General features: G+C 49.5%; 53 protein-coding genes and 2 pseudogenes (2 of these 55 running past the window's edge). 21 read left to right on the top strand and 34 right to left on the bottom strand.

Going from position 1 to position 57,671, the window contains the following annotated elements; genetic code table 11:
- Positions 1-602: the 3' portion of a ribonuclease III gene (gene rnc, locus IPL17_RS06570; protein WP_345306279.1), read on the top strand. Its footprint begins 124 nt before the window's first position; the window shows 602 of its 726 coding nt (coding positions 125-726); its start codon lies off the left edge, out of view; the stop codon is at positions 600-602.
- Between the two features lie 78 nt (positions 603-680).
- Positions 681-4,286 carry a chromosome segregation protein SMC gene (gene smc, locus IPL17_RS06565; protein ID WP_345306278.1) on the top strand — a complete coding sequence of 1,202 codons (3,606 nt, stop codon included), beginning with the start codon at positions 681-683 and terminating at the stop codon, positions 4,284-4,286.
- A 109-nt stretch (positions 4,287-4,395) separates the two neighbouring features.
- Here smc and IPL17_RS06560 read toward each other — a convergent pair whose 3' ends face one another.
- The 6 genes from IPL17_RS06560 to IPL17_RS06535 all read right to left on the bottom strand — a co-directional run bounded on the left by IPL17_RS06560 (position 4,396) and on the right by IPL17_RS06535 (position 8,148).
- On the bottom strand, positions 4,396-5,769 hold the full coding sequence (locus tag IPL17_RS06560) for a peptidylprolyl isomerase (RefSeq protein WP_345306277.1): 1,374 nt from the start codon (positions 5,767-5,769) through the stop codon (positions 4,396-4,398).
- 124 nt (positions 5,770-5,893) lie between these two features.
- The gene (gene rpsR / locus IPL17_RS06555) at positions 5,894-6,181 is read right to left on the bottom strand and encodes a 30S ribosomal protein S18 (RefSeq protein ID WP_345306276.1); all 288 of its coding nucleotides are present in this window, start codon (positions 6,179-6,181) and stop codon (positions 5,894-5,896) included.
- Between the two features lie 18 nt (positions 6,182-6,199).
- Positions 6,200-6,619, bottom strand: a complete 420-nt coding sequence (locus IPL17_RS06550; protein ID WP_345306275.1) for a single-stranded DNA-binding protein — start codon at positions 6,617-6,619, stop codon at positions 6,200-6,202.
- Positions 6,620-6,664: 45 nt separating this feature from the next.
- Positions 6,665-6,949 carry a 30S ribosomal protein S6 gene (gene rpsF / locus IPL17_RS06545; protein ID WP_345306274.1) on the bottom strand — a complete coding sequence of 95 codons (285 nt, stop codon included), beginning with the start codon at positions 6,947-6,949 and terminating at the stop codon, positions 6,665-6,667.
- Between the two features lie 182 nt (positions 6,950-7,131).
- Entirely contained in the window at positions 7,132-7,689 is a 558-nt protein-coding gene (locus IPL17_RS06540) for a hypothetical protein (protein WP_345306273.1), read from the bottom strand.
- A gap of 81 nt (positions 7,690-7,770) precedes the next feature.
- Positions 7,771-8,148: a hypothetical protein gene (locus IPL17_RS06535; RefSeq protein ID WP_345306272.1), complete on the bottom strand. Its 378-nt coding sequence runs from the start codon at positions 8,146-8,148 to the stop codon at positions 7,771-7,773.
- Positions 8,149-8,703: 555 nt separating this feature from the next.
- Between IPL17_RS06535 and IPL17_RS06530 the strand changes: the two genes are divergently transcribed.
- From IPL17_RS06530 to IPL17_RS06495, 8 genes are all read left to right on the top strand, one after another.
- Entirely contained in the window at positions 8,704-9,039 is a 336-nt protein-coding gene (locus IPL17_RS06530; protein WP_345306271.1) for a hypothetical protein, read from the top strand.
- Positions 8,949-10,343 (top strand): peptide ABC transporter substrate-binding protein, encoded by a 1,395-nt coding sequence (locus IPL17_RS06525; protein ID WP_345306270.1) that lies wholly within the window; start codon positions 8,949-8,951, stop codon positions 10,341-10,343. The genes IPL17_RS06530 and IPL17_RS06525 overlap by 91 nt, the downstream gene beginning before the upstream one ends.
- A 45-nt stretch (positions 10,344-10,388) precedes the next feature.
- Complete coding sequence (locus IPL17_RS06520) at positions 10,389-10,679, top strand: hypothetical protein (RefSeq protein ID WP_345306269.1); 291 nt, start codon at positions 10,389-10,391, stop codon at positions 10,677-10,679.
- On the top strand, positions 10,663-11,145 hold the full coding sequence (locus IPL17_RS06515) for a M20/M25/M40 family metallo-hydrolase (RefSeq protein ID WP_345306268.1): 483 nt from the start codon (positions 10,663-10,665) through the stop codon (positions 11,143-11,145). Before IPL17_RS06520 ends, IPL17_RS06515 begins: the two co-directional genes overlap by 17 nt.
- Before the next feature lie 13 nt (positions 11,146-11,158).
- Entirely contained in the window at positions 11,159-11,761 is a 603-nt protein-coding gene (locus tag IPL17_RS06510; protein WP_345306267.1) for a M20/M25/M40 family metallo-hydrolase, read from the top strand.
- Between the two features lie 54 nt (positions 11,762-11,815).
- Positions 11,816-12,280 (top strand): DUF1385 domain-containing protein, encoded by a 465-nt coding sequence (locus IPL17_RS06505; RefSeq protein ID WP_345306266.1) that lies wholly within the window; start codon positions 11,816-11,818, stop codon positions 12,278-12,280.
- Positions 12,253-12,693 (top strand): DUF1385 domain-containing protein, encoded by a 441-nt coding sequence (locus tag IPL17_RS06500; protein WP_345306265.1) that lies wholly within the window; start codon positions 12,253-12,255, stop codon positions 12,691-12,693. The genes IPL17_RS06505 and IPL17_RS06500 overlap by 28 nt, the downstream gene beginning before the upstream one ends.
- 65 nt (positions 12,694-12,758) lie before the next feature.
- Complete coding sequence (locus tag IPL17_RS06495; protein ID WP_345306264.1) at positions 12,759-13,775, top strand: GNAT family N-acetyltransferase; 1,017 nt, start codon at positions 12,759-12,761, stop codon at positions 13,773-13,775.
- A 200-nt stretch (positions 13,776-13,975) separates the two neighbouring features.
- On the opposite strand, the gene IPL17_RS06490 is transcribed toward IPL17_RS06495, so the two are convergent.
- Positions 13,976-14,797, bottom strand: coding sequence for a PD-(D/E)XK nuclease family protein (locus IPL17_RS06490; RefSeq protein ID WP_345306263.1), 822 nt, complete (start codon positions 14,795-14,797; stop codon positions 13,976-13,978).
- 155 nt (positions 14,798-14,952) lie between these two features.
- Here IPL17_RS06490 and IPL17_RS06485 point away from each other — a divergent pair, with 155 nt between their 5' ends.
- From IPL17_RS06485 to IPL17_RS06470, 4 genes are all read left to right on the top strand, one after another.
- Positions 14,953-15,915 (top strand): NYN domain-containing protein, encoded by a 963-nt coding sequence (locus IPL17_RS06485; RefSeq protein WP_345306262.1) that lies wholly within the window; start codon positions 14,953-14,955, stop codon positions 15,913-15,915.
- 214 nt (positions 15,916-16,129) lie between these two features.
- Positions 16,130-16,756 carry an ATP-binding cassette domain-containing protein gene (locus tag IPL17_RS06480; protein ID WP_345306261.1) on the top strand — a complete coding sequence of 209 codons (627 nt, stop codon included), beginning with the start codon at positions 16,130-16,132 and terminating at the stop codon, positions 16,754-16,756.
- A complete protein-coding gene (locus tag IPL17_RS06475; protein WP_345306260.1) occupies positions 16,738-17,760 on the top strand; it encodes an ABC-F family ATP-binding cassette domain-containing protein in 1,023 nt (340 codons plus the stop codon). The genes IPL17_RS06480 and IPL17_RS06475 overlap by 19 nt, the downstream gene beginning before the upstream one ends.
- A 57-nt stretch (positions 17,761-17,817) precedes the next feature.
- Positions 17,818-18,345, top strand: a complete 528-nt coding sequence (locus IPL17_RS06470) for an ACT domain-containing protein (RefSeq protein ID WP_345306259.1) — start codon at positions 17,818-17,820, stop codon at positions 18,343-18,345.
- A gap of 66 nt (positions 18,346-18,411) precedes the next feature.
- On the opposite strand, the gene IPL17_RS06465 is transcribed toward IPL17_RS06470, so the two are convergent.
- The 5 genes from IPL17_RS06465 to IPL17_RS06445 form a co-directional block, all read right to left on the bottom strand.
- Complete coding sequence (locus IPL17_RS06465) at positions 18,412-19,608, bottom strand: ABC transporter permease (RefSeq protein WP_345306258.1); 1,197 nt, start codon at positions 19,606-19,608, stop codon at positions 18,412-18,414.
- Positions 19,605-20,873: an ABC transporter permease gene (locus IPL17_RS06460; protein ID WP_345306257.1), complete on the bottom strand. Its 1,269-nt coding sequence runs from the start codon at positions 20,871-20,873 to the stop codon at positions 19,605-19,607. Before IPL17_RS06460 ends, IPL17_RS06465 begins: the two co-directional genes overlap by 4 nt.
- 69 nt (positions 20,874-20,942) lie before the next feature.
- The gene (locus tag IPL17_RS06455; RefSeq protein ID WP_345306336.1) at positions 20,943-21,878 is read right to left on the bottom strand and encodes an ATP-binding cassette domain-containing protein; all 936 of its coding nucleotides are present in this window, start codon (positions 21,876-21,878) and stop codon (positions 20,943-20,945) included.
- Between the two features lie 63 nt (positions 21,879-21,941).
- Entirely contained in the window at positions 21,942-23,021 is a 1,080-nt protein-coding gene (locus tag IPL17_RS06450; RefSeq protein WP_345306256.1) for a P1 family peptidase, read from the bottom strand.
- A complete protein-coding gene (locus IPL17_RS06445) occupies positions 23,018-23,899 on the bottom strand; it encodes a hypothetical protein (protein ID WP_345306255.1) in 882 nt (293 codons plus the stop codon). The genes IPL17_RS06450 and IPL17_RS06445 overlap by 4 nt, the downstream gene beginning before the upstream one ends.
- Before the next feature lie 116 nt (positions 23,900-24,015).
- Here IPL17_RS06445 and IPL17_RS06440 point away from each other — a divergent pair, with 116 nt between their 5' ends.
- Positions 24,016-24,504: a peptidylprolyl isomerase gene (locus IPL17_RS06440; protein ID WP_345306254.1), complete on the top strand. Its 489-nt coding sequence runs from the start codon at positions 24,016-24,018 to the stop codon at positions 24,502-24,504.
- 81 nt (positions 24,505-24,585) lie between these two features.
- Here IPL17_RS06440 and IPL17_RS06435 read toward each other — a convergent pair whose 3' ends face one another.
- Genes IPL17_RS06435 through obgE form a run of 3 tightly spaced genes read right to left on the bottom strand, consistent with a single transcriptional unit; the run spans position 24,586 to position 26,863 of the window.
- A complete protein-coding gene (locus IPL17_RS06435) occupies positions 24,586-25,173 on the bottom strand; it encodes a VTT domain-containing protein (protein WP_345306253.1) in 588 nt (195 codons plus the stop codon).
- Between the two features lie 11 nt (positions 25,174-25,184).
- Entirely contained in the window at positions 25,185-25,595 is a 411-nt protein-coding gene (locus IPL17_RS06430; RefSeq protein ID WP_345306252.1) for a hypothetical protein, read from the bottom strand.
- A gap of 5 nt (positions 25,596-25,600) precedes the next feature.
- A complete protein-coding gene (obgE, locus tag IPL17_RS06425) occupies positions 25,601-26,863 on the bottom strand; it encodes a GTPase ObgE (RefSeq protein ID WP_345306251.1) in 1,263 nt (420 codons plus the stop codon).
- A 147-nt stretch (positions 26,864-27,010) separates the two neighbouring features.
- Here obgE and IPL17_RS06420 point away from each other — a divergent pair, with 147 nt between their 5' ends.
- The 3 genes from IPL17_RS06420 to IPL17_RS06410 are packed head-to-tail and all read left to right on the top strand — an operon-like array spanning position 27,011 to position 30,484.
- Positions 27,011-27,391 (top strand): FHA domain-containing protein, encoded by a 381-nt coding sequence (locus IPL17_RS06420; protein ID WP_345306250.1) that lies wholly within the window; start codon positions 27,011-27,013, stop codon positions 27,389-27,391.
- Positions 27,392-27,402: 11 nt separating this feature from the next.
- Positions 27,403-28,548, top strand: coding sequence for a response regulator (locus tag IPL17_RS06415; RefSeq protein ID WP_345306249.1), 1,146 nt, complete (start codon positions 27,403-27,405; stop codon positions 28,546-28,548).
- On the top strand, positions 28,538-30,484 hold the full coding sequence (locus IPL17_RS06410; protein WP_345306248.1) for an ATP-binding protein: 1,947 nt from the start codon (positions 28,538-28,540) through the stop codon (positions 30,482-30,484). Before IPL17_RS06415 ends, IPL17_RS06410 begins: the two co-directional genes overlap by 11 nt.
- 8 nt (positions 30,485-30,492) lie before the next feature.
- On the opposite strand, the gene IPL17_RS06405 is transcribed toward IPL17_RS06410, so the two are convergent.
- The 16 genes and pseudogenes from IPL17_RS06405 to uvrA form a co-directional block, all read right to left on the bottom strand.
- Entirely contained in the window at positions 30,493-32,586 is a 2,094-nt protein-coding gene (locus IPL17_RS06405; protein WP_345306247.1) for an EAL domain-containing protein, read from the bottom strand.
- Between the two features lie 423 nt (positions 32,587-33,009).
- On the bottom strand, positions 33,010-34,872 hold the full coding sequence (locus IPL17_RS06400; protein WP_345306246.1) for a diguanylate cyclase: 1,863 nt from the start codon (positions 34,870-34,872) through the stop codon (positions 33,010-33,012).
- Positions 34,857-35,942: a PAS domain S-box protein gene (locus IPL17_RS06395; RefSeq protein WP_345306245.1), complete on the bottom strand. Its 1,086-nt coding sequence runs from the start codon at positions 35,940-35,942 to the stop codon at positions 34,857-34,859. The genes IPL17_RS06400 and IPL17_RS06395 overlap by 16 nt, the downstream gene beginning before the upstream one ends.
- A gap of 14 nt (positions 35,943-35,956) precedes the next feature.
- A complete protein-coding gene (locus IPL17_RS06390) occupies positions 35,957-39,391 on the bottom strand; it encodes a histidine kinase dimerization/phosphoacceptor domain -containing protein (RefSeq protein WP_345306244.1) in 3,435 nt (1,144 codons plus the stop codon).
- Positions 39,392-39,522: 131 nt separating this feature from the next.
- On the bottom strand, positions 39,523-42,966 hold the full coding sequence (locus IPL17_RS06385; RefSeq protein WP_345306243.1) for a PAS domain S-box protein: 3,444 nt from the start codon (positions 42,964-42,966) through the stop codon (positions 39,523-39,525).
- A 60-nt stretch (positions 42,967-43,026) separates the two neighbouring features.
- The gene (locus IPL17_RS06380) at positions 43,027-43,320 is read right to left on the bottom strand and encodes a hypothetical protein (protein WP_345306242.1); all 294 of its coding nucleotides are present in this window, start codon (positions 43,318-43,320) and stop codon (positions 43,027-43,029) included.
- Between the two features lie 51 nt (positions 43,321-43,371).
- On the bottom strand, positions 43,372-43,839 hold the full coding sequence (locus tag IPL17_RS06375) for an extracellular solute-binding protein (RefSeq protein WP_345306241.1): 468 nt from the start codon (positions 43,837-43,839) through the stop codon (positions 43,372-43,374).
- Positions 43,840-43,841: 2 nt separating this feature from the next.
- The gene (locus IPL17_RS06370; protein WP_345306240.1) at positions 43,842-44,051 is read right to left on the bottom strand and encodes a hypothetical protein; all 210 of its coding nucleotides are present in this window, start codon (positions 44,049-44,051) and stop codon (positions 43,842-43,844) included.
- Complete coding sequence (locus IPL17_RS06365) at positions 44,048-45,127, bottom strand: spermidine/putrescine ABC transporter substrate-binding protein (protein ID WP_345306239.1); 1,080 nt, start codon at positions 45,125-45,127, stop codon at positions 44,048-44,050. The genes IPL17_RS06370 and IPL17_RS06365 overlap by 4 nt, the downstream gene beginning before the upstream one ends.
- A gap of 244 nt (positions 45,128-45,371) precedes the next feature.
- Positions 45,372-45,698 carry an agenet domain-containing protein gene (locus IPL17_RS06360; RefSeq protein ID WP_345306238.1) on the bottom strand — a complete coding sequence of 109 codons (327 nt, stop codon included), beginning with the start codon at positions 45,696-45,698 and terminating at the stop codon, positions 45,372-45,374.
- 128 nt (positions 45,699-45,826) lie between these two features.
- Positions 45,827-47,148, bottom strand: a pseudogene (locus tag IPL17_RS06355) (cyclic 2,3-diphosphoglycerate synthase).
- A gap of 148 nt (positions 47,149-47,296) precedes the next feature.
- Positions 47,297-47,584, bottom strand: a complete 288-nt coding sequence (locus IPL17_RS06350; protein ID WP_345306237.1) for a DALR anticodon-binding domain-containing protein — start codon at positions 47,582-47,584, stop codon at positions 47,297-47,299.
- Positions 47,568-49,124 carry an arginine--tRNA ligase gene (gene argS, locus IPL17_RS06345; RefSeq protein WP_345306236.1) on the bottom strand — a complete coding sequence of 519 codons (1,557 nt, stop codon included), beginning with the start codon at positions 49,122-49,124 and terminating at the stop codon, positions 47,568-47,570. Before argS ends, IPL17_RS06350 begins: the two co-directional genes overlap by 17 nt.
- A 143-nt stretch (positions 49,125-49,267) precedes the next feature.
- Positions 49,268-49,528: pseudogene (gene rpsT / locus IPL17_RS06340) on the bottom strand (30S ribosomal protein S20); the annotation flags it as partial.
- Between the two features lie 137 nt (positions 49,529-49,665).
- Complete coding sequence (locus tag IPL17_RS06335) at positions 49,666-50,460, bottom strand: LysM peptidoglycan-binding domain-containing protein (protein WP_345306235.1); 795 nt, start codon at positions 50,458-50,460, stop codon at positions 49,666-49,668.
- A 210-nt stretch (positions 50,461-50,670) separates the two neighbouring features.
- The gene (gene uvrA / locus IPL17_RS06330) at positions 50,671-53,547 is read right to left on the bottom strand and encodes an excinuclease ABC subunit UvrA (RefSeq protein ID WP_345306234.1); all 2,877 of its coding nucleotides are present in this window, start codon (positions 53,545-53,547) and stop codon (positions 50,671-50,673) included.
- Positions 53,548-53,969: 422 nt separating this feature from the next.
- Here uvrA and IPL17_RS06325 point away from each other — a divergent pair, with 422 nt between their 5' ends.
- The 3 genes from IPL17_RS06325 to IPL17_RS06315 are packed head-to-tail and all read left to right on the top strand — an operon-like array spanning position 53,970 to position 55,673.
- Positions 53,970-54,542, top strand: a complete 573-nt coding sequence (locus IPL17_RS06325; RefSeq protein ID WP_345306233.1) for a sigma-70 family RNA polymerase sigma factor — start codon at positions 53,970-53,972, stop codon at positions 54,540-54,542.
- A 3-nt stretch (positions 54,543-54,545) separates the two neighbouring features.
- Positions 54,546-55,391, top strand: coding sequence for a DegV family protein (locus IPL17_RS06320; RefSeq protein ID WP_345306232.1), 846 nt, complete (start codon positions 54,546-54,548; stop codon positions 55,389-55,391).
- 6 nt (positions 55,392-55,397) lie between these two features.
- The gene (locus tag IPL17_RS06315; RefSeq protein WP_345306231.1) at positions 55,398-55,673 is read left to right on the top strand and encodes a hypothetical protein; all 276 of its coding nucleotides are present in this window, start codon (positions 55,398-55,400) and stop codon (positions 55,671-55,673) included.
- Positions 55,674-55,728: 55 nt separating this feature from the next.
- On the opposite strand, the gene IPL17_RS06310 is transcribed toward IPL17_RS06315, so the two are convergent.
- The 3 genes from IPL17_RS06310 to IPL17_RS06300 form a co-directional block, all read right to left on the bottom strand.
- The gene (locus IPL17_RS06310) at positions 55,729-56,061 is read right to left on the bottom strand and encodes a hypothetical protein (protein WP_345306230.1); all 333 of its coding nucleotides are present in this window, start codon (positions 56,059-56,061) and stop codon (positions 55,729-55,731) included.
- Positions 56,062-56,259: 198 nt separating this feature from the next.
- The gene (locus IPL17_RS06305; RefSeq protein WP_345306229.1) at positions 56,260-57,243 is read right to left on the bottom strand and encodes an aldo/keto reductase; all 984 of its coding nucleotides are present in this window, start codon (positions 57,241-57,243) and stop codon (positions 56,260-56,262) included.
- A 286-nt stretch (positions 57,244-57,529) separates the two neighbouring features.
- Positions 57,530-57,671 carry the final stretch of an HAD family hydrolase gene (locus IPL17_RS06300; RefSeq protein WP_345306228.1) on the bottom strand. The gene runs 491 nt beyond the window's last position, so the window shows 142 of its 633 coding nt (coding positions 492-633); the start codon falls outside the window, past its right edge; the stop codon is at positions 57,530-57,532.

Here is a 57,671-nt window from a genome sequence, read left to right as displayed (position 1 = left end):
AACACCCAGAAGCAGTGGAAGATAATGAGCGCCTTGAATTTCTCGGTGATGCTGTTTTGGATTTCATCGTTGGCGCTTGGGTGTATCAGCGTTTCCCCGAAATGCCCGAAGGCGATCTGACAAAAATGCGCTCTGCGCTGGTCCGCAATGAACAGCTTGCAATATTTGCACGCGAGTTGGATCTCGGACGCGCGCTTCGGCTTGGAAGGGGAGAGGCAGCCTCTGGTGGTCATGATCGGGATAATTTGTTAGGTTCTACTTTCGAAGCGCTGGTCGGTGCTCTGTATTTAGACTCAGGCCTGGAAACTGTAAATGCGTTCGTTGATCCGATCTTAGAAGATAGCCGCGAATCTGTTCTCAGCGAAATCCGCGACCCAAAAAGTCAATTGCAAGAATATGTACAGTCCCGCAAACTTTTACCCATTCGATATCATGTGGTCAGCACAAGCGGACCCGAGCATGCGCTCACCTTTGAAATTGAAGTTGAGGTTGCTGGTCAAATCAAAGGGCGTGGCACCGGCACGAGCAAAAGTTACGCAGAACATGCTGCCGCGCAGGACGCGTTGAATAATTTGGGTGTGAGCAAGATGGGCGCTCATTAATTCTGTCAAAAAAGTACTCAAGCTGCTTGACGGTAAATCGTAAATTCAAAATCATAAATTGGAAATCGTAAATAAAACATGCCTCTTCGTCTAAAATCACTTGAATTACAAGGTTATAAAACCTTTGCCTCGCGTACCGTTTTTGAGTTTGCGAGCGGAATCACTGCCATCGTCGGTCCAAACGGTTCGGGTAAATCGAACATCGCCGATTCTCTGCGCTGGGTACTGGGTGAGCAGTCATATTTGCTGCTGCGCGGCAAGAAGACAGAAGACATGATCTTCTCCGGCTCCGAACATCGCGCGCGCGCGGGCATGGCCCAGGCAACGATCACCTTTGACAACACCGAGCAATGGCTGCCCGTTGATTTTTCTGAAGTCGCGCTGGCGCGGTATGCCCATCGCGACGGGCATAATGACTATTTGTTGAATGGCCAGCATGTTCGTTTGCGCGAAATGAATGAACTGCTCGCGCAGGCTGGTTTAAGTGAACGTACATACACCATTCTCGGTCAGGGATTGGTGGACGCTTCTCTTGCTCTAAAAGCGGATGATCGCCGCCGTTTGTTCGAAGAGGCCGCGGGTGTGGGATTGTATCGCGCCCGCCGCGATGATGCATTGAAACGCCTTGAAAATACTGAACGCAACTTGGAACGCGTACTCGATATTATTGCGGAACTTGAGCCGCGTATCCGCAGCCTGGAACGGCAGGCCAAACGCGCCATTGATTTTGCCCGAACTCAAACAGACTTGAAAAACATCCTGCTGGATTGGTACGGTTTTCACTGGCATCGTGCCCAGCGAGATCTGACCGATATCCGCGAGACGGTGCGCACACAGGAAGGACGTGTGCGTGAAGCTCGTGAAGTTCACGAAAAGACACAGGCAGCGTATGTATCCTTCCGTGAGCGGCTCTCGGGGCTGCGGGCACAGTTGAATGGCTGGCAGCGTCAATCCGCTGAATTGCATAACAGGCGTGAATCCATCAGCCGTGAGTTGGCTGTGCTTGAAGAACGCCGCCGCGCATTGACCAATACGCAAGCTTCGGTTCTTTCCGATCAGGAACTTGTGACGGATGAATTACACCTTGCCAATGATCGCTATGGTGAAGCCATGCGGGAGGTGGAACGCATCCAGGCCGAATACGAAGAAGCGAAGATTCAGCTTTCGAATATCCAGAATTCCCTGCAAGCGCGTCAATCAGACCGCGCGGCGCAGGAGGAACAGCTCGCGCTCATCCGAGACCAGATCGAAAGCCTAAGCCAGCAGCGGGCTGAAAATAATGCACGCCTGGATGAATTAAGATCTCGCCTCGAACAGCAATCACAAAAGATCGAACAGACCCGCTCTGCGATATCTGCTGGTGAACTACAAGCCGCGAATGCAAAGGCGCAATTTGACAGCGCCCATGCTGAGCGTGAGCAGGCACAGCTTGCTTTACAGATTGCGGAAGAAAAGGTCACCAATAAGAAAAACGAAGTCGCCGCCGTTGATCGTGACCGGCGGGAAGCGCTTGAAAAACGCACCAAGGAAGAATCAGATCATTCGCGTTTGAAAGCCCAGCTCGAAGTACTGGAACAATCAGAACAGTCATTGGCAGGATATGCTGAAGGCGCGCGTTATTTATTGGACGCCGCGCGGAATTCGAAACTCAACGGCGCGCGCGGGGCTTTGAGTGCAGCACTCGATGTCCCCGCTGACCTTGAGATCGCAATTGCCGCAGCACTGGGCGATACCTTGGATGCGGTCCTGCTGGATGCGAGTCAGCTTGAAGATGCGCTCAGCTTGCTTGAAACCAATGATGTTGGGCGTGCCGCTTTATTACCTCTCGACGAACGCGAAAATCTTTCGCTTCATAACTCCGACGATGTTGACTGCATTGGCGTGGCTGCCGAGCTTGTCAATGCGCCTGATGAATTGCGCGGTGCTGTTCGATTGGTGCTGGGGCAGACCTTGATCGCGCGTGATCGAATATCTGCGCGCAGGCTGATTAGGGAGTTGCCGACCCATGCGCGGGTGGTGACTTTACGCGGGGAAGTTTTTCGCGGTGACGGATTGGTCATTGCGGGAAAAACCGCTTCCTCCTCCGCCTTGAGCAGGCCCCGCCAGAAACGTGAATTCGAATCGGCTATCAGCGAGCTTCTTGCTCGCATCGCAGATTCCAATGACGTGGTTGATATGTTGACCAACCAACTTGCGGGGGGACAGCGTGAACTGGCGCAGGCCGAAACCGATGCGCGCGAAGCCCGTGTCAGATTAGGTGAAACTCAGGAGACTGAACAGCAGGCTGGTTTGGAGTCGGAATCGACACAACGCCAGCTTGAGTGGCAGAAAAAACAGTTAACCCAGCTGGAAACTGAGGCGCAGGATTCTGTTTTGATCCAACAAAAATTGACCGAGTCGCAAGTTGAAGTAGAACGCCTCTCTTCGGAAGCGCAATTGCATTTGAAGGAGCTTTCTGAAAAATTGAGTGAGATGGCGGCTGATGAATTAAAGGAACAGGCATCATACTGGAGTACGCGTGTGGCTGTGGCTGAACAGAGTGTCGCCGCTGCGTTAGCCAAAAAAGATGAACGGGCAAAGGAGATCATGCGTCTGGATGGGCGCCGTGTTGATTTGGCTTCGCGTTTACATGAAGCTGAAAATTCTTTGCTTGGCCTGGATGCCGAGAAAAATAATTTGCGCGAAAATGAATCTGGTTTGCATGCCCAGGTTGAGGATATGCGGATTCGGATCGAGCCGGCTGAGAAGGATCTGGAAACAGCGGAGCAGGAAGAAACCCGCCTACAGGAAGCAGAAACGAACGCGCAGCGTATTTTTGCAAACGCGGAGCGTTCGTATGGTCAAGTTCAATTGGAGCAGAGCCGAAAGCAGGAAGCCCTGGAAAGTCTGCACCAAAAGATCACCGATGATTTTGGCCTGGTAATGTTTGATTACGCGGCGGATGTTTCAGGACCTGTGCCTTTACCTTTGGACGGCATGGTGGAGCAGCTGCCCGTAGTGACGGAACTCTCGCCTGAAATTGAAGAACAGTTGACGCATTTCCGCACGCAATTGCGCCGCATGGGTCCGATCAACCCGGATGCGAAAACGGAATACGATCAGGAAAGTGAACGGTATACGTTCATGAAGTCTCAGATCGAAGACTTGCGAAAAGCCGAAGTGGATCTTAAGCAGGTTGTCGCTGAATTGGACGAGATCACCAAACGGGAATTTGTACGCACGTTCGATGCCGTGGATAAACAATTTCGCGAAACCTTTGTGCGTTTATTTGGCGGCGGTTCTGCGCGCCTTGCGTTAACCGATCCTGAAAACCTGGTTGATACCGGTATCGAGATTGAGGCGCGTTTGCCGGGCCGCCGCGAACAGGGGCTGGCTTTGCTCTCCGGCGGTGAAAGAAGTCTGACCGCGATCGCACTGGTGTTTGCCTTGCTAAAAGTTTCACCAACGCCAGTCTGCGTGATGGATGAAGTGGATGCCATGTTGGATGAAGCCAATGTCGGACGCTTCCGCGACCTGCTGGTGGACCTGAGCAAGGATACGCAATTCATCATCATTACACATAATCGCAATACCGTGCAAGCCGCAGATGTGATCTACGGTATAACAATGGGGCGCGACTCGGCCAGTCAGATCATCAGCCTGCGCCTTGATCAGGTAACCGATGATATGTTGAAAAGAGGATAGGGGAAAGGAAAAAAGAATCAAAAACGCCCATCTCATGGAGTGGGCGTTTTTTTATTGCAACAGAATTGAAAATGATTTCAGGATTATTTCATCCTTCATCATTATGTTTCTATGGTTTTGCGGTTGCCTTTGCGGCTTCTTCTTGTGTAGCTCTGGCTGATTTTGCAGAATCAGTTGCGATGGTAATGAAATTCGGTTCACTGGGGAGGTGTTGTTTCCAGAGGTCGAAAATTTCAACCGGATATTCATCACGGGCCGCGGTTAGCCAATCTGAGAAGGCTTTACTCTTTGCTGTATCATATTGCTGTGCGGTTAGAGGACGATCCTGCTTGGCGATCAACTGAATGATGTGAAAACCAAAGTCGCTTGCGACTGGTGTTGTTGTGTAATCACCGGGGTTTTCCAGAGCGAACGCGGCTGCTTCAAATTCCGCGACCATCGCTCCGCTTCCAAACCAACCCAGGTCGCCGCCGTTTTGAGCGGAACCGGTGTCGGTGGATAATTCCTGTGCGAGAACAGCAAAGTCTTCGCCGCTATTTAATCGCTCGATAACTGTTACTGCAATAGCCTGATCCGCGACCAGAATATGGCGCGCCCAAACCTGTTTTTCAACCGGTTTTACATCGGCTGTGATCTGCTCTCTTAGTTTTCTTTCCAAAACTTGAAAATCAAAAAATGCGAGGAAATCCTTTTCGCTCAACCCAAGGTCCTTCATCCTGTTCTGACCATTCTGGAACTCGGTCTGGAACCCTTCCACTGTGTAGGGTGTGGATGTCGGCAAAGCTGTAGCCGTCGGGCCTGCTGTTGCAGTAGGTGCAGGTTCAAGTGTGGCCGTGGGCGTGGCTGGCACCTCGGTGGCAGTTCCATCCGGTGTGTTGGTGACTGATAATGTGGCCGTGGGCAAGGGTGTCTTGGTGACGATCTTAAACGCCTCGGCAGGCACCTCAGGCAGGGTTACTTCGGTGGGCGTTACTGTCGGGGTTGGAGAACCGTTCGGGAAAAATGCGAATGAGCTTTGTTTTTCTTTATTTAATTCTTCATCGCTGACGGTGATGCCGCGTTTCTCCGCTTCCAGACGGATCAAATGTTCATTGATCATTTGATCCAGGACGGATTGGCCGATCGTTTCCGGTGAGTTGAGCTGGGTTTCGATCTGGGTTAATTGCGTCTGCACATCCATTCCAAATACCTGGGCATACTGCTGGTATTGACTGTATTGAGACAACAATTGCTGGCGCTGCATACGCACGCGCGGCTCAAATTGGCTTGCCAAAATTTCAGTATTGCCTACTTTTGCCACAGGTTTCTGAAGCTGGAAGTAGTTAATATCCAAATAACCATAAATAAGCAAAAGAACAACACTGATAATTATGCCGACGAACGCATAAAGAATAATTTTGCTTTGCTGGCGTTCCCGCTCAAGGCGGGCAACATGTTTTTTTGTGGTGCGGGAAGCGGGCTTTTTGCCCGAATCATCTGCCATATTCAAACTCCTTCATGCCCTCATGATTCCCGTCCTCTTGCTTGAGAGAATGCAGGCGAGGGTTTAACATAAATTCGGGGCATGGATGCATCGCAATTCCATGCCCCGAAATACTCTTTCGGTATTAGGAACGGCCTTCATCCAGTGGCTTGCCACTGAACGGCAGGAAAGCTACATGACGTGCCTGTTTCACGGCCGCGGCGACCACACGCTGGTGTTTGGCGCATGCGCCTGTCTGGCGGCGCGGACGGATCTTGCCTTCCTCGGTTATATATTTGCGCAGCAGGTCGGTCTTTTTGTAGTCAATGACCAACAGCTTATCGGCGCAAAATTGACAAAACTTCGGCTTTGCGAAAAACTTGCGGTCCCCACCGCCGCCTTCGCCGCCTGAATAATTACGTTCTTCACTCATGATTTACTCCAAAAAAAACTAGAACGGGAATTCATCTTCCGCCATGGCAGAGCCATTATCGGCGGAGGTAGGCTCAACTTCCTGTGTATGACTGTTCGCATCGCGACGGTCGCCCAGCATCATCATTTCGTTCGCAACGATTTCCACGCTGGTATGTTTCTGACCTTCTTTATCGTCCCAGCGGCGGGTTTGCAAACGTCCTTCTATATATACCTGTTGTCCCTTGACGAGATACTGCTTGCAGATCTCAGCCAGGTTTCCCCAGGCCACCACGTTGAACCACTCGGTCTCGCTGTGGCGTTCTCCATCCGCACTGTTCCACGAACGGCTGACCGCAACGGAAAAAGTGGTTACGGGCTTTCCAGAAGGGGTGTAGCGCATCTCGGGATCTTTTCCAAGATGACCAATGATCTGAACTTTATTTAGGCCTCGGCTCATAATAAAATCTCCTTGGTAAAAATTACCGGGCAATGCAACAATAAACTACTCAGCTACAGAAAGCATATGACGAATGATCGGCTCTTGATAACGCAGATTGCGTTCAAGATCGGATGTCGCGGCGGGGTTCATGGTCATATTCAACAAAACATACTGACCTTCGCGGTGCTTCTTGATGATGTAAGCCATCTTGCGACGACCCCAAACATCAACCTTATCCACCGAACCGCCTGAATCACTGATCCAGCCTTTAACTTTTTCTAGCACGACGTTAAAAGCGGTCTCGTCCAGATCAGGCTGGATCACACAAACTAATTCATACTTACGCATAGGGAAAACCTCCTTTCCATGGGTTTGTTCCTATTCAAGCCGTAGGCTTGCCAAGAACGGAAAGGCACGTGTATTAAGACGCACCTGATTTAATAGCGGACGAAGTTTACCACAAAATCTATTTATCTGGATGAAAAAACGCCTCTTTCCTAAGTGTGGAACTGTTTCTGTCCGAGCGGCATTTATCTTAGGTAGATTGGGTTGCTGTATATCCAACCGCGCAATTTCCCCAGATACTTACGATATGCTTCGATACGATACACGCCAGCGTCCGTAGTGATATGTGTCATGGACGCACTTTTCTTCCAGGTCTGGATCACAACGCCGTCTTTTAGCAAACGGATCTCCGCATCAGCAGGGAGTTTTGCCTGCAAGGTCACCCCGCCTTTCGCGGACAGTTCATCGCCCATGAAGGCGGTTCTTTCCAAGCCTTGGGCGGTAAAACGGAATCCGCGCGTGGATGCGGGTAGATCATACCCAACGAAGCAATGACCCGCTCCCAGCGCGGCGTAGATCGCTTTTTTATCCGCATTGACCTCGCCACTCAGCGAATCCGCCAGCATCACGTGCGTATTCACTGTGCGAAAATGGAATTCATATGGGAAGATCACTCGGCTGATCGGTCCCATGCTCATGAGCAGTGCGTGCGCATCCGAGCCGCCGATTGCGACTACGGGACGACCTTGGGAAAGTAATTCATCCCATTTTTCGAGCGTGGCTGGAATCGGTTGATGTGCCACGAAGGACGGGAAAAAGCATAAAAAGCGCCGTGTAATTTTGTCGGCACGACGGTTTTCAGCTCGCTCAGCGCATTCCATAATTCAATGCCAGGTGTAATTTTGAACTGACCAATCCTCCCAGGAAATATCGAGTTCCTTGAAGGCTGGTGTTTCGGGGTCGTCGGGGTGGGCCAGAAAGGATAATCCGCCGGCATCCCGTACTTGATTGATGAGCAGCTGCGGGTTCTCTGCGAATGTCGCCAGTTCGCGCCCCGCGCCCAGAACCAGCAGATGATTCTTCTGCGGGTCGCGCGCCTGATCATGGACTTCCTCGCCGATCAGCATCATGATCTTTTTATTTTTTTCCTTGTAATAGCCTTCAAATCCTTGTACCAGAATATTATGGTCTGTCACGATCACCACATCCACGCCTGGCGGCAAGGGCCGCCTGGGCGATATCGCGGTGGGTGCCCGTCCCATCGGAATAACGTGTATGCATGTGCAAATTGACTACAGCTTCGTGCATGAATTTCCTCTTTTTTGGACCTCTTTGGAATTTTTTGATGAATTACAGGATTAATGAAAATTAAGAAAGACTCACAATTGCGTTGAACCCATATTTGACGATTCACTTCTTGAACAGGTATAATTTGCCCGCTAATTTCAAGGAGGCATATTGTATGACTAACTTTCTAAATATTGCGCTGATTATAACCTCAGTGGGTTTGATCCTCAGCATCATCCTGCAGAGCAAGGGCGCAGGGCTCGGTGGACTCACGGTGCAGATACAGGTGGTGTGTTCACCGCCCGCCGCGGCATTGAACGCATTCTGTTTTGGGTGACGATCGGCTTGAGCGTGGTCTTTTTTGGACTCGTGATCGCCATCATTATTCTCGGACGCTAGGAATCAACTGCCTGTAAAGGCCGCCTGTCCATTACCCTGAGTATGCGGGGTGGCGGCGGCCTTTCTTTATTTCCCCAATATGAAAAGATTACGCTGGCAGATTTTGGTTGTAGCGGTCACCGTTGGTGATCGTGGCTTTGCTGTTGCTCAGCCAACAGCCAGTAAGTGTTATTACCTTGCCCGAAGCCGCGCCTGGTGGAATTTATACCGAAGCCTTGATCGGCTCCATGGGCAGGCTTAACCCCATGCTGGATTGGAACAACCCTGCGGACCGCGATATCAATCGGCTGATATTCAGCGGATTGATCCGTTTTGATTCACGCGGACTTGCCTCAGCCCGGATCTGGCTGAAGCGTGGGGTACTTCTCCTGATGGCGTGTTGTACAATTTTTCGATTCGCCCCAACGCGGTCTGGCATGACGGTGAGCCTGTTACCAGTGATGATGTCATCTTCACAGTTGAATTGATCAAAAGTGCTGGATCGCTTTTTCCACAGGATATCAAAGAACTGTGGTCTCAAATTGAAATAAAAAGACTCGACGATAAAACGCTTCAATTCAAACTTGCCGAGCCGTTCGCCCCATTTTTGGATTACGCCACTTTTGGTGTTTTACCAAAACATTTGCTCGAATCCGTGCCCGCTGACCAGCTTGCCAGCGCAGATTTTAACTTGCAGCCAATTGGCAGCGGCCCTTATAAATTTGAACGCCTCATGACCAGCGGCGGACAGATCACCGGTGTCGTGCTTGTGGTAAATGAAGATTATTATGTACAGCCTCCGTTCATTGAACAGGTTGTTTTCCGTTTTTATGCGAGTTCAGCCGCCGCCTTTGATGCGTATCAACAGGGTGAGGTGCTGGGGGTCAGTCAGCTTACGAATGATGTGTTGCAGCCTGCTTTGATGGAGCAAAATCTATCCGTTTACACCAGCCGACTGCCGCAATTGGGACTGGTCTTCTTAAATCTGAATAATCCCAGTGTGCCATTCCTTCAAAATGAAAATATCCGCCATGCGCTTTTGCTTGGCGTAAATCGCAACAACATTGTCTCGCACATCATGCAGGGACAGGCCATCGTTGCTGACGGCCCCATTCTGACGGGTTCATGGGCTTACTATGAAGAGATCGAGCATTTTGATTACGATCCTGATGTGGCTCAGACTTTGCTCAAGGATGAAGGCTATGTGATCCCTGCGGGCGGCGGCGACATCCGTGCCAAAGACGGTCAATCCCTGACCTTTACACTGGTTCACCCCGATGACACGGTCCACACTCAGATCGCTCAAGCCATTCAGACCGATTGGGCATTGATCGGCGTGCGGGTTGACTTGCAATCTGTCCCATACGATTCTCTGGTAAATGACTTTCTCACAACGCGTAATTATCAAGCCGCACTCGCCGACTTGAACACGGTGCGCATGCCCGATCCCGATCCATATTTGTTCTGGCATCAATCCGAGGCTACTGGCGGACAGAATTATTCACAATGGGATAACCGCACAGCCAGCGAATTCCTTGAAACCGCGCGCACCGAAGCGGACTTTGCATCACGTGCCCGCTTATATAGAAACTTTCAAGTAGTGTTTGCCAAAGATCTACCATCTTTGCCTTTGTATTACCCCGTTTATTCCTATGGCGTGGATGCTCAAGTGCAGGGCGTACAGGTCGCGCCGATGTATGATATTAGTGACCGCCTCGCATTGATCAACGAATGGTATCTCGTCACACGCCGCACGCTTGAGCAAACACCTGTACCCACAGCCATACCATAAATCTCTCGGCATTTCTTTAAGCCCCCCCTAAAAGGAGAAGTATCCATGTCAGAAGCTCAGCAAGCTTTGGATTATGTTCGCGGAAATGGCGAACGCTATTTAAGTGAATTAAAGGATTTTCTTGCGATCCCTTCCATTTCCACTCTCAGTGAAAATAAAGGCGATGTTCAACGCGCTGCGGAATGGGTGGCTGCGCAGCTCCGTTCCATGAATATGGATAATGTGCAGATCATGCCGACAGCGGGACATCCCGTTGTGTATGGCGAATGGCTGGGTGCGGGAAAATCCGCGCCGACCGTGATGATCTACGGACATTATGATGTTCAACCCGGTTGACCCAATGGAGTTGTGGACATCCGATCCTTTTGAAGCCGTGGTGCGCGGAGATTATTTATTCGCGCGCGGCTCTTCGGACATGAAAGGCCAGGTGATGGCTTCTCTCAAAGCGGTCGAAGCAATTGTCCGCACGACCGGATTGCCCATCAATATCAAGTGGCTGGTCGAGGGCGAGGAAGAGATCGGCTCGGAACATCTCGGCGAATTCATCAAAAATAATAAAAAATTGCTTGCCAGTGATTTCTGTTTGAATCCTGATGCGGGCATGATGGGACCCACCAAGCCAACCATTACCACCGGCTTGCGCGGCCTGGCATATTTTGAATTGAAAGTGTATGGGCCTGATAAAGATCTACATTCAGGTCTGTTCGGCGGGACAATTCACAACCCCGCGCAGGCATTGATCGAGTTGATCGCGGGCATGCACGATAAGAACGGCAAGATCATGCTGCCTGGGTTTCTATGACAAGGTCCGCAAGTTGACCAAGAAGGAACATGAGGAATTCAAGCGCCTGCCTGAAAGTAATAAGGAATTGATCGCGATGACGGGCGTGCCTGCATTATGGGGCGAGCCGCAATTCCTTCCCTCTGAACGCACTGGCGCGCGGCCAACTTTGGAAGTCAATGGCTTGCTCTCTGGCTTCACGGGACAAGGCTCCAAGACAGTTTTGCCCGCATGGGCCATGGCGAAAATTTCCTGCCGCCTCGTGCCAGATCAAACTCCCGAAGAGACGTTCAAGCAAATGAAGGCGTACCTCAAGAAGAACGCGCCCAAGACCATCAAATGGGAATTGATCAATTTACACAACGCAGGCGCTGCCATTACAGACAGCAACTCTGCTGGCGTGCAGGCTCTCGCGAAGGCGCTCAAAGCCGTTTGGGGCAAGCAGCCCTATTTCAGGCGTGAAGGCGGTTCGATCGGCTCGGTTGTCCTGTTGCAGAAATATGTCGGCGCGGATTCTCTGCTCACGGGTTTTGGCCTGCCCGATGACAATGTCCATTCACCCAATGAAAGACTTCATTTGCCAACCTGGTACAAAGGCATCGAAGCCTTCACTCACTTTTTCTATAATTTCAAATAAATTGTAGGGGCGGGGTTACCCCGCCCCTACGGAAAATATTGGCGGAAAAATTTAATGGAAGATCGAATAATTACTTACGGCGGACAGGCAGTGATCGAAGGTGTGATGATGCGCGGGCAAAAGGCGTATGCCATCGCCATGCGCGCGCCCGATGGCAGCATCGCGATCCACACCCAAAAACTTGCGAATGTATATCGCTCGGGCATTACCAAGATTCCCTTTTTGCGCGGATCCATTCTTTTGTGGGATGCCCTCGGATTGGGCATGAATGCCCTCACGATTTCTGCGAACACCCAAACAGGTGAGGATGAAAAACTGGAAGGCCCGGCTCTTTATTTAACCTTGGGCCTGTCTCTCACCCTGGGCATTGGACTCTTCTTTTTGCTGCCCGCCGGCCTCGGCGGACTTGCCGAACATTATCTCGGCTGGAGTCCCTGGCTCAACAACCTGGTCGAAGGCGTATTGCGTTTGGTATTCTTGATCGCTTACATTTGGGGCATCAGCTTCATGCCGATGTGAAGCGGCTCTTCATGTATCACGGCGCGGAACATAAGACCATCAATGCCTTTGAAGCGGGCGCGGAGTTGACTCCCGAAGTCGTGGCGAAATATCCCATTGAACATGCGCGCTGCGGAACAGCATTCTTGCTTACGCTTGTTTTGCTTTCCATTTTGATCTTTACAGCGTTGGGACCCATGCCTATTGTGTGGCGCCTTCTCACCAGAGTATTGTTTATCCCCATTCTGGCGGGCATTGCCATTGAATACATCCGCTGGACAGCGAACCATTTGGATAGTCCGTTTGTTCAAATGTTGATCAAACCCAATCTGGCTTTACAGCATCTCACCACAAGCACCCCTGACAACTCCATGCTGGAAGTTGCGATTGCATCATTCCAGTCCATGCGCAAAGCGGAGCAGGAAGCCGCGTAACGCAAACTATTGGGCGGCTATAATGCCGATGTTGACACGAACATTTCCCTACCGTTGGAGAAAATATGTCTACAATCCAAGTTGTTATTCCCGATATTCCCAACATTGAAGGATTTAGTTTTCGTTCCATCAAGGGTGTGGAGGACGCAGATGCATTGTACGCAGTTCATACAGGCCGCATCGCCTATGATAAGGTCGATTTATCACTTCACCATGAAGATATGCCATCTTTGGAAAGATTACGTTCCTTTCTTTCGCAGTCGGTAACTGCAAAAGAGCAAGATCAATGGCTGGTAGCCCAAATATACGAACGCGTCGTTGGTTACAGTCAGATTGAGAGTTGGCACGAAGAGGATGGTGTGTGGGTGTACTTTATGGGAGGCTGGGTCTTACCAGAGTGGCGCGGCAAGGGAATTGGTTCTGCCATGCTTCACTGGGGAGAGGCTATGGCTCGTCAGTCAGCCGCACTACAACATCCAAATGAAAGATTCGAGTTTGCGGCAAATGCGACCTCCACCGAACAGGACGCCACTGCGTTTTTGCTGAATGAAGGCTATTATGTCGGTTTCACCAGCTTGGAAATGCGTTTTGATATTTCTACAGTATTACCGGGCTTGACCTCCCTCCCAGATAATATCGAAGTGCGCCCCGTGCTACCAGAACATTATCCCCAAATTATTTCTAGCATTATTGAATGCTATCAAAATGCGTTTTCCGAGAACCGATTTCGGGATGACTTTGATCGCGTGGCTTACTATACTGCCGAGTTACAAAAACCAAAATACGATCCGCGACTTTGGCATGTTGCTTGGGATGGTGATGAAGTCGCAGGTCAGGTGTTTATGGTGAAAGAAGATGATCAAGTTTGTGTAAATCAGGTGAGCATTCGACCTGCGTGGCGACGAAAGGGACTGGCTCGTGTGCTGTTAATTCGTGCTTTACAGGATGTGCTTGAACGTGGCGAGAAGTTGATTTGGCTTGATACGTTTGGTGAGTATCAGACCCGCGCTATGGATTTATATAGAAATCTGGGCTTTCATGTAGTAAAAGAGTTTCAACGCTATCGAAAATCAGCAACATAACTTAGCATGTCGCCCACAAATGACTAGTGGGCAAGGGTTGAAAAATATTCTGAAACAAAAAGGATTTGGAAATTCACAATTTCCAAATCCTTTTCTATTACGTAATGTCGTTCTGAGCGGAGCGACCTTGCGCCGCGCGCCAGAACCTCTACGATTATCTCAGAGACCATTTGCTCAGGGAATCATAATTGAGCCGTTGATCAAAACGCAATCTCACCGATCTGCTCAAAATTGATATCGAATAATTCCTCGGTGGCGGTTTCCAATTCAGCATCGGCAGCGTCACCTGCGCGGATGCCTCTGTCGCAGTAGGATCTGTAGGGGCAGTAACTGCATTTCGAGACATCATCAGTTTTCGGGAAGTCTGATGCGGATGTTATCTCCTCTGCCAGCTTTGTAAGCGCATCCCAATCCCGTTTGTATTGATCCGCTTTATAAACAAAACGCGCGGGTTCGGTGGGGAAGTCGGCGAACCAGTAAACCATTTCGATCTGTTCGGGTGTGAACGGTTTTCCGCCATTCAAATGCGCGCCCGCCTGCACCAGCAAGGCGCGATAAACGCGCGTCTGCCAGCGGATGTGAAGGAATTCGTTCTTTGGGCGTTTGCGATAGGTTTTCCAATCGTAGATTGTGGCTTTGTTATCGCCAATTGCGATCAGATCATACTTCGCGACCAAACGGAATTTTCCAAGCGGCGCGGAAAGCGTGGCTTCCGCATAAAGACCTGACAGGTCTGCGAGACCTGTCAGGTCTTTTGCATTAACATAATTCTCCCACCACCTTTGCAGGTTATCCGTTTTGGCCAACTTGCCAACCTGCTCCGCAGGGATGCCGATCAGGTGCTGCTGCACGAGGCGGTGAAAATATTCGCCTTCCTGCTGATGCTTTTCGTTTTCGAGAGCTGGCTCACTTTCAACGGCGGGATACGCCAAATGCTGAATGTAGCGCAATTCAAAACGGCGCGGGCAATCGTTGTAATCCTGTAAAGATGACTGGCTGAGGGAGCGCAATTGTTCTGTCATGTTCTTATTTTGCCACAGATGGGTTGGCTATGCTATACTTTTAAAAAATAATTGGAGTTCCAAATGGGACAGGAAAATCAAGTAGCAGTATTCATAGATTACGACAATATCGAGATCAGCGTGGAAGAAGCATTCGGTAAAGCCGCTGACGTGGATTGGAGTCGCATTTTCAAGCCGCCACTCAGCTGGGGCGGGTGGTCATGCGCCGTGCTTATGCAGATTGGGCTGAGTCCGCCGCCAAACAACGCCTGCTGCTCGGCATGGGCGTCGAGTTGGTGCATGTCAACAGCAAACGCGGCAAGAATGCCGCGGACATTCGGATTGTGATCGACGCTTTGGAATTATTCTACAGCGATAAAGATGCCTTTACGCATCTCGTGCTTGTTTCAGGAGATGGTGATTTCACAGAACTGGTTCACCGCCTGCGCGCGCATGGCAAGCATGTGATCGGTATTGGCATCAGCGGCACAAGCGCGGAATATCTTGTCAACGCCTGCGATAAATTTATTTATTACGATAAATGGCAGGGTGTGAATAAGTTCAAGAAACCGATCCAAAACAATCAGCCGCAAAACCCGCCCGCGCAGAAACAGAATAATGGCAACGGCTCCAAGCCACACCTTCCGACAGCCACCACACCTGAAGGAAAATTGGAACAATATTCAAATTTGCTTGCGGCGAAAAAGATCCGCGTTGCGAAAGGTGAGTATCGTCCACTGGTGATCTACAAAATTTATGAGTTGATCAAGAACTATCCCAATCAATTGACCTTCAACCAATTGAAGGAACAGGTCGAGGAATATTATTCCAGCCATGCGCCGAAAATAGATGCACAGGTCGTGCTGGATATTGCCCATCAACTCTTTCATACTTTCTGTTTTGAGTTCGATCCTGAAAGCCATGAACGTATTTTGAATCGCAAAATGTTTTTCGCGGCCGATATTCAAAAAGCATCTGACCTGCTTGAGAAATGTGACCGCAAACTTTTGCAATTGCTCGTATCTGATCTTGGTTCTCCCGAAAAGCTGGATGTGGAAGTTGCCGCGCTCATTTTATACGGCGGCGTTCGTACGATAAAAACCATTGAGCACATCGCTGATCTGGTCGCGGCGGAATAAAATCAGTTATAATCGCAAATATGATTTACAAATTTCTTGCAGGCAAATCTCCTCTCATCATCGGTGTGCGTGGCTTCATTTTCACATCACCTTCTGGAATCGCGCCTGTATGCTGAAAGAATGAAAGTAATTCGTCAACTTTCTCACGCCGCAGGCTGCCCTGTTATTTTAACGGCCTTTTTATTTATAACAACTGGAAATAACGGAAAACAAAATGGTACAACTTCAACTCGTAAACATCACGCTGGTTCTCGGTGCAAAACGCATCTTCGAAAATCTAAATTGGGAAATTCAGCACGGACAGAAGATCGGTCTAATCGGTGCGAATGGCGCGGGAAAATCTTCGCTCTTCAAAATGATCGAAGGCGAGCATTCTCCCGAAATGGGCGGAGTCATCACCCGCGCCCGACTCATTACAACGGGATATCTGTCTCAGTCACCCGAGCTTGATTCTTCGCTGACAGCGCTGGACGCCGCGCTCGCGGGCAATCCGCGTGTGGCGGAAGTCCATGCTGAATTGGAACGCGTGGAAAATAGTCTGGGCGATCCTGAAGTCTACGGCGATGAGCGTAAACTTCAACGCGCGCTTGAAGTACAGCATAAACTTGTTGAAGAATTTCACGCCCTCGGCGGCGACTCATATCCTGCGCGTGTGCGCGATCTACTGCTCGGGCTGGGACTCGCTCAAAGTGAACTGACCAAGCCCCTGTCCGTGTTGAGCGGGGGACAGAAAAAACTGGTCGGGCTGGCGCGTCTGCTTCTTGTCCGTCCAGACATCCTGCTACTGGATGAACCCGATAATCACCTTGATCTGCCCGGTAAATGTTCCTCGAAAAACTGATCCGCGAATACGAAGGGACAGTGGTGCTGATCTCGCATGACCGTTATTTGCTGGATGCCGCTGTTACGCACATCGCCGAATTGGAAGACGGCAAGCTGACTTTGTTCGAAGGTGATTATTCATCTTTCATTACAGACAAGGAACTGCGCCTGGCGCGGCAGGAGGAATTATTTCAAATCCAACAGCGCGGACTCGCCCGCATGGAAATGGCGATCAAGCGTTATCGGGTTTGGGTTCAGTTCAATGATAAATTTGCCACTCGCATCCATGCCATGGAGGCACGCATGGCGCGCGTGGAAAAGATCGAGAAACCAAATTTGGACCGCAAGCGCATGGACTTGCGCCTCAGCGGCTGGCGCGGTTCGAATAAAGTTTTGGAACTTGCTGGTATTTCAAAATCGTTCGGTTCAAGGAAAATATTTTCGGGTCTAAACGAAACCATCTGGCATGGAGAGCGTGTTGGATTGATCGGTCCGAACGGCGCAGGAAAATCCGTTCTGCTGCGAATGATCCTTGGCAAGGAAACGCCTGATTCAGGCGAAGTGAAAATTGGCCCCAGCATTTCGATTGGACATTACGCGCAGGAACATGAAACACTGGATTTCAATCAAACCGTTGTGGATGCTGTCCGCTATGCGGGTGAAATGAGCGAAGGGAGAGCCACCGCTTTTCTCCTGCATTATCTTTTTACCTATAAACAAGTTTCGCAAAAGATCGGCGAACTCTCAGGCGGCGAGCGCAGTCGTTTGCAGCTTGCGCTGGTGGTTTTATCCGGCGCGAACTTTTTGCTATTGGATGAACCCACGAATAATCTGGATATCGCTTCTGCCGAAGTGCTGGAACAGGCTCTCGAAGATTTTGTCGGCACGGTGCTGGTCATTTCACATGACCGTTATTTCCTTGACCGCACGGTTGAGCGGCTGCTTGTGATCGAAGATGGTCAGCTGGTTGAATATCAAGGCGGCTATAGCGATTATCTTGAAAAGAAAGATAAAAATCCATAAAGCCTTATGCTATACTCGGTTTACATCTCACAAAACATATAAAAATGGGAGTCTCCTATGCCGAAAAATATTGTGTTGACCCTGACAGGCCGCGATAAGATCGGGCTCGTTGACAATGTTACGAATGTGATCGCAAAGCGTACGGGCAATGTGATCGCCAGCCGCATGGCGCGTCTGGGCGGGGAATTTGCCATACTCATGCTGGTCTCTGTCCCTGATAGCGAGTTCGCAAATCTCGACCACGATTTTCAGCAAGTGCGCGGGGAGGGATATCAGGTCACTCTTTTGCAGACTGAAGACGATTCAAAGAAGTATGCGGGCTGGCTGCCTTATGAGATCGAAGTGACAGGCGCGGACCATGAAGGTATCATCCACGAGATATCGCATCATCTTGCCACGCAGAGCATCAACATCGAAAATATGGACACCAGTTCCGCCCCTGCGCCGATGAGCGGCACCCCCTTGTTTACAATGAAGGGGATTGTGCTTGTCCCGCCGCATTTGAACTTTCATGTCTTGAGTGATGAACTGGAAGAGATCGGCGATAAATTGAATGTGAATGTAAAAGTGGAAATGGTGAAGTAGGGAAAGAAAGCGAAAAGCAGAAGGCGGAAGGCAGTCAACCTGCCTTCCGCCTTTTGCTTTCTGGAACTACTCGTATCTAAATCTCATCACACCGATCGAAAAGAAGATCGCCGCAAACCCAAGCAAGACCCCTGCTTCGGGCAGAATTTGGATCAGGCTTCCGTTGCGTAAGACCAGATCCAGTAATCCCTGCATCGCCCATGTAGTCGGCAATATCTTGACGATGTTTTGCACAACAGCGGGGAATAGTTCCAGCGGATACCAGCATCCGCCCATGAGCGCCATGACCATGCCCATCATGATGCTTAATCCGCTGGCCTGACCTTCGGTCTTGATGAACGTTCCCATGGTTGTTCCGATCGCGCCAGCGGCCAATGCGGCGGCAGTAAGAATGACAAACAAAGCCAATGGCTCACGCCCCCAATTAAGTTTCATTACGAGGCTGCCAAATAGGATCAGCAGGGACATTTGCACAAGCGCCATGACCACCTGGCCGGAGATCGTGCCGAGCAGGTAGGTGGCTTTGCTGGTCGGTGTGGTCAGAACGCGGCGCAGCGTTCCCTGCTGACGTTCATAGGCAAATAAACCAGAGATTCCAAACAGCGGGATGAACACCCAGGTGATTAGCTGTCCCGCTGATGAACTGGCGCGTGGATCATATTCAATGCGGTCCGGGGTTGAGCCTTCAACAACGGTCACACGCTCGGGGGCATCCGCCTGCATGGTTTGAGCTAATTTCAATGCATCATCAAAATAGGCCTGACGGTCTGTTTCGGATTTAAATGCCCCGTTCTCTTCGGCTGTTTTTACCGCATTATTCGCGGCGTTGACCGCGCTGCTGACACTGCGCAGGGCTGTTTGCACGGCGCGCTCGGCGACAGTGGCATTTAGGTTGTTTGGCTGTTGGCGAAAATCAACCTGGGCCGTGCCGTCTTGAATGGCTTGTAGATCCAGGTCTGCGGGAATGACAAGTACCACCGTTGCGCGGCGTGAATCGAATTGGCTTTCGGCTTCATCCAGAGATAATACTTCGGGCCGTACCGCTGTGGATCTATCCAACTCAGCGATGATGTTTTGTGAGATGACAGTATTGGCTTGGTCTACAACGACAAGACGTACACGATTGTCGTCGTTATTGGATGGAGTTCCGCCCGCGAGCAGAAAAGTGAAGATAAGTGGCAGGATAATGAAGAACAGCAACTCTGATGAGCTTGCAAATCGGACGATGGCATCCTTCCAGGCGATGGCAAATAATTTTTTCATTTCTGCACCAAATTCTTTTTGCCGAATAGCACGACAGAAACCAAAAACAAGATCGTGCCCATCGTAAGCAGGGCAACTATCGGCGAGGAAAGATCCGCTAAAGTTCCTCCAAGTCCGAGGGTTGTAAATCCATCCAATGCCCATGCATTGGGAGTGATCTTGCTGAAAGTTTGAATCGCAGGCGGCATTTGATCGAGGCTGATGAAACTTCCGCCCATGATGCCAAAGATCAGCATGATGGCCGATCCGACGCTGGCAACTTGCGCGGGTGTGCGTGCAAGCGCGGTGATGAACATACCCCAGCCTGTTGCGCCAAAGACCGCCGCGAGCACAAGGATGATTACTCCGAACGGGTCGCCCCATTTGAGTTGAAAAAACAAGGATGATGCGCCGATGAGGATTAACATTTGCGCCGCGCCGGTCAGAAAAATTCCAAACACTTTTCCGCCCAGGATCTGTGTTGAGCTTGTCGGCGAAACCAGCAGGCGTGGCAGAGTGCCCTGCGCTTTTTCGGCAAGGATGGAGCGCCCGCCATAGCTGACTGTATACATCAGGAACATCAGCGCCATGCCCGGGGCGAGATAAGCGAGGATATCAAACTGCACCTCTTCGCCGTCAGCGGTGGATGAATTGATTGTGATCGCGAGCGCGCTGTCTGTTGTCTCGGTTTGCAATCTTTCGCCCATGGCGATGCCCGCGGCTTCGGCTTGATCGGGCGTAATGCGTCCGCTAAGCATGAGCTGCAAGATGGATACGCCGCCACTGAGACTGCCCTCATTCACACGGCTAAGAAATTCATCTACAACGGCTTTTACAATTCCCGCGCCTGTAGGTCTGGATGGGTTGGCGTACACTTCGATCTTTACAGGCTCTTGGACTGCGTCAGGGTTATCGAAATCACCTTGTTGCGGGATGATGGATCGGGTGAAGCCTTCCGGAATGATGACAACTGCCGCAGCTTCATCTTCGTCAATTAATTTTCGAGCCGCTTCTGGGTCGGACGAGGCGCTTGGCTCCATTAAATCGGCAAGTTCTTCCGAAGTGAATACATCTGCCAATGCGTTGCCCAATTGCTCATTATCCAAGTTAACGATGATGACGGGAATATCAGAGAGACCGCTGTTGTTATTGCCGCTGAAACGGCCTGTGACAAGACCAAGGCCGAGCGTAAGCACAAAAGGCGCGGCCAGCATGAGGATCAGCGCGGCTCGATCGCGGAATGCGAGTCGTAAATCTTTGATACCAATCAGAAATGTTTTTAGCATGGGAATCTCTTTTTCTGGGATTCAGGAGGTTGCTCCTGCGCATCCGACAGCGAGCTGTCGGTCTCCAAATTAATCACGTAACGCTCTGCCTGTAAGATGTAAAAATACCGCTTCGAGATTTGGCTCGCGGATATCGATCGAGCGGATCTTGATGCCGCGTTCGTTGGCTTTGCTCACTACTGAAGCAAGCACATCTTTTGCGGAGGGCGTGATGATGGAAATTTCGGCGCCAATTACATTCGCTTCAAGCACATCCGTAATCCCCTTGAATGACGGGATCAGCGCTTGCGGGTCATCGTTTTCATTGATATGCAAAATGAGCGTTTCAGATTGACCGACCTGTTGGGTCAGTTCTTTTTGCGAACCAATGGCGATCAACTCACCGTGGTCAATGATTCCGACCCGGTTGGAAAGCTCTTCGGCTTCTTCCATGTAGTGTGTAGTATAAAGCAACGTCATGCCTTGTTTGTTCAGGTCTTTGACCGTATCCAGAATCGCGCGGCGGGATTGCGGGTCAATGCCCACGGTAGGTTCATCCATGAACAGCAGACGCGGTTTGTGGAGCAAGCCCACGCCGATGTTGACGCGCCGCTTCATGCCGCCCGAATAGGTTTTGACCCTGTCTTTGGCTTTATCGGTCAAACCAATTTGCTCGAGGACTTCATCCACACGGGCATGGAGTGCTTTGCCGCTCAAGTTATACATTTGTCCCCAGAAGATCAGGTTCTCGCGGGCGGTCAGGTCTTCATACAGGGCAAGATCTTGCGGAACTACACCGATGACGCCACGTACTGCCATCGGGTCTTTTGTGACCGAGTGCCCGCCAATGACCGCGTCACCTGAAGTGGGTGTGTATAAAGTTGATAACATGGAAATGGTTGTGGTTTTCCCTGCGCCATTGGGGCCGAGCAGGCTGAATATTTCCCCTTCTTCGATATTGAACGAGACACCTTTTACAGCTTGAAAATCACCATAGTTTTTAACGAGGTTTTGGACTTCTAGGATTGATGTCATATTTACTCCTGAAAGAAATATAGCTTGTTTACGAATGTAAATGGAATAAGTTGCTTATTCTATTCTTTTGTAGTGCCTGAGCAATTCTTGAACTTCCCCATGCGGTAAAGCTTTGACCTTAACCTCGTTATGCCCGTCCATATCTTCAGCGGCTACCATTGAATTGATAATCGCCTCTTCTGTTGAAAGAGCCGCGGAGGCCAATAACGGGTCAAGATGATCATTAGATAGGGTTTGAATATTCGAGATTCCCTTTTCATCCTCATGCGTGGCATTAGAATTGGCTGTTGAGAATGCAAGGAAAATATCGCCAGAGCCGTTTCCGCCCATGCTGCCTGTGCGTGCCATTCCGAGCGTCGCGCGTTTTGCCAGTCGTTTGAGTTGATGGGGGAGCAGTGGCGCATCCGTTGCGATGATGACGATTAGCGAGCCGCTTTCTTGTGCGAATGGGTCTTCGCTTTCAGGCCATAGCATCCCTTCTTTTATATGCTTTCCTATTGGCACACCAGCTAATGTGAATTGATGCCTTCGTCCAAAATTGGATTGCACCAACGCACCCACTGTCCAGCCGCCGAGAGTCTCAGAGAGCTTGCGCGATGATGTGCCTGTGCCGCCCTTGAATTCGTAGCAGACCATGCCTGTCCCGCCGCCGATATTGCCCTCTTCGATTACTCCAGTCTTTGCAGAATCCAAAGCCTTCATTACGTGATGCTCTTTCACATGAAAACTGTTCATATCGTTCAGCCAGCCGTCTGCGGTTTCGCCTACTACAGGCAGCGACCATCTTTGATACATGGCATTATGCTTCAACTGCCATGCAATGATCGTATCGCGCACGATGCCGACGCTGTGTGAATTTGTGATCCCAATCGGACCTTCGAGCAGGCCGCCTTCTTCGATCCATGCCGCGCCGGTCATTTCGCCGTTGCCGTTGAATGAATGTACGCCCGCATAAACTGGCGTGTGGTTACCCTTGCCGCGCGGATGGATGACCGTCACCCCTGTCCGCGCTGAGCTGCCTTCGATAACGGTAGCATACCCAACGGTCACGCCTGAAACGTCTGTGATCGAGTTGAATGCCCCAGTTTTGCCATCCAATGGAATCCCCAGATCACGCGCCCGATGCTTCGTCATAAATTTTCCTTTGCGATCTTTACAAGTTGTTTTGCAATGTCTTGCATAATTTCATCCGGTACGCCATCCATTGCCTGCGATTGGACGCGCGTATCAATTTCATCATTGACATAATCCACGACGATCAGTTCCTTTGCCAGCGCAATCTCTGTGCTGAACCAGTCGAGTTTGCAAATGGATGCGATGCGCTTCGTGATGTCCCTCAGCCTGCCCAGGCGATACTGCGACTCTTCCTCCGCTGTGACATTGGCGTAAATGTGCGTAGTCGTGTCCCACCAGCATGGATACGTTTCGCCATTGGCATAGAAGATGCGGAACCACGCCGGCGTGCCTTTGATGATGCGCGGTGTGACATGCGCCTGAAGTAAATATTTTTGTTCAGGGAATTCCATGCGCGCCTGCAAGATTTCCTCAATGGATGATGCTCCGAGGATCACGCCTTCACCGCCGCCGCCATTCGACGGTTTGATGACAAAATTGTCGCCAAGTGGAGTCAGGTCAATTGGCTTAACCACGGGTTCTTCCAGAAATGGCGCCAGCAAAATAGTATAGGGTGTATGAATGCCGCTGTTGATCAATTCAAGGTGCATGGTTGCTTTATCTTCCGACCAGGCTGAGAATTCCAACGGATTGATCCTGCGCGCGCCGAATTCCTGCGCCCAGCGCGGGATCGGGTCGAAGATGGCTTCGCCCTGTCCGCGGTTCAAGAGCGTTTTGAAGGTTGTGATCCCCTTATAAAGCGCTGTGATCGATTCGAGTAAGTTATCCGGTTTGATCTGCCAGAGTGAAATTCCCTCTTCAATGCAGGCGCGTTCCACCATTCCAACAAAGACATCATCATATTCCCAGTACCAGGGCAGGCATAAGTCATATCGCATGGGGCGAATTATAGTCGAAGGTCAATTGGCATTAGGTCACAGGGTTTTGATTTTCGACCTTTGACCATCTTAATCACTGGTAAAATGGACGCACAAAATTCAAATAAGGATAAAAAATGAGCAAAGATACAGTACAGGATGGTCAGGTCGTTACAATGGAATATACATTACGCGTGGATGGAGAAGTGCTTGATTCTTCAGACGGCGTCGGTCCTTTGCAATTCCTCGCGGGTTATGACAACATTGTGCCCGGGCTTGAGCGTGAAATGATCGGTATGAAGATCGGCGAGAGCAAGGATGTTGTGGTTTCACCCGCCGATGGGTACGGCGAGTTCGACAACGAAGCCTTTATGGAAGTGCCGCGCAGCGAGTTCCCGGAAGATATGGAACTCGAGGAAGGCATTGAATTAAACGTGACCGATGAAGACGGCAAAAGTCAATATGCGCGCGTGGAAGGTATAACTGCTGAAACAGTGAATTTGGATTTCAACCACCCTCTCGCGGGCGCGGAGCTGCATTTCAGTGTGAAGGTCACTGCGCTGCGTGACCCCACCGAAGAGGAACTTGACCACGGGCATGTCCACGAAGAAGGACATCACCACTAAAATGAACGGCTCTGTAGTTATATAAAGAATCCTGCAAAGCCTTCCGTATGATTTTAATAAAAAAGAGTTGAAGTTTTTGCTTCAACTCTTTTTTATTTTCCCCTGCCGTTTGATTACTTCTCGAATACCGAAGCCGACAAGTACCAGCCCCAGAAGCACGCCGCCGAAATTGCTTATAAAATCGTAAACCAATTCCCATTGACTTCCAAACCAATATCCAAGGCCGCCGTAGAGCAGGATCCACATGATCTCACCGCTAATATCATAGATCAGAAAGCGTGTGAATTTATATCCACTCCCGCCCGCGATCAAATTTGTTGGAATTGCGATGGCTGTAATGAGCCAGCGCGTGAAAAAAATTGCCAGTCCCGCCTGTTTCTGAAAAGATATGCGCGCATTTCTCCATGTTGGAGATTTTCCGAACCGCCTTTGCATTGCATCTTTTGCATAATGACCCATGCCAAAGCTAAACATATCCCCAAGGATCGCACCGGCTAATCCGATCAATGCCGTACTGGGCCAACTCAATATTCCCTGTTGACTAAATGCGCCGGCGGCGATCAAAACCGCTGATGCGCCTACGGGCAAGCCCAGTGCTCCGAGCATTAAAATTAATCCAACAAGCGGTGAGCCATAATTAATGACTTGTGTGAGAAGAAAATCTGACATGTGTTCGTGTATTATGGCGCGGGGGCGGTCGGTGGCTGCGGGGCTGTTGGCGGAAGCGAAGCCTGATTCGCAAGGATCGTTTCTTTGATCGCGCTCACAACAAACCCGTCTTGACCGGGAAAATACTCATCGTTTATGGTTTTCAGGCTTTTATCATGATCTTTTTGCGGGGGAATATTCAACGCTTCAAAGATGATCTCAGGCGGCACCTGATATGTTCTCGCGATAAACGGAATCGTCATCCAATCACGGATCAGTTCAACATCTGTTTCCACCTTGCCTTGCGGCGGCGGACGATGACCGTGGCCATCGAATTTTTTGAAAGCTCGAAAGGCTCGCATCCCAAAGAATGCTGTGAAAATTATCCCGATGATGATCAGCCCGATCATCATCCAGCGTTGCCTTGTTCGTATTCCTGTCATTGAAGTTAATCCTTCCACTCCAGTTCAAAATCACCGATATGGACGGTATCGCCTTCCTGCACACCTGCTTCACGCAGGGCTTTATCTACACCCAGTTTTTCCATTAATTTTTGGAATCGGCGCAGAGATCCATCGTGCTCCCAATAGGTCATCTTTGCGGAGCGTTCAATGGCTACACCGCTGACTCTCCATTTATTTCCTTCTTCCTGCTGGATCTCGAACTGGTTCGGGTCAACGGGCGGCCGATACACTGGAATTGATTCTTCCAGTTCTTCCGCAGGCAGTTCAGACAGCTTGCGATAGGCGGCGATTAAAATATCACGCGTGTTTGTACGAGCCATCGCAGAAGCGGTGATCAATTCGATTTTTTTCTTTTTGAAACTAGCCTTGATCGTTTTTAATCGTTCCTGTACATCGGGCTGGTCAATTTTATTAAGCACAACGATCTGCGGTTTTTTTGCAAGGTTCGGGTCGAAGAGCGCCAGCTCGCTGTTGATCTGGCTGAAGTCTGCCAGCGGATCTTCACCCAGGCCGTCCACCATGTGAATGAGCACACGGGTGCGTTGAATATGACGCAGGAAATCATGACCGAGTCCCGCGCCTTCCGCCGCGCCTTCGATCAAGCCTGGAATGTCCGCCATCACAACAGTGGTGTCATCATCAATGTGGGCAACGCCGAGGTTGGGTTCAAGGGTGGTGAACGGGTAGTCGCCGATTTTCGGCTTGGCATTCGTCAATGCCGCGAGCAGGGTGGATTTCCCAGCGTTGGGCAGGCCGATGATGCCGATATCAGCGATCAGCTTAAGTTCGAGGCGAAGCATTTTCTCCTCGTGGGGTTCGCCTCGTTCCGCCATCCGCGGAGCCTGGTTGCGTGAGGTGGCGTAATGCTGGTTGCCCAGTCCGCCGCGACCGCCTTTGCATACCAATAATTGCTGACCCGGGGTAGTGAGATCCCCAAGCAGGGAACCGCTTTCGGCATCATAGATGACTGTGCCGGGTGGGACATAAATAATAAGGTCTTTTCCGCCGCGCCCGGTCTTTTCTGAACCGCCGCCGTTCTTGCCGGGGTCAGCCGAAAACTTTTCATTTTGACGAAACGCCGAAAGAGTATTAAGTGTAGCCTTGACCTCAAAAATGACATTGCCGCCCCTGCCGCCGTCGCCGCCATCGGGACCGCCAAGGGGTACAAATTTCTCGCGGCGGAAGTGAACCATTCCGTCTCCGCCTTTGCCTGATTTTACGTGGATATTGACTTGATCTATAAACATGCCTCCATTATACATGCGCGCAGGATGGAATTCCCCTATATTGTGAAACTCAGGATATTTTCCTGAGTTTGTTTTTGTTATTGACCATTCTTGTAGTAAGATTATCGTGTTTAATAAAAAAATGTATGCGATATTGAGAGGCTGAAAATGGAAGAGCAGGATGTTTTTAATGATCAAATGTCCCCTCAACAAGGGGTGTTTTTGATTGTAAACCGCCAAATGATCCCTCTTATAAAAAAGATAACGACAATAGGTCGTCATCTTAGTAACGATCTTGTTTTTCATGAAGAATTTTTATCTCGTTACCATGCTGAAATTATTAATGAGGATGGGAGATACGTGCTGTACGATAAGAATTCCACAAGCGGTACCTTTGTGAACGGTAAAAATATAGAGAAGTGCGTACTTAACTCCGGGGATTTGATATCTTTTGCAAACATCAACATCATGTTTTTAAACAACAATGCCAAGATCCAGATCAAGGCGACCGGAACAACGCAAAACCTGCGCAATCCTTCAGAGACTTGAGGAATTTCAAAATGGATGAGCGTAAAGTCCCGGTGATTCTTGTGATTGATGATGAACCAGCCATTCGACTGGGGATCGTGATCGCGATCCGCAGGCATGGATTTCAAGTCATCGAGGCGGTGGATGGCCGGGATGGTTTGCAAAAGGCCAGAGAGTTTTTGCCGGATGTGATCATTTCTGATGTAATGATGCCGCCTCCGGATGGCTTTGAAATGAAAAAAATTCTAAACGCAGATCCAACGTCAGCTTCAATTCCATTTATTTTCCTTACCGCGCGCTCGAATCAGAATGACCGAATTACCGGCATCCGCGATGGGGCTGATGACTACATTGCCAAGCCTTTTGTTATGGAGGAATTATTAGCGCGGCTGGATGGACTGTTACGGCGGGTCAGTGCTGAGCGGGAGCGGGGCCGGGCGCAAATGGCGGAGATCGCCCACCAGGAAATGGTTAAGCAGCGTGATGAGATCCTGCAGAACTTTCATCATGAATTGCGTACGCCCTTAATGAACATCATGACCCCCCTGGAATTGGCTGTCAATAATAAATTTTCCGATCCTGACATGCAAAGCGAATTTTTGCGAAAAGCGCTTTCAAATGTAGACCGCTTGGATTCGCTTGTTTCGGATATTATCATCCTGTCCAACGCCGATCTTGGGAACCTGAATTCCGTTCGGCAGCGTATCGATCTTGATCTGCATGTTTTGCATCCGATTTATAAACGTCTTGAAAAATACGCTAATAAGAGATTGACCTTTACGCATCATATTGTGAATGGGGGCGAGGTGATGGCTCCACGGAAGGAGTTTACCCACTCAGTTGTACATTTACTGGATAATGCCTTTAAGTACAGCCCTGAAAATGGGAAGGTACACCTGGAAATGATCACCGGCCCCAATGGTGGGGTCAAGATCGTGGTCACCGATGAAGGTCCGGGGATTCCTGAAGAGCAGCTCGATAGGGTTTTTGAAAAGTTTTACCAGATCAGCCAGGGCGATACCAGAGCTTATGAAGGGCTTGGCGTGGGGCTTGCGATCGCGCGGGCTGTGTTCCAACATTTTGGGGGGAGTGTTCATATCGTAAATGGATCGGCGGGCTGTGAAGTGGTCGCTGTCTATCCGGATATTCGGGACGAAGATGTGGTTTATGGACGATAAAGCTATTCCCATCCGCAATTTGCTTTCTGAGATGAAAACAAGGATCGAAAAGCAAAATAAAAGCTGGAATGTCGAGCAGTTTGGGCGGGATCTGTTTGAGCAAACCGGGGAATGCATTTTTATTATTGGCATGGATCTGAATTATTTGGCCGCCAATCAACATGCGCTGACCCTGTTGGGGTATGGCGAACAGGAGATCATTGGGATGCATGTCAGCAATGTCATCTCAATTGGCGAGCTGCTGGAACAGAAAATATCGAGAGGCGATCAGGCGGATATTTACGAGAGGATCCTCAAAAAAAAAGACGGATCCTTGATCCCGGTTGAGATCAGCACCTCGCTTGTTTATGATGGGGATGGACAGCCAAGTTATATTCAAAGCATTGCACGAGATATTTCAGAGCGCAAAGCGTCTGAAAAAATAATAAAGAGGAACAGCCGTATTCTTTCTGTGATCAGTGAGGCGACAGCGCGGTTGTTCCGATCTCCTAACATTGAGTCGGGCATCTCGGAAGTGTTGGAATCTTTGGGACATGCCTTGGATATGTTCTGTTGTGTGATCTTCGAGATCGAGCAATTTTCCGGCACGCCCCAGATAATGGTTCAGTACAGTTGGTCGGAATTCGATGAAAGTGATTTTGATCCCGAAAAAGCCATTCGCCCCTTCGTTAATAGAATGAGTCTCGATCCCAATTCAGCTCTTTCAGAAGTGAAAATTAGCGGTGCAAGGATCGTGCCGGAATATTCCTTTCTGGCGATCCCCATTTTAGGTACTTTTGGATCACAGGGATTTTTGGGCATGTTCGATCGCGACAGCAGCCTTTCGTGGTTGTTGTCAGATTTCGATGTGGTGCAGACCGCGACAAATCTGATCGGCGCGGCGCTGCAGCGAATTCAGTATGAAGAGACGATCCGCTTGAATGAATTCCGCAATCGCATGATCGTGGAATCTTTTCCTGATTTGTTGGTTCGGATCAATGCCGATGGTGTGATCCTCGATTACAACGCCAGCCCCAACCATCCCTTGTTCATTCATCGTGACATGATCACCGGCAGAAAAATCATCGAGACCTGGCCCGAAGGGATTGTCGCCAGAATTTTGGGTGATGAAAACAAGCATTTCTTCACAAGCGACCATTGGCTGGAAGGATTCCAATTGCCATTCAGCAGCAGTGTGTATGAGTCCAGGCTGCATCCGATCAACCCCGGCGAAGCGTTGATCATTGTCCGTGATATCACGGATATGGTTCGCCTTAACGAAATGAAAACGGATTTTATCAACCGCGCTTCCCACGAATTGCGAACGCCGCTCACAGCCGTTATTTTGATGGCCGATCTCATTCAACAGGGTGGAACAGGGGAGGAGTTGGATGAATATTGGCGTATTCTGAGGAATGAACTTGATCGTCAGAAAAAATTAATCGATAGTTTGTTGATGGCGGGGCGGCTCGAGAGCGGCATGGTGAAATTAGACGCGGTACCGTTGGATATTATCCCTGTGCTGGAGGATGCGATCCAGGCGGTCAGGCCGATCGCGAATATGAAATATATTGACCTGATCCTGGACGCACCGCGAGGACCTGTGAATATATTTGGCGATAACGGCGCGCTTCAACAGGTATTCATTAATTTGATCACCAATGCCACCAAGTTTTCACCTGAAGACAGCAAGGTGCTGATTGCGGTTCTTTTTTCGGAAGGATTTGTAAATGTGTCTGTGAGCGATCGCGGGATGGGCATCGCGGAGGATGCCATTCCGCATTTGTTCGAAAAATTCTATCGTGCGAAAAATGTCACGGTCGCTGAAATTCCCGGGAGCGGTATCGGTTTGTATATTGTTAAATCGATTGTAGAGGAATTAGGCGGCGATATTGAGGTCAAAAGCAAGTTGAATAATGGGACTACGTTCATTGTCCGCTTGCGACCTGTGATTTGATCTGTCCTTTAGTATATTCTTCCAGCCGAAGGACCCTGTATCCGATTGGCAATTTTTAATATTTCACTGCCATGTACAGGCCGGCTGAGCAGGAACCCCTGGATTTTGTCGCAATGCCTTGCTTTCAAAAAATCAAGCTGGTTGTTGGTTTCCACACCTTCGGCAACCACCTGAAGATTCATTGTGTGCCCCATTGCAATGATCGCTGTTGTGATTGCATCGCTGTTATTGTTTGCCGCAATATCTTTTATAAATGACTTGTCTATTTTTAGAACATTAAGTGGAAGGTCCTTTAGATAACTGAGAGATGAATAGCCGTTGCCAAAATCATCCAATGCCACGCGAATCCCAAAAGCACTCAATTCATTCAGGATTTTCAGACTGTACTTATAATCTTTCAGGGCTACGCTTTCGGTGATCTCCAATAGCAGTCCATCCGGCGCAAGCCCGCTTTCCGCCAAAATATTTTTGACAGTCTTAACCAGGTTCGGGTCTTGGAATTGACGTCCGGAGATATTTACCGAAACCCATAAATTGGGGTAAGCGGTTTTTCTCCACTCCATTACCTGTGTGCAGGCGGCTCGCAGGACAAATTCACCAATTTGCAGGATGAATCCGGTTTCTTCAGCGACATTGATGAATTCGAGCGGGGCGACCATGCCGCGCACAGGGTGATTCCAGCGCACCAACGCCTCAACCCCCAGCATTTTGCTGTCGGTCATTGAAATGATGGGCTGATATTCCACCAGCCACTCCTGGTGTTCCACCGCATGCCGCAGCTCGCCTTCCAATTCAAGCAGGGCGACAGCGCTGGTATACATGGCCGAATCGAATAATTGATGACGATTCCCTCCCAACGCCTTGGCTCGATACATGGCTGTGTCTGCGTCCCGCAGATAATCTTCCGGTTTGGCATGATTCGCGTCACTGATGGTGATGCCAATACTCGCAGTTGTAGACCGCTTCACTGAGTCAAGCATGGAAGTTGAAACCAGTCGTCCACAGATCCGTTCTGCTACTCGGATGGCGTCACTCGCGTCGTTGACCTCATTGAGCAGGATCGCAAATTCATCTCCTCCCAGCCGCGAGACGGTGTCGCCCGGCCGCATACATTGTTGCAAACGCTGGGCGGTTGCGATGAGGAGTTGATCTCCAACCGCGTGCCCGAGGCTGTCATTGACAACTTTAAAGCGGTCAAGGTCAACGAATAAGACCGCGAAAAGGAGGTTGGGATGCCGTTTTGTATGTTCGATCCTAAGCGTCAGTCGGTCCATGAAGAGCGCCCGGTTCGGTAAGCCGGTCAACATATCGTGAAGGGCGTCATGGGCCAGGCGCATTTCCGCCAGCTTGCGGGCGGTAATGTCTGTTTGCGATCCTGCCATGCGGTAGGCGACTCCTTTTGCATCACGCACTGCCAGTCCACGACAAAGCACCCACACATCGCTGCCATTAATATGCAGGATTCGATATTCGCTTTGAAAATGAGCGGTTTTCCCCTTAATATGGGAGGCAAGGCTTTCCTGAACTTTCTTAAGATCGTTCGGATGAATCCTTTTCAACCATTCATCCGGGTTACTGCCAATTTCTTCCTCCTTGTACCCGAGCATGGCTTTCCAGCGCGGAGAGAAGTAGATTTCGTTCTTTTTTAAATTCCAATCCCAAAGGCCGTCATTCGCTCCGCGTGCGGCCAGTTCATAGCGTTCTTCGCTTTCCCGCAATTTTTTTTCCATACTGTGTTTATAGAGAGCCATTTCAACCGCGATGGCCAATTCATGTTCTTGAAAGGGCTTGAGGATGTATCCGTATGGTTGGGCTTGACTGGCGCGTTCAATGGTGGCCTGATTGGCAAAGGCAGTTAAAAAAATTACCGGCAGATCGAACTGCGTTCGTATTTGTATGGCGGCTTCAATGCCATCCATTTCACCCTTAAGGCCGATATCCATCAGAATCAGATCGGGATGCAGTCCTCTAACTTTTTTTAGCGCGTCTTCTCCATGGTCTGCGTGACCCACTACGGTATACCCCAAACTTTCCAAACTGGTTTGAATATCCAGCGAGATAATGTGTTCATCTTCAACGATTAGTATGTTTGCTTTCGACACATCATTCTCCATCAGGCATTAGAACTCTTTCATAAATGCTCGCGATGGCGGACCGCGAGAGAGATTAATTGACTTTGCAAGAGCACAAACACGAAATCACTTCCTTCTGGTGAGTGTATATCCGGATTCTGAACTGCCGATAAAATCGTTTTCATGCGCGGATCGCGGAAACACTTATGGTGGAGCGGACCATTTTCCGTTATATGGGATTGAATATATGGGAAATTCCCAGTTCTCAACTCTTATTTGTCATTATATTGCATCTGTCTATCAAGATAAATAGAAAAAATGCCAAATACACCAGTTAACAAAATTGTAAGGGTGGAAGTTGTTGTCATAACTGATGTCTATCAGCCTGATGGTAGGGGCATTTCACTGCTCTTGAAGTGTGCAAAGAAATCTTTAATCACTCTCTTTACGGTATCAACTTTTCACTGTGGCTCTGTCATCTGCCGTTTCCCGGTACCCTTCCACCCGGTTTCTGCCGGCAGCTTTGGCTGTGTACAGCGCGTTATCTGCGCAGGTTATTAACTGATCCATGCTTTTTCTTTTTTCATCTATCTCGGCGACTCCGATGCTGAGAGTGGCTGTGACCGGGACTGTCTCTTCCCCGAACGGATAGTCAGCCACGCTCTTTCGGATTCTTTCAGCGACCTGACAGGCTTCACTCAAACCAGTCTCTGGCATCAGCACGATAAACTCCTCGCCGCCATAGCGCGCCGCAATATCTACAGTTCGGATCGAGTTCTTGATCCGCGCGGCGATTTCACGCAGCACCAGGTCACCCACGGAATGACCATAGGTGTCGTTGATGTTCTTGAAACGATCGATATCCACCATCATGATCGAGAGCGTTCGTTGGAAGCGTTGAATGCGCTTAAACTCTTTCCTGGCCGCATCAAAGAAATAACGGCGGTTGTTCATTTCAGTTAATGGATCGGTCATCGCAAGATATTGTGTTTGTTCAAATAACTGCGCGTTTTCGATGGCGATGGCCGCCTGGCTGGCAAAGGCCATGATCCTTTCGGAATGTAGTGGGGTGAAGAACCCGGGCGCTGCGCTGATCACATTGATAATGCCCGCCATGTGCCCGCGGATTTGAATGGGAGCGCTAATAAAGGAGCGGACCCAGCCCATGCCCGCGATCGCGCGCCAGCGTGAGTCGGTCTGCGTATCAGGGATCAGGCATGGCAGGCCTGTCTTGATCATTTCAATTAAAATTGGAGTGTTGATCAGGTTGGCTTGCGTATTTCCTAATTGTGGTTGATTTCCTGTTGTTGGAAATGTGCCGCTGCGTTGAAGGATCTTGCGAACGGAATGCCCCTCGATCAACAAGACCATTGCCGCATCATAGCTGACCAATTTTTCAATGTTGTTGAGCACATGGTTCAAAACTTCATCCAATTTCAATGTGCTGGTTAAGGCCGCGGAAGTATCTAGTAACGCCTCGGCCAATTGTCGTTGTTCATGCTCGACTTGTTCGAGGATCTTGCGCTGTGTGATATTTCGCCCAACCCCTACCAGGCCGGAAATCTTTCCCGACGAGTCTTTTATGGGGGAAAGTGTTGTGTAAACATGCAGCGGGTTTTCTTTTGTGCCGCCAGACCATTCATAGGAGACGATCTCTCCGGATAAGGCACGGTTATTCATTTCTTCATGAATTTTGGCGAAGTTGTCTCCTAATACTTCGCGCGAGGTCTTTCCCAAAAACATTTCCGGGGTCATACCCGCTTTTTCGACCCACGAGCCAAAAACACCGCTATGGCGTTTTTCAAGATCGAGTGTAAAGACAATATCATCCATTGATTCAACCAGCAAACGGAACTTTTCCTCGCTGCGTCTGAGCGCTTCCGCAGCCCGCTTGTTCTCGGTGATATTGATGAATGAAGCCATCATACAGACCGGTTGTCCATCCTTTTTTCTGACAAGATGAGCCGATACTTGAACATCCAAATGGGTCCCGTGGCGATCTTTTGCTGACATTTCGCCGATCCATCCGTCTTTACTGGTTATGGCTTCCATCACCTCGCCGGCCTGGTCTTCAGATTTCCAAAAGGCGATTACCGGCTGCCCCAGTACTTCGGAAATATGCTCGTAGCCCCACAATTTTAGAAAAGCCTGGTTTACATAGGTCAGGCGTCCGGAGAGGTCTGACATGGCAATTGCGTTGATCGAGGAGGCAATTGCAGTTTCTTTGACGATCAACTCTTCCTCTGCCTGCTTGCGCTCACTGATGTCGTGATAAATGGATTGGTATGTTCCATAGGGCATCATTTTTGTATGCATTTCGACTTGAGTAAATGTGCCATCCGGCGCAGAAGATTACGCTCACTGATGACAGTTTCCCCTTTTTGCAGCAGGTCGAATCTGAAGGGTTTATTTTTAATTTCCTGCGGGTCGAATAGCGCACTGACATGCAAACCGATCAGGTTTGCCAAAGTCCTGCCGGTTAAATTCAGCATATAGGAATTTGCCCCAATGATGATGCCTTCATGTGAACCGAGCAGGACTCCATCAGCAGCAAGTTCAATTAACTCACGGTAACGGGTCTCGCTCTGCTTTAACTCTATTTCCGCCCGCTTGCTTTCTGTGATATCGCGGATGATGACTCCACTTAGCGTTTCACGTTCGGTATTGATGGCAAACCCGTTACTTTGAATTATGCGGCGTGCTCCTTGCAGATCTTCGATCTCCCTAACTGTCATTTGATCCGGGTTGCTATACCCAGTTTCTACCGCATGCTTCCACTTATCTTTGTTATCTTCCTCTGAAATTTTAGACTTTGTCTCTTTGGGCCACAAACGGAAAGTGATATCTGCGGCTGACTGCCCGAGGACGTCTGAACGCTTCAAGCCAGTGATTTGTTCCATGGCCGGATTCCACTCAATGATATTTCCACGGCTGTCATTGAGAACGATTCCATCTGATGCGTGCTCGACCACCTTGCGGAACTTGCTCTCGCTTTCGCGCAATTTATATTCCATGCCGTGTTTATAAAGCGCCATTTCAATGGCGATGGTCAGATCATTTTCTTCAAATGGTTTGAGGATGTATCCAAACGCTTCGGCCTCGCGCGCCCGTTCAAGGGTGGATTGGTTGGCGAAGGCGGTTAGAAATATGACGGGCAGATCGAACTGCGCCCGTATTTGGGTCGCCGCTTCGATGCCGTCTATTTCGCCCTTCAGGCCGATATCCATCATCACCAGGTCGGGGCGGAGTTCGGCGGCCTTTAGAATGGCATCCCTGCCATTGTCTGTATGCCCCACGACAATATAGCCGCAGGATCCAAGGGTGGCTTGAATATCCAGAGCAATGATCTGCTCATCCTCGACGATCAATATGCGCGCATTTGACATATTCCCTCCATGACCTACACCTTGAATGAAACCTGAAAAGCTGTTCCAGATGAGCTTTCAACCACTAAAGTGCCGTCTATTTGCTTCACCAAACTATTAACCAATTGTAATCCAAGCGATTTATTTTTTAGGATATCCAACCCGGCTGGGAGCCCAATGCCGTCATCTGCAACTCTCAGGATGAGAGTCTGATCGGGTTCAGCGTGCAGATCAATCCAGATCGATCCGTCTCGTCCATCAGGGAAGGCATATTTCAAGGTGTTGGTCATCAATTCGTTTAGGATCAACCCGCAGGGTACGGCGTAGTCGAGGTCAAGAGAGACTTGATCGGCATGAATGTTCAGGCGAATATTTCCCAGGGTGCGCTGATACGAACGGAAGAGGTCTTTTGTCAGGCTTTGAACGTATTCGGCAAAATCGATCTTTGCCAGGCTTTGTGATTGATACAGTTTTTCGTGGATCAAGGCCATGGAGCGCACCCGCGACTGACTGTCTCGTAAGGCCCGCAGCGTGCCGGTATCTTTAACTTGATCTTTTTGCAGGTTGAGCAGGCTTGAGATGATCTGCAGGTTATTTTTTACGCGGTGGTGAACTTCTTTGAGCAGGACCTCTTTTTCTCTGAGTGTTTCACGGATGCGAGACTCAGTTTGCGTTCGGGTAATAATTTCCTTCTGGGCTTGATCATATAAACGGGAACTCTTGATCGCAGTTGCCACCTGGTTGGCGAAGACACTTAATCCGGATGTGTCTTCTTGTCTAAGGTCGGACCCCCAGACTGCAAGGATCCCAATCACATCCTCTTCACAGATCATGGGCAGGTAACAGGTTGGATCATTTGGATTCATCCCAACCATTTCGAATGAACGTGTAAAGATATCCTTGGGGATATAGGGGAACATCCTGGCAGTGCTTCCGATCATGTCTGGATCCCAATACGGAGCCTTATCAGTGACCGCCTTATCTGTAGGCCATAAATGGCGGGGTATCGTGATCTCTTTTGGCCAAAAGGCACCCAGCTTTTCAGCCCAGGCAGTGATTTCATTTGAAGTTGTAAGATATTCGAGTTTCATTTCCTGCTTGGCTTCATCAAACGTGCCGACCATACAGTTCACGCGGATCTTTTTCAATTCATTGCCCAACGTTTCAAACACCTGCATTAAATCCGATGTGGTCTCCAAACGGGCGGCTACATTGGATAGCGCCATGATGATGTTGTTTGTGCGGGTTAGCTCATTCGCACGTCGGGTTTCAAATTCATAAGCAAGGGCGTTTTGGAGGACGCTGGCCACCTGACTGGCAAAGATGGCAAAAACCGCGCCATCCGATGGATGGAGGTCGACTCCCCAGATTAACATGGCTCCGATCGTCCGTTCCCGCCCAACCAGCGGGAGCATGCATAATTGAGTTTCCGGTTTGAAGCCCAGCATGTGGAGAGCCTTTTTTGCGATCGAATTGGGGATTGCGGGAAACATTCCGCGGATCATATCTCCCGGATCTGAATACCAGACAGGAATGCGCTCCTGGATGGCTGTGTCATCCGGCCAATATTGTTTCGGTACGACGTAGTTTTTTGCCGATACGCCGGCTAATTTCTCAACGGCCTGGATGAGCGCGCGATTAAATGAAAGGTATTGTATCTTTGCCGCGGCTCCGTCCGGGTCAATGGTAACGATCCCGCAATCCAAACCGAGACCCTTTAATTCAGAACCCAGAGTATCAAACATCTTATCTGAATCTGAGGTGATTTCCAAAATGGAGGCCACTTTGGAAAGTGCGATAACGAGACTGTTTACGCGAACCAATTCGGAGGATCGAAGGATTTCTGCTTCATAAAGAGCAGCTTTTTCGATTGACCAGGCAACCTGGTTTGCGAACATATTAAGCGGCGCAATATCGGTTTCGCGAAGATCATCGCCCCATACACCCATCAACCCCAATACCCGCTCCCTGGCTACCAGACGCACAAGGATGGTGGTCACATCCAGTTTTAACCCGATCAGTCCCATGATTTGTTTTATCTTTTGAGAAAACTCCTGGTCTTCAAAAGAGGATATCCCTTTTATTAGTTGATCTCGATAGCTGTTTTCTTTGCCTTCGACCAGTTTGTATAACTTCAAAAAACGATCCCGCTTCAAGCGGTACCCAATGACCCTGTCTCCTAAAAGTCTTCCAATGCCTGCCAGCGCATTTTCTCCGCTATGTACATAGCTGACCACCAATTCATTGGAATCTGGTTCGAGCTGCGCGATAAAGCATTTCAAACCCATTGCATATAATTCACTACCCATAATATCCAGGACCCGCGCTGGTTCAGTTGTTCCCTGAATATTGCCCATTGCTTGTGCCAATGCAGATAAAAAAGAATTGGTATGTTGAAGTTCCTGGGTGCGCTCCTGGAGCGATTTCTCCATCAACTCTCGTTTGGTAATATTTCGCAGTACGACCACCCGCCCGACGGATTCCTGATAGGTGTCGAGTAATTTTGAACTGCTTATATCGTACGTGTATTCCAATCCATCGACCTGCATGGCGGCTTCTCCCACCGGAACATTTATGCCGGATTGGCTGGAAATCAAAGCAGCTCCTTGCGGCCAGATTTTGGAAATATTTTGTTTTAGCGCGTTTTTACTGTCGCTGCCAAGGATGTGTTGGGCTGCAGCGTTTATATCTATAAGCCGATCCTGCTGGTCCAGGATCAAGACTCCGTCCTGCATCTGGTCAATGACCGTTTCGCGTGCGGAAGATAACACACTTCCAAAGCGCAGATCAAAGACGGCCCAAAAGGCAATCAGAGTAATACTTGCAATGGCAAGTTGATGGATTGAAAGGGGCTGAATTGGATGGATGCCGGCCAACTCCAAGGCTGCCACCAACGCCAGGAGATTTGGGCCAACCAGCAAAGGCAGCGCCATCATCCGTAAAACCGGATTCGATTTGGAAAAGAAGCGCAGCAAAACAAGGCTTGAAAATATCGCCACCCCGTAGACAAAAATAATAAAGAGCGATCCCGGCAGCCCGCTTGTAAAGGGGGAAAGCATCAGGGAACCGACAATTTTCATTGCTGTGGGATCCATGACGGACCCTTGGATCCAGAGTGCCGTCATCATTGGCAGGTAAGCGCATGGCAGGGCGATTATCAAGATGAGATTGCGGAGCCGGATCCAGGCTGAATGGCGGGTGAATATAAACACAAATATCAGCCAGAAAACACAGAAAAGGGTATAAAAAAATATCTGGGCCAGAGAAATAAAGTGAACCATTGTGAGCGTTGGTTTGATCCAATACAACAAATACCCGACCAGTTCAAGCGCCTGGCTGAACAGGATCAATCCGGCCCAGAGCGCCAACCCTGTTCGATATCGAAGGACCAAATAAAGCCCGGCTTCGATCGAAGTGAGAATCGAAAGGAAAATTATGGATAAAATAAAATAATAATGAACAGGAATCATGCTTTCTGTTTCCTTTGGATGGAACTTATACCGCTATTGCCAAAATTTCCCGGATTAGTCTGAGCATCCATCGCGACGATGCCTTTGTCCTCAAAGATCAATGCGCGCTTTTGACATATTCCTTCCATGACCTAGACCTTGAATGAAACCTGAAAAGCTGTTCCAGATGAGTTTTCAACTACTAAAGTGCCGTCAATTTGCTTCACCAGACTATTGATTAATTGCAGCCCGAGTGAATTGTTCTTTAGGATGTCCAACCCTGCGGGGAGGCCCACACCGTCATCCGCGACCTTCAGGCTGAGAGTCTGATCGGGGCCAGCCCGCAGCTCGACCAGGATGGATCCGTTTCGTCCATTGGGGAAGGCATATTTCAAGGCGTTGGTCATCAGCTCGTTCAGGATCAGGCCGCAAGGTACGGCATAATCCAGATCCAGAGAAACTTCATCCACTTGAACATTCAACTGGATATCTCCCAGCGTACGCTGGTACGAGCGGAACAGGTCCTTTGACAGGCTTTGCACGTATTCGCCAAAGTTGATCTTTGCCAGGCTCTTGGATTGATACAGCTTCTCGTGGATCAAAGCCATGGAGCGCACACGCGCCTGGCTGTCACGCAGGACTCGTAATGTGCCGGTATCTTTGATCTGATTGGACTGCAGGTTGAGCAGGCTGGAGATGATCTGCAAATTATTCTTGACGCGGTGATGGATTTCCTTGAGAAGCACTTCTTTTTCATTGAGCAGTTCGGTTTGTTCGTCAAGTTTATTTTGTGTTAATTGGAGCAGGCGCGCATTCTCGATCGAGTAACTGGCTTTGTCGGCAATGGTTTTCAATAAAGTGATCTGTTCGGGTGTAACTTGTATCTCGTGATTGAAATCGTACAACTCGATCACGCCGATGCGCTCGGTTCCTTTTTGCAGGGGAAAGATGATCAGTGATTCTACGTTCATCCTTTCGACCCCGTCGAATACCACAGCTTCGGTTGAGGTTTGTTTTGAGCGCTGGAAGGTGATCGTATTACCCTCGTCAAGTGCCTGACGCCAGGTATCCAGGTCGGGATTGAAACGCGTGCCTGTGCCTGTATCCCAGGTGATATAAGAAGAGACTGCAAGATTAAAGATCTTGTTATTAGGCTCATCCCATTCTGAAAAAGAACAAACCTCCCCTCCAGTGGTTTGAATTAGAGCTCTTTCTATTTCAAATAATTCTTTGGGTTCATTTGCCGATAAGGGTTCTTTAATGGAGGGTGCTGCGTTCGTTAAAATTTCCTGGCAGTTGAGCAAATCCTGCGTGGTAAAAAGTTTATTCTTCTTTGTCGTGGCAATTTCAACCAGTCCGATGATTTTCTCCCGGGCATAAAGTGCAAGGATAATGACAGCGGTCCTTTTTAACTGGTCCATCCATTGTTTCTCTTCGGCTTCGAAATCGCCCTGTAAAATAATAGGGTTGCCCGTCAACAGCACCTGGTTGGATTGGGGGTAATCACTCATTGAATAGGAATCCCGCAGGTCTTCACGCCAAAAAGTCCTTGAATCGTCCAGCCGACCAATTACCGAATTAGTCTCTTTGTCCCATTCTGAAATGAAACAGCTCTCGAACCCGCTGAGCTCGAGCAGTTGTGAAGCGAGAGTGTGCATCACTATATGGAAATCGAGGGATGATGAAGTAGCTTCGGACGCTTTTAATAAAATGTCCAATTCGCGCGCGCGTTGGGATTCGTATTCATAGGCGATCGCTTTTTGACGGGCATCTTCCGCCTGTCTGCGCTCGCTGATGTCGCGGGTTACGCCCAACAGCCCCACGGGCTTGTCTTGTTCATCCAGCATGAATGAGACCTTGGCTTCAGTCCATACGGTTGATCCGTCCTTTCGAATCCATTCCAATTCGAGGGAACTCGAAGCGCCTCGCAGAGGTTCCTTTGGCTCTGTTTCGAGTTCCATCAGGATCTGGGAAAAAAATGATAATGCGAATTGTGCTGATTCTGGCGTCATGCTTTGAAAGATGTTTTTTGTAAGCACCTCTTCGGCGGAGTAGCCAAATAATTTCTGGACAGCCGGACTGACATAGTTCATTTGCATATTCATATCTGCCGCCCAGATCACATCGCTGGCATTTTCAGCCAGGATGCGGTAGCGCTGTTCGCTCGCGCTAAGTTCCATTTCCATTTTTTTGCGTTCCGATATATCGCGGCTGGAGAGGACTGCGCCTGCAAACTCACCCTGGGGGTCTGTCAAAATGCTGGCGGCGCATTCCATCCATAAATATTTTCCATTGGCATGCTTGTAACGAAGTGCAAATGGTTGGGGTCTGACCTGATCCGCGACAGCCTGGGAGAAAATTGTCAGCGCTTCAGCCATATCGTCCGGATGGATGCGTTCAAAGATCATTTCACCAAACAATTCAGCAGGTTCAATTCCAAGAACCCATTTCACCGAGGAGCTGGAGTATTGAATGATTCCATCCGGCCCGATTTGTGTGATGATGTCGTACATATTGTCGGCGATTCGCCGCATGTTGGCTTCACTGGATTGCAGGGCTGTCGTCTGCCTGTTCACTTCTGCCCGTTGTTCCTGCAGGCTGACAGCCATCGCATCGAAGGCAGATGCTGCCTGACCGATCTCATTTTTTCTGATCATATTAATGCGATGGTTCAGATCACCCTGTCCAACTCGATCCGCTCCAATGATCAATTGTTCCATGGGTCTGGTGATCAAAGACTGCACGAAGCGTGCCACGATAAAACTCGCGACGAGCAGGAGCAGGAACGCTTCGGTGCCCAGCACAAATATCGCTGTCTGGCTGTATGCAAAAGCTTCCGGTTGGGCTAATTCTGTGATCACGATCCAATCTGTCCCAGGTATGGGCGAAGTGGCGGCTACAACTTCTTCGTTATGAAAATCTCTATATGAACCAGACCATATCGAATTCGGCGCATTGAGGATCGCTGATAATTCAGGGCGCCCTATAAGAGTTTGTCTTGCGAGAACAAATTCCGAATTGGTGTGTGCAATGATATTCCCTGCATGAGTAATAACGATCACCTCGCCGGATTTACCGAAACGAATATCCTTAACCACTGTCCAGAGGATGTCCATTTGGATGCGGGCGGCGACCACTCCTTTGTCTGCGCCTGGAATAGCCATGATGAGATACGGCCTATCATTCGCGGACAACTGCACATCGCCGATATAGGTTTCCCCCTTCCTGGCTTGCAAATACCATTGCGATTGGGGGATGGTGATCAGATTTGCCAGTATTGGTTTATCCTGCGCACCGCTTGCGATCACGTTCCCTGCCCCATCCATGCGGATGATTTCCAATATAGCCGTGTTTTCTTGAAGCAAGGCGATTAGTTCATCTGAATCCGTTGCAAGTTGGTCCGGTGAAACAATACTGATCACAGTCAGGGCATCCTGCACACGCTGAATAAATCCACTCACGGTCCCGGCGGCATTGCGGGCGGCTTCACTCTGTCGTCCGCGCCAGGCTGCGCTTTCCGTGCGGTTCACAAAATAGAAGACACTGAGGGAAAATATGACCAGCGTGATAAGCAATGCCCCGCTGACGAGGGACATGACTTGTCCGCTTAGGTGGTATCGTGAAAATGGGAAAAAGTTTTTCAGCATAAATTGGCTTTATGGAGCGGTTGAAAATCGCTCCCAAATTTCATCGTAAAGCTGCTGGCCTTGAGTCGAGAGTGGCAGGATCAACTCAGCGTTGAGGAGGTCTTCATTCGGCGGATAGATCAGCGGGTTTTTGAGGATCTCCGGATCGATAAATTCATAGGCGGCTTCATTGGGTGTGGCATACAGGTTTTCGTTAACGATTTGAGCATTGATATCTGCGCGCATTAGAAAATTCAGGAATAATTCGGCGGTGAATTTGTTTGGGCTGTTTGCCGGAATGACGAAGGTGTCGTTCCATAACATGGCGCCTTCCTTGGGAATACATAATTGATGGCAGGGTTATTTTCCTGGCCATCAAAGCGTCGCTGGCATAGCCCATCGAGATGATTGCCTGGCCATTAGCCAGCATTCCATTGAGGTGGCAAGATTGGGATCTTCCAAGGGATTATATTTGGTTTGAGTTCGAGTAATCGGTCCATAAGCCTCTTCCAATTCTGCTGGATCTTCGGAGTTGGCCGAGTAGCCCAATGATTTTAAGGTCAGGCTGATCACTTCGCGGGGTTGTCCCATCCAAAGACCGACTTGTCCCGCGTAGCGTGGATCCCAAAGGTCAGCCCAGCGGGTGACTGGTTCTGCAACAAGGTCACTGCGGACGACCAGGCCAGTGGTGCCCCAGGTGTTTGGGATGCTGTAGTGGTTGCCTGGATCGTAGGCCAATTCGCGGAAGTTGGCGGAAAGATTTTTCGAATTGTCCAGGTTTCTTTGATCCAGTTCAGCCAGGAGGTTCTCTTTTGTTAATTGCGGAATAAATCGGCTCTCCATGACTACCATGTCATAGATTTGCCCGGCCTTATATTCGCAATGGCTTCTTCCTGGGATCTGTTTGCCAGAGGTATTGCAGTGGGGGTGGGTTGAGGTGTTGGACTGCCGCAGGCAGTAATCAGGGTCATCGTCAGCAAGCTGAGGAGAATTCGAGACAGTACCAGCTGCCAGTTTAGAAAGAGGCGCGCATTGTAATATTTTCCCGATGTCATGGGTTGACTTCCATAAAAGATGACCAGACTTCATCATAAGCCGGCTTGCGGCTTTTGTGAGTGGGCAGGATAATTTCAGCATTTTGCATTTGAGCATTGTCTGGGAAGATGACCGGGTTGTTAAGGATTTCGGGAATAATAAACTCGTCCATGCCGTCAACGGCCATTGGGTAGTAACTCTCATTGACGATCTGGGCTGCAATTTCGGGCTGTAAAATAAAATTGAGGAATAACTCTGCGCCGCGCGGGTTGGCGGCATTGGCGGGGATGCAGAAATAATCCGTCCATAAGATGGTGCCTTCTTCGGGAATGATGTATTCGATCGGTTGAGTTGATTCCTGTGCCAGCATGGCGTCATAAGCCCAGCCAAAGGCGATTTCCAATTCTCCGGTCTCTAATAAGGGAACTACTGAAGCATTGGTGTTTGAGATGATCAATGAGTTGGGCTTAAGCTGTAGCAGGGATTGGCGCACTTCCTCCATTTGAGCAGGATCTTCTGAATTTGCTGAATGCCCCAGCATCTTTAGGGTGATGGGAATCAAGGAATCCGGGATCGGCCAAACGCCCACCTTGCCCGCAAATGTGGGATCCCATAGATCGCTCCAGCGGGTAATGGGTCGGTCAACCAGGTCTGTGCGAAATAAAATACCAGTTGTGCCCCAATGGAATGGAATTGTATATTTATTGCCCGGGTCAAAGGCCAGGTCGCGGAAATTGGCGGAGACGTTTTTGAAATTTAGTACTTGCGCGTAATCAATGGCTTTGAGCTGGTTCTGTTCTACTAATTCCGGGATAAATTCAGGTTTTAATACCACCAGATCGTAAACATTTCCCGCCTGCATATTGTCAAACGCTTCTTCCTGCGATTCATAGGTGACATATTTAACCGTTACGCCATATTCTTTCGCAAAAGCGTCCAGCACAGACTGCGGCATATATTCCACCCAGTTGTATAGGATCAATTCCTTCGGAATGGGTGGTTCTTTGGGGGCGCAGCCTGGCAAAATCAAGCTGAGAAAAACCAAAACAAGCAGGCAGTTGCGCAACTGAAAATTAAGTTGAAAGGGTTTATCCATTGTGAATTTTCTCCCAAAAACTTTTCTGCCATTATATACCCAACTTTGGCACGTGGAGAATTTGTTTGCATATTTGTAACTAAAGCGTTATTAGAATTGTAAGGTTTGTTTAAGAGCAAAATGGAACATCGATAAAAGCAGAAAACGCTGATTTTCGAAAATCAGCGTTTTCTGCTTCCACCCTGCTGACATGGGGCCGGAAATTAAATGGGTAAATTATGGATCTGTTGTCCGCTTGTCTTAATCAATCTTCGTCAACAAAAAAGCGCAGACGGCTTAAGGTGCTCCATTCGGTAGTCTCATCTTCGTATTCAACCTCAACGCGGTCGCCGTCTACATCGAGAACTGTCACATCGTAATATAAATTATCCTGCGTTGACTTGCATTCAACTTCATCGTCAACCTCAACGATAAATTCTTCAAGATATTCGGCGTTAGTCCATTCTTCCTCGCCAGTGTCAAAGCGGATAAATATATCTTCGCCATCGAGTGCAATGATCGTGGCTGGGTAAAAATATTCATCCTCATCCCAAAATGCGAACGCGCGGTTTCCTTCAGTCCAATAGTCCATTGTTATCATCCTTTTTTTGATTTGATTTGTTACCATCTTACATTGCAATTCAGCCATTTATAGCCTCTCAAAGAAAAAGAGTCGGGTGAATTCTATCACCCGACTTCCATTAATTCCTAATAACTAATTTACTTCTTCTTTCCAAACTTCTTCATCAAAACATCCTGCAAGGTCGGCTGACCGATCTCCTGCAGTTCATATCTCACGCGCTGACTTGGCTTCGTGATCTTCATCACGCGCGAAAGATCGATCGGCGTACCGATGATGACCAGATCCACATCAGAGGCGTTGATCGTCTCTTCGAGGTCTTTGGTCTGCGCATCGCCGTATCCCATCGCGGGGAGGATCGGTCCAGTCTTCGGATACTTGACGTAGGTCGCTGCGATCGATCGCACCGCAAACGGACGCGGGTCAACGATTTCTTTTGCGCCGGATCGGCGGGCGGCAATATATCCAGCGCCGTAGGCCATCTCACCGTGAGTGAGGGTCGGGCCGTCTTCGATCACCAATACGCGTTTGCCCTGGATCGCATCGGGGTCATCCACGAAGAGGGGAGAGGCGGCTTCAATTTGAGTCGCGGTCGGGTTCAGTTTGCGAAGGTTCTCGCGCAGCTTTATCACGTTCTCTGCATCGGCGGTGTCCACCTTGTTGATGACGAATACATCCGCCATGCGCACGTTGGTCTCGCCTGGGTAGTAGGTTGACTCGTGTCCAGTGCGGTGCGGGTCAGCGACGACGATTTGCAGGTCAGGCACATAGAATGGGAAATCGTTGTTGCCGCCGTCCCACAAAATAATATCCGCTTCAGCTTCAGCCTTGCGAATGATCTTCTCGTAATCGACGCCTGCGTAAATGATCACGCCACTGTCGATGTGCGGTTCGTATTCCTCGCGTTCTTCGATGGTGCATTGATATTCATCGAGATCGTCATAAGTTGCGTAGCGCTGTACTTCCTGCGCGACGAGATTCCCATAAGGCATTGGATGACGAATGGCTGCAACTTTGTATCCCATTTCTTTGAGGATTAAAGCCACACGCCTCGTTGTCTGACTTTTGCCTGATCCCGTCCGAACGGCACTGATCGACACAACTGGCTTGGTCGACTTCACCTGAGTATTGTGTGTGCCCATGATGCGGAAGTCCGCGCCCGCGGCATTGACCATGCTGGCTTTGTGCATCACATATTCATGGGGCACATCACTGTATGAAAAGACAACCTGCTCCACGCCGTATTTCTTGATGAGGTCAAGCAGTTCTTCTTCGGCGCGGATCGGGATTCCCTCGGATATAGTTCTCCCGCGAGTTCGGTTGGGTATACGCGGCCTTCGATATCTGGAATTTGGGTCGCGGTGAATGCGACCACTTCATAATCCTTGTTCCCACGGAAGAAGGTGTTGAAGTTGTGGAAGTCGCGTCCTGCGGCTCCCATGATGAGTGTTTTGATAGGCATATTGATCTCCTATAACTAAGCCGCACTGAGGACAGTGTCCGAGACTCCGCTTGGGTTTTGAGTCTTTTCGTTTTTACCCAGCACGACGTAATACACAATAATTATAAGGAAAACAGGCTAAACGCATAGAGAACGTTTAGCCTGTTTTTTACATGACCTCTGGCGCTTGAATGTCCAGTAAGCGCAGCGCATTTTCTATTGTTTGCCTGGCCGCCATCACCAACTGCAAACGCGCATTTCTTATTTTTTCATCTTCGGTCTGCAATACATTCACCGCATGATAGAAGGAGTGGAATGCATTCGCCAGATCGTACGCGTACGCCGCCATCACCAGCGGACGATACTCATTCGCCGCCTGCTCCACCGTCTGCGGGAAGCGCGAGATGAGTTCGATCAATTCGATCTCGTGCTTTGTTAATTCATAGTCGAAGGTCAAGGGTCGAAGGTCTCGACTTTTGACCATTCGACTCTTCGACCTTCGACTTCTTAAGTATCGAGTTCGCCCTTACATACGCATTTTGAATGTACGGACCAGTTCGTCCATCGAAAGATAAGGCTTCGTTGATGTCAAAGACAATATCCTTGTTGTTGTCCACTGAAAGCATGGAATATACCAACGCGCCCATGCCGATCTGATAGGCGATCTTTCCGCGCTCTTCAATTGGAATATCTGCGCTCTTTTCAGTTTCCACCAAAAGCACGCGCTTCACAGCTTCATCGGCTACATCCTTGAACAGCACGACCCGCCCGCGCCGCGCGGACATGGCTCCTTCGGGCAGGCTCACAAAGCCATAACCAAGGTGATAGCACTTCTCAGATTGCGGGAAGCCCCATAGTTTTAGAATGGCAAATGCCTGTTGCAAATGCAGTGCCTGACGTGAATCAACCACATAGATCGAGCGATCCACATGATGCTGTTCAAACTTGACCTTCGCCAAAGCCAAATCTTTTGTCAAATATAAGGTTGTGCCGTCTTTTCGCAAAAGGACATTCGTGCGATATTTTTCTTTTGTCAGCCCAAGTTTTTCGTCGATCTTTACGATCACCGCGCCGCCTTGCGGACGTTCATCGGTGGCAATGTCTCTTGCGATCAATTCATCCACAATGACTTTGGACGGTTCGTCTACATCGCTTTCGTAGAACCACACATCCATTTTCACATCGAGCATTTTTAATACTTCGCGCAGTTCTTCCAAACTCCACTCGCGGGTTTCGCGCCATAAATTTCGCACGTACTCATCGCCCGCATCCCACTTGCGATACATCTCGCGCCGTTCGGCATCGTATGCTTCGCGTTTGGCGGTTTCTTCAGGAGTTTCATTTTCCTTCTTTTCGAGCATGGCTGTGGCTTCCACATAAAGTTTCGCCAGCCATTGACCGCGCTCATGCACGCCTTCAGGTTCCTGTCCCTTGTAGAGTTTGTCATAGATCCACATCACGGTGATGACGCCGAGTCCCAGGTCACCGGGGTACGAGGCGCGGATCGTTTCAAAGCCTGCGAACTCCACCAGCCGCGCAAGCACTTCACCTAAGATCGTATTTCTTGCGTGTCCAATGTGGAAGGAGTGATGCGTGTTCGGCTGGGCATACTCAACCATGACTCGCTCATTTTTTTTTGCACCCCGCCCAAAGTTAAGACCAGAAGCGAGCACTTCATCCACAACTCGACTCGCGTAAGCGGCAGTCGAAAAATATAAATTGAGATATCCCTTGACCGCGTCGATACGGCTGATGCCGTCCACGCTTCCGATCTGCGCCTTGACCTGCTCGGCCATCTCCTGCGCTCTCTGCGGGACGGGTTTTCCGCCCTTGCCGGCGCGCGCTTCATTGGCGGCAGTCTGGAAGAATGACGTTGCAAAACCCCATTCACCGGAAAAGGGGATGGGCTGCCATTTAAGTTCCGCCAGCGGAATATCGTTCGCGGCGCAGAACTCTTTTATTTTTGCTTCGATGATTTGCTGTTCTTGTGTAAACATAATTTGGATTATAGCCTAGGGTAATAAAAATGGGACCGCCGATTAATGGCGCTCCCATTTAATGACTTGCATATTAACTGCGGTCTTATTTCTTTGCAGTTTTCTTCTTTTTTGGGAGCGGTTTCCTCAACAACAGGAGGCGCGGCAATGAAAGCGGCGAGGCGCTTCATAAGACGGCCCTTGCGGCGGGATGCGTTGTTGGGGTGGATGACGCCTTTCTGAGCTGCTCTATCCAGAGTGCTGATTGCCTTCAGAACTGATTCTTTTGTGTCAGGTTCGTTCTTTGCAAAAGCCTCACGCGCGGCTGTAATGGCGGTGCGGGCGGCTCCACGATAATTGCGATTCTTAACACGGCGCTTTTCGTTCTGACGATTGCGTTTGATTTGTGACTTAATGTTAGCCAAGGTCTTCCTCCAAAAAATAACTACTTTTCTTTATTGACAGCGCTGTATTTTACATGAGGGGTGGGTATTTGTCCAGTAATTTAATTGTGCAATTCTAAAAACTTGTCCCGCGTTTTTCAATGCGGGACAAGCCGGGTTTAGTTGATGGGAGTAAATGTCACAGTCGGGCTGGGCGTACCAGCCCCGGGCGTCACTGGAGTGCTGGTGGGTGGGCGGGTCGGCGTTGCCGTGATCATATTTACAGGAATTACCAGTAACTGGCCTACAAAAAGAGCATTGGGGTCAGTCAGTTTGTTTTCCTCGATGATCGCTTCCTCAGTGCTGTTGAATTTTGCAGCGATTACCCCAAGCGAGTCTCCCGCTTGAACTATATAATCAAGTTTTGTCCCTCTGGGGAGATTATCCGGGATCGGGGTGGATGTGGGCAGTGGAGCCCCGGGCGCAGGCAGCAGAATCACTTGACCAGGCAGAATATTCAGAGTTGCTGGATCTACCCCGACCGGGAAACCTTGCGGGCTTGTTCCGCCAAATGGATTAAGCAGCAAGATCCACGCGACCCCGTCATTGCCGAGGTTGAATTTGTCAACAATAAGTCCCAGATAGTCGCCTTCTTGAACAGTATAATTAAAAGGCGTTGAAAACGTCGGAGTGGGCGTGATGGTAGATGTTTCTGTGGCAGTCGGGGTATTTGTCGGTGTGGTCGTATTGGTTGGTGTGAATGTCAGGGTCGGGGTGGCGGTCTCGGTGGCGAAGAACGTGCTGATCGGCTTGCTTGGGCCGGCCAGCCAGAGGACCAACAGGATCACTCCTCCTAAAACAAGCAGCCCGGCAACAATAAATATAATACTGGGTCTGTTGCGCTGTAACTTGCGCTTTCGGAGGGAATTGATACTGCTTGATGGTGAAGACGAAATCGGAGGTCTGTTATTCATGAAATCGGTTCCTTTTACACTGCGTTTTTTCAAAGGGAATTACTCTTTGACGCACTGTAAAGAGATTCTACCTGAAAAATGAAGGTTGTGCGCGGATGGTTTGAATGGATGACAATATATTCTGTACAATCCCTTTCAAATTTGGACGCGGTTTTATATACGGAACAGGTAAATAATTTAATTTCTTTGTTCCCTGTTTCCTTTTTGCACCTACTTCATGTGCGCTTTCAAATATTTTCCCGTATATGATTCCTTTACCTTCATGATCTGTTCAGGCGTTCCTTCTGCAATTAACTCACCGCCACCCTCGCCGCCCTCGGGACCAAGATCAATGAGCCAATCCGAGATCTTGATGATGTCAAGATTGTGCTCAATGATCACAACCGAGTTGCCCGTATCCACCAATCTTTGCAATACTTCGATCAGTTTGTGGACATCGGCAGCGTGCAGGCCAACCGAGGGCTCGTCCAAAACATAAAGCGTGCGGCCTGTTGCCCGGCGTGACAATTCCTTTGATAGTTTCACGCGCTGCGCTTCGCCGCCCGAAAGGGTCGTGGCGGGCTGACCGACACGCACGTATCCCAGTCCCACTTCCTGCAATAGTTTCAACTTATTCTGCATCGGCGGATAATTTTTAAATTCCGAGAGCGCGTGATCAACCGTCATATCAAGAATGTCTGAAATGCTGTATTGATCGTGGAACATCACCTGCAAGGTTTCGCGATTAAATCGTTTTCCATGACAAATATCGCAGGGCACGTATACGTCAGGGAGGAACTGCATTTCGATCCGCAATTCGCCCTGTCCCTGACAGGCTTCACAACGCCCGCCATGTACGTTGAACGAGAATCGCCCGGGTTTATATCCGCGCACTTTGCTTTCAGGTAATTCCGCGAACAGTTTGCGGATCTCATCGAACAGCCCGGTATAGGTCCCGGGGTTGGAGCGCGGCGTGCGGCCGATCGGCGACTGGTCAATATTGATGATCTTATCCAGATGCTCGATCCCTTCAATACGCTCATGTTCGCCGGGGCTTGTCCGCGCGAACATCAACTTTGCCGCCAGCGCGTTGTACATAATATCGCTCATCAACGTGGACTTGCCCGACCCGGAAACGCCCGTGATGCAGACCATTTTTCCCAAAGGGATCGAGACATCAATACCCTTTAAATTGTTCGCCGTCGCGTTGACGATTTTCAGCGATTTACCGCTGCCTTCGCGCCTCTTCTTCGGGACTGCGATCTGCTTGCGCCCCGAGAGGTAGGCACCTGTCAGTGACTTTGGGTGCGCCAGGATCTGCTGCGGCGTGCCTTCTGCGATGACCTCTCCGCCATGTTCGCCGGCGGCTGGTCCGAGATCGATGATCCAATCTGCTTCGCGAATGGTTTCATCGTCATGTTCAACGACCAGCACTGTATTGCCCAGGTCGCGAAGTCCCTTGAGCGTTTCCAGCAGACGCGCATTATCGCGCGGATGTAAACCGATCGAAGGCTCATCCAAGACATACAACACACCGACCAGGCGCGAGCCGACTTGTGTTGCAAGCCGAATGCGTTGTGCCTCTCCGCCGGATAAAGTAGTGGCTGAGCGGTTCAAGGTCAAATAATTCAATCCGACATTTACCAGAAAATTCAGCCGCTCGTGGATCTCTTTGATGACCCTTTCAGCGATGGTCTTTTGCTTTGAAGTCAGTGGAGAATTCTTGCCGGAGATCTTCTTCACCCATTCCAGCGTGGTCGATACAGGCCAGGAATTCGCTTCCACAATATTGACATTGTCCACGGTCACTGCCAGTGCGGCCGGGTTTAATCTCTTGCCGCCGCAGGTGGGGCACGGGCGGTCGGACATGAACTCGCTGATCTTCTCGCGGATATATTCTGAATTCGTTTCGCGATAACGCCGTTCGAGATTTGTGATCACGCCTTCGAAAGCACGCGTGAATTTGAATTCATTGCCGTTGGCGTTCTGATAGGTCATCTGGATCTGTTTGTCGCCAGTTCCGTACAGAACGATCTTTATTTGATCTTTGGGCAGATCCTTGACGGGTTTATCCAGATCTATCTTGTAAGCCTTCGCCGCGTTGATCAGACTCTGCCAATAGTAGCCGCCCTCCACTTTGGGGCCGCTCCATTCCATGCTGACGATCGCGCCGTCATTAAAGGAAAGGCTGTCGTCGGGGATCATGCGGTCCGGGTCGATCTCCAATTTTGAGCCGAGACCCTGGCAATCCTGACATGCCCCCTGGGGGGTGTTAAACGAGAATGTGCGCGGTTCGATTTCATTGATGCTGACGCCATGCTCGGGGCAGGCAAGATGTTCGGAGAATTGCAGGTCTTCTTTTTTATCGACAAGGTGGATCGTGAGGTAGCCTTCGCCAAATTTGAGCGCTGTTTCAATGGAATCGGTCAGGCGGGTAAGGGCGGCTTTTTTCTCTTCCTTATTTCCCTCGTGTGAAATGACGAGACGATCAACCACAGCCTCGATGGTGTGCTGTTTGTAGCGGTCGAGTTCGATCTCATCGTCCAGTGAATGGACATTCCCATCCACGCGGACACGGGTGAAACCAGCCTTGCGGATCTCCTCAAAGACCGCCTGGTAGGTCCCTTTGCGTGCGCGCACCAATGGAGCGAGAATTAAGGTGCGCGAACCTTCGGGGAGTTTGCCCACGTTATCAACGATCTCCTGGGCAGACTGCTTGACCACTTCACGTCCGCAGACAGGACAGTGCGGGATGCCCGCGCGCGCAAAGAGCAAACGCATGTAGTCGTATATTTCGGTAACTGTACCAACCGTTGAACGTGGATTATGACTCGTGGATTTCTGGTCAATGGATACGGCGGGGGAGAGGCCGTCAATGTAATCCACATCGGGCTTGTCCATTTGACCGATGAACTGGCGCGCATAGGCGGAGAGTGACTCGACGTAGCGTCTTTGTCCTTCCGCAAAGATGGTATCAAATGCGAGCGACGATTTGCCTGAACCTGATAGACCTGTAATAACCACAAACTTATCGCGCGGAATTTCCACCGTGATATTTTTTAAGTTGTGAACACGTGCGCCGACGACGCGAATGACATTAGCTGACATACATGCTTCTCCTTGGGATGCCTGATTGTAGCACAAATGTTTTATTTTTACTGTAAATATCCTGTCTTACCTCAGGGCTTTCTCAAAGTCCGATTTATGTCGCTCTGAGGGAGCGTGCTCGCCGCGACCTACACTTGCGCCGCGCGCCAGTGCGGTGAGAGTCTCTTTGCTGCGCTCAGGGTGACATATCGCGTTTTGCCAAACTACTTTTAGAAAGCCATACGTCACACCTGCACTGGCAGACGGGGACTCCTAAAGGGAGAAAATATTAATTGGCGTGAATCAACTTTCAATTAAGTGTGAGACGCATCCTTTATCAGTGAAATGCTTGAAATTGAATTGAAATGCCGCGTGATATACTCAGTGCAACTTCTCAAATCCGGCGGGGTTATATTTTCAAACCCGCCGGTAAGGTTTTAAACTTGCCGGACTTGGAATTCAACGAAGAAGAGATTTTATCACTCGCTTCACAGGGCGACCGCGATGCTTTTGGTCAACTCTATGAGCGTTATGTGGAGCGTATTTTCAATTATGTGTATTACCGCACAGGGAATACACACGATGCTGAAGATCTCACTGCGCGTGTGTTTCAACGGGCGATGAATCATATTCAGAAGTACACTGATCGCGGCGTGCCATTCTCCGCCTGGTTGTATCGGATCGCGCATAACCTTGTTGCCAACTGGCATCGCGACGGCAGCCGCAAGCAGGAAATCCCGTTGGACGACCTGCCCATCCTTCCAACCAAGGGTGACCACCCGGAGAAAAACCTGGTTCGCTCACAGGAACAGGATGCCTTATTGCGAATGATCCGAAAACTGCCCGCGGAGAGACAGAATCTCTTAATTCTGAAATTCGTTGAGGATATGTCAAATGCGGAGATCGGTGCGATCATGGGTAGAAGTGAAGGTGCTGTAAAGAGTCTTTACCACCGCACGCTTTTGGCTTTACGAGATCAATTGGAAGATCATAACCTTAACCTTGAAGGAGAATGAAACATGATGCGAATTTTGACCGACGGTGCCGCAGACGTCCCTGAAGGATGGAAAAAGGAATTTGATATTCAAATCATTCCCATTAATGTTCACTTTGGGGAAAAAACCTATATTCAAGATGTTGACCTGAAGTTGGATGATTTTTATAAATTGGTCGGCGATAAAGCAAACGCATTCCCCAAAACCTCCCAGCCTTCCCCGCATCAATTCGTGGAATATTATAAGAAGAATTATCAACCGGGTGACACTATTTTATCGATCCATGTCACCAGTAAACTCTCAGGCACGTATGCCTCCGCGGTTGCGGCAGCTGAAGAGTTGAAGGGAACATATAACATCATTACCTTTGATTCCTTGGCTGGTTCAATGGGTATCGCTCATCTCTGCCGCACTGCTCGTGAAATGGAACGCGCTGGAAAAGGTGTTGATGAAATTGTGCGGCGGCTTGAATCGATCCGCAGTCAGGTTTTTATCATCCTAACCCTTGATACTCTGGAATACGCCCGCCGAAGCGGACGTGTCGGCGCTCTCTCCGCCTCTCTTGCTTCTGTCCTAAATCTCAAACCGATCGCCCTGCTGAAGGATGGTTTGGTTGAAACAGTGGACAAGGTCCGTACGCGCAAGGTTGCGCTTGCCCGTGTCATAGCCCTTGGCAAGGAATTGGTGGGCGATAAACCTGTGCATCTCGGGGTTGTCCACGCCCGTGATATTGAGGCTTGCAGCGCATTGATGGAAGAAGCCAAGAAACATTTTAATTATAAAAGCACCGAGATGACCGACCTCTCCATTTCCCTTGCGATCAACTTTGGCCCTGGTACGGTTGGGTTGGTCCTATATCCCGCAGAATAGGTAAGAATGACGAAACGAAAGCAGACTGCCGCCCCTGAAGAAGAATTGGACGCTCTTGAATCGCATCTGGCTGTAACCTTGAAGCCTGTTACGCCTTCGAGGGAGATTGTCCAACGCTTGAGAACACGTATCTACATGCCGGCGCGTGAAGAGATCGCTTTGCGCCTCAGCGATTGGCGCAAGTTGTTCCTTGTTTTTGGCGGTGTGCTTTCCGGGATGATGCTTCTGATCACAGTTGCGCGCGCGTTCTATTACCTGGTGGGACGCAGAGGTCCGGTGTAGTTTGTTTGAATAAAAAGACCCCTAAAGGTTTTTCCAAAGCCTTTAGGGGTCTTTTTTATTGGGGTGGCGTTGTCAGCCAATTACACAGGATTCTTGCCTCGGCGATCAAGTCGGCGTCGATCGGGAGGTTGAATTCTTCGGTGACGCGCACGGTCAAATGATCGGCGATCAATTTCATGTCTGCGGGGATGAGCGGATCTTCCTTAAGCAGGTTGAGCAGATCGTAGGCGCTCATGCTTGGGACGCGAGCCCCGTCACGGGTCAGATAATCCCGTATCGCGATGCCCGCCGCGCGCCTGGCGCAGACGCGCGCCTGCCCCTCGTTCTTATTGATACGGGCCTGTTGGGCTTTCTCAAATTCTTTTTGAAGTTCAAGTTTAGTGTCCATTATTCTTCGAATTATAATCGCTAACTTTTTTGGACGCACTTGATAAATCCATCATGGTCAGCATGCAGTCCCATGCCGCCTGTTGAAGCGCGAAAAAGGTATTCGCGCATTTAGCCGGACGTTGGATATGAGCTGATCGAATATCAGCTCATATTACAAGTTTTCATAGACATAGAAAATGGTGAGGATGTATTTTATTTACTGATGTCCAACGATGCGATGCGGCACATAGGGTTCTTCCAGATATGCAACTTCGTCTTGGGTCAACTTAACGGACAGCGCGCCGACGGCTTCTTCCAAATGCGGTATCTTCGTCGCCCCGATGATGGGGGCTGTCACTGGCTCTTTTTGTAATAACCAGGCGAGGGCGATATGAGTGCGTGGGACTCCATGCTGCTTTGCGATCTCTGCGACCCGCTCTACGATCTGTTGGTCTGTTTCAGCGGTTGAGTCATATTTGCTTTTTGCAATTTGATCGGTCTCAGAGCGAAGCGTGGTTTCAGAAGACCGCTCACGTGTCAACCTCCCTGATGCAAGCGGGCTGTATGGAATCACTCCGATCTTCTCTTCGCGGCATAGCGGCAGCATCTCACGCTCCTCTTCGCGATAAATGAGATTTAGGTGGTTCTGCATTGAAATAAAACGAGTCCAACCATGTTTCTCGGCGACATGTAACGCCTTTTGAAATTGCCATGCCCACATGGCAGAGGCGCCGATGTAACGAGCTTTGCCTGCGCGAACGATGTCGTTCAAGGCTTCCATGGTTTCTTCGATTGGCGTTTCATAATCCCAGCGGTGAATTTGATACAAATCTACATAATCTGTTTCGAGTCTGTTCAAGCTCTTGTCGATCTCACTCATAATGGCTTTGCGTGATAACCCTGAGCCATTCGGTCCCTCAAACATTTTGCCATGTACTTTGGTGGCGATGACCACTTCATCTCGTTTGGCAAACTCTTTCAAGGCGCGTCCGAGGATCTCTTCGCTCGCTCCAATCGAATAGACATTGGCAGTATCGAAGAAATTGATTCCCAGCTCAAGCGCCTTTTTGATGATTGGACGGCTGGTTTCTTCGTTCAGCACCCATTTGTGAATCCAACGTGCCGCGTCGCCGAACCCCATACAGCCGAGGCAGATGCGTGAGACCATCATTCCTGTTGAACCTAATCGAATGTATTCCATAAACTTGCTCCTTAATAAATAGATTTAACGCTGTTTTCCAATGAAGTGTTTTGAGGATGTTCTCTACGCAATGTCCAGCAGTGTGTTCGCAGACCTATCCTGCGGAGTGGACAGTGTCCTGCCTGTCCGGGCAGAAAACCCAAGATTAAGCCTCTACCCAGGTACGACCTGTGTACTTTTGATGCCGCCCATGCGAAGCAGCCCGAGGACGGGATTGGCAAGTACGCGCAATATGAGGCGCTTTTTTGAATATTAGCATAAAAAATAATAACCCAACTTTGTCATTTTATTGCTCAATGATCTCAATAAGATTTTGAGGAGAGCTGACTACATGATCAGGATTGCCGCGAAGTAAATTTTGCAAACTTTGATGCCCCCATGTAACTGCAATGCTGGTAACTGAGGCTTCTTTTGCCGCAAGGACATCA

The organism is Candidatus Villigracilis saccharophilus (assembly GCF_016711665.1).
Note: the sequence above shows the minus strand (reverse complement) of the source record. Positions and strands in the feature narration are given on the sequence as shown.

Bases quoted from the DNA above. Each gene is read 5' to 3' on its own strand.
- IPL17_RS06460 (WP_345306257.1), bottom strand. From the start codon at position 20,873: ATGCTAAAAACATTTCTGATTGGTATCAAAGATTTACGACTCGCATTC.
- rpsF (WP_345306274.1), bottom strand. From the start codon at position 6,949: ATGCGTAAGTATGAATTAGTTTGTGTGATCCAGCCTGATCTGGACGAG.
- IPL17_RS06450 (WP_345306256.1), bottom strand. From the start codon at position 23,021: ATGACGAAGCATCGGGCGCGTGATCTGGGGATTCCATTGGATGGCAAA.
- IPL17_RS06335 (WP_345306235.1), bottom strand. From the start codon at position 50,460: ATGAATAACAGACCTCCGATTTCGTCTTCACCATCAAGCAGTATCAAT.
- IPL17_RS06310 (WP_345306230.1), bottom strand. From the start codon at position 56,061: ATGGACACTAAACTTGAACTTCAAAAAGAATTTGAGAAAGCCCAACAG.
- smc (WP_345306278.1), top strand. From the start codon at position 681: ATGCCTCTTCGTCTAAAATCACTTGAATTACAAGGTTATAAAACCTTT.
- IPL17_RS06495 (WP_345306264.1), top strand. From the start codon at position 12,759: ATGTCTACAATCCAAGTTGTTATTCCCGATATTCCCAACATTGAAGGA.
- IPL17_RS06375 (WP_345306241.1), bottom strand. From the start codon at position 43,839: ATGGAGAGCCGATTTATTCCGCAATTAACAAAAGAGAACCTCCTGGCT.
- IPL17_RS06520 (WP_345306269.1), top strand. From the start codon at position 10,389: ATGTCAGAAGCTCAGCAAGCTTTGGATTATGTTCGCGGAAATGGCGAA.
- IPL17_RS06435 (WP_345306253.1), bottom strand. From the start codon at position 25,173: ATGTCAGATTTTCTTCTCACACAAGTCATTAATTATGGCTCACCGCTT.
- argS (WP_345306236.1), bottom strand. From the start codon at position 49,124: ATGTTTACACAAGAACAGCAAATCATCGAAGCAAAAATAAAAGAGTTC.
- IPL17_RS06365 (WP_345306239.1), bottom strand. From the start codon at position 45,127: ATGGATAAACCCTTTCAACTTAATTTTCAGTTGCGCAACTGCCTGCTT.
- IPL17_RS06360 (WP_345306238.1), bottom strand. From the start codon at position 45,698: ATGGACTATTGGACTGAAGGAAACCGCGCGTTCGCATTTTGGGATGAG.
- IPL17_RS06440 (WP_345306254.1), top strand. From the start codon at position 24,016: ATGAGCAAAGATACAGTACAGGATGGTCAGGTCGTTACAATGGAATAT.
- IPL17_RS06480 (WP_345306261.1), top strand. From the start codon at position 16,130: ATGGTACAACTTCAACTCGTAAACATCACGCTGGTTCTCGGTGCAAAA.
- IPL17_RS06465 (WP_345306258.1), bottom strand. From the start codon at position 19,608: ATGAAAAAATTATTTGCCATCGCCTGGAAGGATGCCATCGTCCGATTT.
- IPL17_RS06560 (WP_345306277.1), bottom strand. From the start codon at position 5,769: ATGGCAGATGATTCGGGCAAAAAGCCCGCTTCCCGCACCACAAAAAAA.
- IPL17_RS06535 (WP_345306272.1), bottom strand. From the start codon at position 8,148: ATGGGACGGGCACCCACCGCGATATCGCCCAGGCGGCCCTTGCCGCCA.
- IPL17_RS06550 (WP_345306275.1), bottom strand. From the start codon at position 6,619: ATGAGCCGAGGCCTAAATAAAGTTCAGATCATTGGTCATCTTGGAAAA.
- IPL17_RS06390 (WP_345306244.1), bottom strand. From the start codon at position 39,391: ATGATTCCTGTTCATTATTATTTTATTTTATCCATAATTTTCCTTTCG.
- IPL17_RS06320 (WP_345306232.1), top strand. From the start codon at position 54,546: ATGATGCGAATTTTGACCGACGGTGCCGCAGACGTCCCTGAAGGATGG.
- IPL17_RS06395 (WP_345306245.1), bottom strand. From the start codon at position 35,942: ATGTCAAATGCGCGCATATTGATCGTCGAGGATGAGCAGATCATTGCT.
- IPL17_RS06445 (WP_345306255.1), bottom strand. From the start codon at position 23,899: ATGCGATATGACTTATGCCTGCCCTGGTACTGGGAATATGATGATGTC.
- IPL17_RS06490 (WP_345306263.1), bottom strand. From the start codon at position 14,797: ATGACAGAACAATTGCGCTCCCTCAGCCAGTCATCTTTACAGGATTAC.
- IPL17_RS06305 (WP_345306229.1), bottom strand. From the start codon at position 57,243: ATGGAATACATTCGATTAGGTTCAACAGGAATGATGGTCTCACGCATC.
- IPL17_RS06380 (WP_345306242.1), bottom strand. From the start codon at position 43,320: ATGTTATGGAACGACACCTTCGTCATTCCGGCAAACAGCCCAAACAAA.
- IPL17_RS06515 (WP_345306268.1), top strand. From the start codon at position 10,663: ATGTTCAACCCGGTTGACCCAATGGAGTTGTGGACATCCGATCCTTTT.
- IPL17_RS06430 (WP_345306252.1), bottom strand. From the start codon at position 25,595: ATGACAGGAATACGAACAAGGCAACGCTGGATGATGATCGGGCTGATC.
- IPL17_RS06410 (WP_345306248.1), top strand. From the start codon at position 28,538: ATGGACGATAAAGCTATTCCCATCCGCAATTTGCTTTCTGAGATGAAA.
- IPL17_RS06385 (WP_345306243.1), bottom strand. From the start codon at position 42,966: ATGTCCCTCGTCAGCGGGGCATTGCTTATCACGCTGGTCATATTTTCC.
- IPL17_RS06475 (WP_345306260.1), top strand. From the start codon at position 16,738: ATGTTCCTCGAAAAACTGATCCGCGAATACGAAGGGACAGTGGTGCTG.
- IPL17_RS06505 (WP_345306266.1), top strand. From the start codon at position 11,816: ATGGAAGATCGAATAATTACTTACGGCGGACAGGCAGTGATCGAAGGT.
- IPL17_RS06370 (WP_345306240.1), bottom strand. From the start codon at position 44,051: ATGACATCGGGAAAATATTACAATGCGCGCCTCTTTCTAAACTGGCAG.
- obgE (WP_345306251.1), bottom strand. From the start codon at position 26,863: ATGTTTATAGATCAAGTCAATATCCACGTAAAATCAGGCAAAGGCGGA.
- IPL17_RS06315 (WP_345306231.1), top strand. From the start codon at position 55,398: ATGACGAAACGAAAGCAGACTGCCGCCCCTGAAGAAGAATTGGACGCT.
- rpsR (WP_345306276.1), bottom strand. From the start codon at position 6,181: ATGAGTGAAGAACGTAATTATTCAGGCGGCGAAGGCGGCGGTGGGGAC.
- uvrA (WP_345306234.1), bottom strand. From the start codon at position 53,547: ATGTCAGCTAATGTCATTCGCGTCGTCGGCGCACGTGTTCACAACTTA.
- IPL17_RS06400 (WP_345306246.1), bottom strand. From the start codon at position 34,872: ATGCATACAAAAATGATGCCCTATGGAACATACCAATCCATTTATCAC.
- IPL17_RS06470 (WP_345306259.1), top strand. From the start codon at position 17,818: ATGCCGAAAAATATTGTGTTGACCCTGACAGGCCGCGATAAGATCGGG.
- IPL17_RS06420 (WP_345306250.1), top strand. From the start codon at position 27,011: ATGGAAGAGCAGGATGTTTTTAATGATCAAATGTCCCCTCAACAAGGG.
- IPL17_RS06415 (WP_345306249.1), top strand. From the start codon at position 27,403: ATGGATGAGCGTAAAGTCCCGGTGATTCTTGTGATTGATGATGAACCA.